The sequence below is a fragment of the Kitasatospora sp. NPDC056651 genome (assembly GCF_042792155.1).
Lineage (GTDB): Bacteria > Actinomycetota > Actinomycetes > Streptomycetales > Streptomycetaceae > Kitasatospora.
On record NZ_JBHTWX010000004.1, the window covers coordinates 57,906 to 115,019 of the forward strand.

A 57,114-nucleotide genomic window follows, 5' to 3' on the forward strand; every position below is an offset into this window, starting at 1 on the left:
GTGGTTGGGTCTTGTTTGTGGGTTTGGGGGGGGTGGGGGGGGGGGGGTTTGGGGGGTTACCGCCACCCCCTCGCCGGCCGGGCGGGGGCCCGTCCGGGGGCGGGGGCGGGGCACCCTGTGGCCCCGCCCCCCGGCGCTACTGTTCAGAGGTGTCCGCGGTCAGCGCGTCAGCGCCACCACTGGACCGCCTTCTCGGCGTTGACCAGGCCCGCGCCGTAGAAGCCGTTGTCGTTGGTCTTGCCCTCGCACTTCGCCGTCCAGGCACCGGTACCGCCCGGGTTGAACTCGCCCTTCGGGCACGGGACGGACTCGGCGTGGGTGGTCAGCATCTCGGTCAGCTCGTCCGGGCTGGCCCACGGGAAGGTGCTGGCGAGCAGCGCGGCCACACCGGCGACGTGCGGGGTGGCCATCGAGGTGCCCTGCATGTAGCCGTACTTGCCACCGGGGATGGTGGACAGGATGCGGCCGTCCTTGTCCGGGGTGTTCGGGATCTGGTAACGGCGGTCGCCACCGGGAGCGGTGACGGTCACGACGCCCTTGCCGTAGCTGGAGTAGTACGACTTGATGCCGTCGGAGCCCACCGCGGAGACGGCCACGACGCCGGGCAGCTCGGTCGGCAGCGACAGGCAGTCGTTGGTGACCGGGCGGGTGCCGGGGGTGGTGTCGTCCGGGCTGGCCACGTCGACGGTCTTGTGGGCCAGGTCGATGTTCTCGTTGCCCGCGGCGGCGATGTTGAGGACGCCCTTGCGCTGCGAGAAGGCGACGGCCTTGCGGACGGCGTCCGAGATCGCGGCCTGGTCCTTGTCCGTCTTGCAGTTGAACATCCACGGGTCGACGAAGTAGCTGTTGTTCGTCACCTTGAAGCCGTGCTCGCCGGCCCAGACGAAGCCGCAGACCGCGTTCTCCGGGTAGATGAACCCGCCGTCGTCGACGACCTTGACGGCGGCCAGCTTGACGTTCGGCGCGACACCGACGATGCCCTTGCCGTTCTTGGCGGCGCCGATGGTGCCGGCCACGTGGGTGCCGTGGTCGCTGGTGGTCGGCTGCCAGGCCTTCCAGTCGGTGTTCGGCTTGCCGTCGATGCAGGAGACCGACTGCGAGGCGTCCACGTTGGCGGCCAGGTCCTCGTGGGTGGCGTCGATGCCGGAGTCCAGCACGCCGACGGTGACGTTGCGGCTGCCGAGCGAGATCTTGTGCGCCTTGTCCGCACCGATCTGACGCATGTCCCACTGGTTGGCCTCGTAGGGGTCCTCGCCCGGCGCGGCCGCGGCGGCCGGCTCGGCGGCGACGTCGGCCTTGCCCTGGTCGGAGGCCTGGATGCCCTTGGTGCGGCTGGCGCCGACCGACTCGACACCGCTGGCCAGACGCAGCTTCTCGGCGAACTTGGTGTCGTTCGAGCGGGCGACCACGACGCCGATCTGCTCGTACGACTGGACGACCTTGCCGCCGAGGCCGGCGATGGCCTTCTCGACCTTCTGCACCTGGCCGTGGTTGGCCTTGGTGTTGACGACGTAGCTCATCAGCGGACCGGTCGTCGAGTCGGCGGCGGGGGCCGCGGCGGCGGTGCCGGCCGGCAGCGCGAGGGCGCCGGCGGTGGCGAGCACGACGCCCACGGCCGCGTACCGGGTACGGCTGATCCGAGGAACACGCATGAGGGTTGGCCTCCCGAGTCGTCAGGCGGCAGCTGCGGAGCAGGTGCGCCAGGGAATGACCGGGACGCTAATGAATATTTGCTTATAAGCGCAAGGGGTAGTCATCTAATCGTCACATGTTGACCAATGAGATGCGCTTAGGAGGCCCCGCGTCAACAGGGGTAACAGAGAACAAGATTGTTAAAAAGTGACGATTCGCCGACGTGCGGCCGCCCTCACCGGACCGTCGGTCACCAGCGCGGATCGCGCCGTTACAACGCGTACAACCGACGCGCGTTGTCGGCCGCGACCAACCGCGCCACCCGCTCGGCATCGACCGCGGAACAGGCGCCGTCGGCCTGCCAGCCCGCCAGTACCGAACCCAGTCCGTACCGGAACTGACAGGTGCCCACCAAATACAGTTCGGGCAGCCCGTAGGCGTCGGTCGAGAACAGCAATTTGCCGAACGGGGCCAGCTCCAGCATCTCGCCCAGCACCGAGGCCACCCGCGGCCCGGTGTAGGAGGCCGTCAGCCCGAGGTCGGTGTGGACCGCCGGGAAGGCCTGGGCCAGCCAGGCGGCCTGCCGGTGGTACGGATAGGCGTGCAGCAGCACCAGCGGGACGCCGCTGGGCTCGGCGGCCCGCACGAAGTCCGTCAGCAGTGACGGATCCGCCCGGTGCAGGGTGAGGTCGGGATCACCGAAACCGGTGTGGAGTTGGAGCGGCAGACCGAGCTCGGCGCAGACGTCCACCGCCGTCCAGAGCAGGTGGTGCAGCAGCACCGGGTCGGTCAACCGGCCCTGCCCGCCGCGCAGATGGGCACCGGCCGCGGCCACCACGGCCGTACCGGCGGGGCGTTCGGCGGGAGCGGCGAGGCCGTGCCGGTAGGCGAGCACCGACTTGACCGCGACGGCCCCGGCGGCGGCCGCCGCGAGCGCCTGCTCGACGGCCCGCGGCCAGGCCTCGGCGCCGGTCGTCACCGCCTCGGCCACCGACTCCAGCCGGATCACCTCGCGCACCGACGCCCCGGTGGCCTCGGCGAGTCCGGCCAGTGGCAGCAGCTCGTGGCCCGCGGCGGCGGTCAGCCCGGTGTCCACCAGGCAGGTGTCCAGCCCCGCCGCCGCCAGCAGCCGCCCGGTGGCCTCGGCTGCTCCCAACTCCCGCCGCCGGGCCAGGTAGTCGACGGCCGGGGCGTGCGCCGGCAGGCCGAGCGCGGGTGGGCACCAACGCCGCACGGCCAGGCCCAGCGCGCTGTCGAAGGGCGAGCAACCGGGCGCGGGCGGGCGGTCGGACTCGGTGAGCAGCCCCGCCAGGGCGTCGTCGGCGAGCTCGGCCGCCACCACGCTGTGGCAGTGGTGGTCGACCAGTGCGAGCCCCTCCGGGCGGAGCGGCACAGACTCCTCCCGGCGGGCCGACGGGGGCTCCTTGGGCCGGGCCACCGTTCAGTACCGCCAGCGGGTGGCCGCGACCAACTCCTCCGGCGTGGCGGCGGCGTACTGCTCCTCCTCCGCCCGGCGCACGGCCAGCACCGCCTGGTACAACGGCTCGCCGAGCGCCTCGCGCAGCACCGCGGAACGCTCGTACGCGGCGATCGCCTCCGCCGGGCTCGCCGGCAGCCGGGGCACCGCGCCCGGTTCGGCGGCCGCCGGGTCACCGGTGAACTCCGGTGGCAGCGCCCGGCGCTGGTCCAGTCCGGCGAGGCCGGCCGCGATCGCCCCGCCGACCGCCAGGTACGGATTGGCGCTCGCGTCGAAGCACTTCACCTCGGCGTTGGCGGCGGCGGACCGCTCCCCGGTGGAGCCGGTCACCAGGCGCAGCGCGGCCTCCCGGTTCTCCAGGCCCCAGCACTGGTAGGCGCCGGCCCAGTGCGAGGGCACCAGGCGCAGGTACCCGGCGGGGCTGGAGCAGCCCAGCGCCAGGAGTTCGGGCAGTGCGTCGAGCACCCCGGCGAGGAAGCCCTCGGCCTCGACGGTCAGACCGTGCGGACCGGGGCCGCCGTGGCCGAGGTTGCGCCCCTCCCGCCAGAGGCTGAGGTGCAGGTGCCCGCCGTTGCCGACGCTGCCGGCCTCGACCACGGGGGCGAAGGAGACCCGCAGGCCGTGCCGGGCGGAGACGGCGCGGACGGTGTGCCGGACCAGGACGGAGGTGTCGGCGGCGGCGACCGGACCCTCGGCGGCGACCGAGACCTCGAACTGCCCGGAGGCGTACTCGGGGTGGATCTGCAGGACACCGAGACCCTGTTCGCCGAGGGCGCGCAGGACGTCCCGCAGGTAGTCGGAGAGGTCGGTGAGCCGGTGCATGCCGTACGCGGGGCCGTGCGTCGGGTACCGCGGCGGCTCGCTCGGGGGCCCGGCCAGGGCGACCACCCATTCGACCTCGATGCCGGCCTTGAGACTCAGCCCGCGGGCGGCGGCCGCGGCCTCCGTCCGGCGGGCGAACAGCCGCTGGCAGCCGGGGTGCGGGCCGCCGGCCTGGGTGTGGCGGTCCCCCGGGGCCCAGGCCCAGCCGGGCTGGGCGGCCAGTGGGACGAGCCGGTCGACGTCGGGGTAGAGCCGCAGGTCCCCGGTGGGGCCGCCGATGATCGGGCTGGTGGTGATGGCGTCGTCGGCGAGGAACACGTCGAAGCAGGGCGCGGTGCCGACGCCCCACTCGGCCGCGTGCACCAGGCCGCCGAGCGGCACGGCTTTGACCCGGGTGATGCCCGCGTTGTCCACCCAGGTGACGGCCACCGCCTCGACGGCGGCGGTGCGCAGCCGGTCGGCGGCGGCCTCGGCGCGCTCGGCCCGTTCGGCGCGCGGCGGCAGCGCCACGGCGGCCGCGAGGGCGCCGGGGCCGGACGGCTCGACGGGATCGGCGGCCTGGGAGGCGGCGACGGTGCTCATGTCGCCATGCTGCCCCGCGGAGCCGGTACCGGTAACTCCCCTATCGGGTGGAACAAACGGACGCCCGTCCGCCTGTTCACTCGTCCGTGGTCGGGGCGTCCGCGGCCTGTCGTCTGCGGCCGGATCGTTCACGGCCCGCCCGTTCAGGACGGGGTCGTTCGTGGCCGGGCGGGGGCGGTGCCCGGCCGGTCCACCGCCGTCCCGCGCTTCCCCCATGGACATGACGAAGCGGGGACGGGGATCGAGCGCACCCGGTCCGATCCGCTCATGATGAGTGAGCAAGGAAGCACGCTGCGGAGCCGCCCCGCGTCGGCCGCCCGGCGATCACCCGCCCCTGTCCTGAACGGATTTCCGCCATCTTCCCCTTCCTACTCACGAGTAGCTTCGCTACAGTGGCCGGACACGCACCACCGCCGGGCTTCGGGAGCCGCACCGGCGGCAGACCGCGACCCCCGTTTCCCGGGCGCTCGCGCGGGTGCGCCTTCACCGGTCGGCGCCGCGAACCGCGGCGGGCCGGGTTCCCCTCATCAGAGCCGCTTCCTTCACCTTCGAGCGCCTGAGCACCGCGGCACATCCGCAGTTCGGCCGGAGCGGACCGGCCGCTGCCCGGGTGTGCCGACACCCCGTCATCTCCCCAGCCCCGCGGGTGGACCCTCCTCCGACGGCGGCCGCCCCCCGGCGTCCGGGCGCGGCGGCGCGCCCGCCGGAGCACGCGCGGGCCCTTCATGACTAGGAGTCAGGACAGATGGAGCGTCCCTTCCCCACCGTCGCCGTCGTCGGCCTCGGCACGATGGGTGCCGGCGTCGCGGTGGCGGTCGCCAAGAGCGGCCGCCGGGTGATCGGCATCGAGGCCACCGAGGACTCGGCCGCCCGGGCGCTGGCCCGGATCGAGGAGGCCACCGCGCGCGCGGTGGACCGCGAGCGGCTGACCGTCGAGGAGCGCACCGGCCTGCTGGACCGGATCTCGGTCTGCCACGGGCTGGCGGCCGCCGCCGCGGCCGATCTGGTGATCGAGGAGGTGCCCGAGCGGCTGGAGCTGAAGCGGGAGGTGTTCGCCGAGCTGGACCGGATCTGCCCGGAGACGACCGTGCTGGCCACCGGCACCACGGCCCTGTCGGTGACCCGGATAGCCGCCGCGACCACCCGTCCCGAGCGGGTGCTCGGCCTGCACTTCTTCAACCCGGTGCACGGCATGAAGCTGGTCGAGGTGGTCCGCACCGTGCTGACCTCCCCGCGGACCGCCGAGGACGCCTCCGCCTTCGCCCGCGACCTCGGCAAGGAACCGGTGGCGGCCGGCGACCGGGCCGGCTTCGTGGTGAACGGCCTGCTGTTCGCGTACCTGAACCAGGCCGCCGCGATGTTCGAGTCCAAGTACGCCTCGCGGGAGGACATCGACGCCGCGATGCGGCTCGGCTGCGGCCTGCCGATGGGCCCGCTGGCGCTGCTCGACCTGATCGGCGTCGACACCGCGCGCACCGTGCTGGAGGCGATGTACGAGCAGTCCCGGGACCGCCTGCACGCGCCCGCCCCGATCCTCGGCCAGCTGGTCTCGGCCGGTCTGCTCGGCCGCAAGTCCGGGCGCGGCTTCTACGCCTACGAGTCGCCGGGCTCGTCCAGGGTGGTGGACGCCTCCACCGGGCCCGCCCGGCCCCGGGTGCCGGGCCGCGGGGTGCGCAGCGTCGGGGTGTGCGGCTCGGGGACGATGGCCGTCGGGATCGCCGAGGTGTTCGCCAAGGCCGGGCACCCGGTGCTGCTGGCCGCCCGCAGCCCGGAGAAGGCCGAGAACGCCAAGGCTCAGCTGGCGAAGTCGCTGAAGCGCGCGGTGTCCAGGGGCCGGATGAGCGCGGAGCTGCGGGACGCCGCGCTGGCGCTGGTCACTCCGGTCGGCGAGTACTCCGAGCTGGCCGAGGTGGACCTGGTGGTCGAGGCGATCGCCGAGGACCTGGAAGCCAAGCGGGAGCTGTTCGCCACCCTGGACAAGGTCGTCAGGCCCGGGGCGGTGCTCGCCACCACCACCTCCTCGCTGCCGGTGATCAGCTGCGCGACCGCCACCTCGCGGCCGCAGGACGTCATCGGCATGCACTTCTTCAACCCGGCCCCGGCCATGAAGCTGGTCGAGGTGGTCTCCACCGTGCTGACCGCGCCGGACGTCACCGCGACCGTGCTGGAGCTGACCGCCGAGGTCGGCAAGCACCCGGTGGAGTGCGGCGACCGGGCCGGGTTCATCGTCAACGCGCTGCTCTTCCCCTACCTGAACGACGCGGTGCGGATGCTCCAGGAGCACTACGCGACGGTGGACGACATCGACACCGCGATGAAGCTCGGCTGCGGCTACCCGATGGGCCCCTTCGAGCTGCTGGACGTGGTCGGCCTGGACGTCTCGCTGACGATCGAGCAGGTGCTGCACCAGGAGTTCCGCGAGCCGGGTCTGGCCGCCGCACCGCTGCTGGAGCACCTGGTCGCGGCGGGCTGCCTGGGCCGCAAGACCGGCCGCGGCTTCCGCGACCACACGCGCCGGTGACCACCCCGCAGGCCGGGGACGGCCGGTACGGGACACCGTACGGGCCGCCGCCGGCCGGACCGCGCGGGACCGGTCCGCAGCCGTACGGCTCCGCGCCCTCCGGCACGCCCTCCGCGCGCCCCGGCTGGAGCCCCGGGACGGTGTCCTCCCGCTGGCCCCGTCCGGCGGTGACCGGCCCGGTCGCGCCGGTGCACCGGGGAAGGGCCGTGGCCGCGCCGCCCGGGCCGTGTAGCGTTCCGGACATGGATCGGGTTCAGTCAACCTCCCCGCAGCACCCCGCCGGGCCGCACGGCGGCGCCGACCGGACCGCCTCCTCGACCGGGGGCACCGGACCGGAGGGCGGCGGGCCGGGCAGCCGCCGGGCGGCGGCGCAGCGCCAGCAGATGCGCCAGGACCTGGCCACGGCCGCGATGGAGCTGTTCGCCTCGCAGGGCTACGAGGAGACCACGGTCGATCAGATCGCGGCCGCCGCCGGGGTGGCCCGGCGCACCTTCTTCCGGTACTTCCGGTCCAAGGAGGAGGCGATCTTCCCGGACCACGACGACACCCTCGTGCGGGTGGCCGACCTGCTGGCCAGTGCCGAGCCGGAGGAGCACCCGCTGGACGTGGTCTGCCGCGGCATCAAGGAGGTGCTGCGGATGTACGCCTCCACCCCGGGGGTGTCGGTCGCGCGGTACCAGCTGATCCGTCAGGTCCCGGCGCTGCGCGAGCGGGAGATCGCCGTGGTGGCCCGCTACGAGCGGCTGTTCACCCGCTACCTGCTCGGGCGCTTCGACACCGGCGAGTCGATCCCGTCCGGCTGGCAGCGGGGCGGCGAGGACGACTCGATGCTGGCCGAGGTCTCGGCGGCGGCGGTGGTCGCGGCCCACAACCACGTGCTGCGGCGCTGGCTGCGGGCCGGCGGCCGGGGTGACGTGGAGGCGCAGCTGGACCACTCCTTCGAGGTGATCCGGCGGACCTTCTGGGCCTCCAGCGCGCCGGGTGCCAGACGCCGGGGATCCCTGGTGGCACCGGGTGCCAGTGGGACCCCCGGGGACACCTGGGTGGAGAGCGCACTGAGTGCCAGCCCCGGAGGTGAGGTGCTCATCACAGTCGCCCGGACGGACGCTCCGTTGGACGTCGTGGTGGACAGCATCCGGGCCGCGCTGAGTGGCTCCCGCGAGCCGTAGCCGCAGTATTTTCGCAGGTCAGAGCAGTATCGAGGGCCCGCGCCGAATCGTCGGCGCGGGCCCTTCGCACGCCCGCGCAACGTGCGTCGCGAGGCCCCGGACACCGCCGGAATTCCTGACACCCGGTGTCTTTACGAGTGGCACAGGGTGCCACTACGTTGTTACCCACCAGTCGCGGCGCCGCGGCTCCCCACCCGGCGCGCCGTCGTCCGGCGTTCCCACACCCCGGGAACGGAGCCAGACCCGCCCGGCCCACCCCGGGCGCCCAGCCCGACCCGCCCACCACCCACCTCAGCGAAGCCGGTGTCCGCTCCCGGCTCCCCCAGACGCCCTGTGCCCCTCACACAGGTACGCCTTCGGAGGCAGCCATGCAGGAAATCCTCGACGCGATCCTCAGCCCCGACACCACGTCGGCGGACTTCGCCGCGATCAAGCTCCCCGAGTCCTACCGGGCGGTGACGCTCCACAAGGACGAGGAGCAGATGTTCGCGGGCCTCGACAGCCGCGACAAGGACCCCCGCGAGTCCCTTCACCTCGACGAGGTGGCCCTGCCCGAACTCGGCCCCGGCGAGGCCCTGGTCGCCGTCATGGCCAGTGCGGTGAACTACAACACCGTCTGGAGCTCGATCTTCGAACCGGTCTCCACCTTCGGCTTCCTGGAGCGCTACGGCCGGCTGTCGCCGCTCACCAAGCGCCACGACCTCCCGTACCACGTGGTCGGTTCCGACCTCGCCGGCGTGGTGCTGCGCACCGGCGCCGGGGTCAACGCCTGGAAGCCGGGCGACGAGGTCGTCGCGCACTGCCTGTCGGTCGAACTGGAGTCCGCGGACGGCCACAACGACACGATGATGGACCCGGAGCAGCGCATCTGGGGCTTCGAGACCAACTTCGGCGGCCTCGCCCAGCTGGCCCTGGTGAAGACCAACCAGCTGCTGCCCAAGCCGCGGCACCTCACCTGGGAGGAGGCCGCCTCCCCCGGACTGGTCAACTCCACCGCCTACCGCCAGCTGGTCTCGCGCAACGGCGCCGGCATGAAGCAGGGCGACAACGTGCTGATCTGGGGCGCCAGCGGCGGCCTCGGCTCGTACGCCACCCAGTACGCGCTGGCCGGCGGCGCCACCCCGATCTGTGTGGTCTCCAGTGACGAGAAGGCCGCGATCTGCCGGGCCATGGGCGCCGAGGCGATCATCGACCGCTCCGCCGAGGGCTACCGGTTCTGGAAGGACGAGAGCAACCAGGACCCGCGCGAGTGGAAGCGCCTCGGTTCGAGGATCCGCGAGTTCACCGGCGGCGAGGACGTGGACATCGTCTTCGAGCACCCGGGTCGGGAGACCTTCGGCGCCTCGGTGTACGTCACCCGCAAGGGCGGCACCATCGTCACCTGCGCCTCCACCTCCGGGTACATGCACCAGTACGACAACCGGTACCTGTGGATGTCGCTCAAGCGGATCGTCGGCTCGCACTTCGCCAACTACCGCGAGGCCTTCGAGGCCAACCGCCTGATCGCCAAGGGCAAGATCCACCCGACCCTGTCCAAGGTCTACTCCCTGGAGCAGACCGGCCAGGCCGCCCTGGACGTGCACCACAACAAGCACCAGGGCAAGGTCGGCGTGCTCTGCCTGGCCCCGGAGGAGGGCCTGGGCGTGCGGGACGCCGACTTCCGCGAGCAGCACCTTCCGGCCATCAACCTCTTCCGCGAGGTTGACGAGCGGAACATCCAGCCGAGTAGGAACGTGTGAGACCACTCCGATGACTGAGCCCCAGAAGCGCGACCGCCCCTGGCTGATGCGCACCTACGCCGGCCACTCCACCGCGAGCGACTCCAACGCGCTCTACCGGCGGAACCTGGCGAAGGGCCAGACCGGCCTGTCCGTCGCCTTCGACCTGCCGACCCAGACCGGCTACGACTCCGACCACGTCCTCGCCCGCGGCGAGGTCGGCCGGGTCGGCGTCCCGGTCGGCCACGTCGGCGACATGCGCGCCCTGTTCGACGGCATCCCGCTCGACCGGACCAACACCTCCATGACGATCAACGCCACCGCGATGTGGCTGCTGGCGCTCTACCAGGTGGTCGCCGAGGAGCAGGGCGCGGACGTCGCCACGCTCACCGGCACCACCCAGAACGACATCGTCAAGGAGTACCTGTCGCGCGGGACGCACGTCTTCCCGCCCGGCCCGTCGGTGCGGCTGATCACCGACATGATCGCCTACACGGTCGGCAACATCCCCAAGTGGAACCCGATCAACATCTGCAGCTACCACCTCCAGGAGGCCGGGGCCACACCCGTCCAGGAGATCGCCTACGCGATGTGCACCGCCATCTCGGTACTCGACGCCGTGCGCGACTCCGGCCAGGTGCCGGCCGAGCGGATGGGCGAGGTGGTCGCCCGGATCTCCTTCTTCGTGAACGCCGGCGTGCGCTTCGTCGAGGAGATGTGCAAGATGCGCGCCTTCGCCCGGCTGTGGGAGAAGGTCACCCGGGAGCGCTACGGCGTCACCGACCCCAAGCAGCGCCGCTTCCGCTACGGCGTCCAGGTCAACTCGCTCGGCCTCACCGAGGCCCAGCCGGAGAACAACGTCCAGCGGATCGTCCTGGAGATGCTGGCCGTCACCCTCTCCAAGGACGCCCGCGCCCGCGCCGTCCAGCTGCCCGCCTGGAACGAGGCGCTCGGCCTGCCGCGGCCGTGGGACCAGCAGTGGTCGCTGCGCATCCAGCAGGTGCTGGCCTACGAGTCGGACCTGCTGGAGTACGGCGACCTCTTCAACGGCTCCGAGGTGGTCGAGGCGAAGACCGCCGAGCTGCTGGCCGGCGCGGAGACGGAGATCGCCAAGGTGCTGGAGATGGGTGCCAAGGACGGCGATCGGGGCATCATCCCGGCCGTCGAGTCCGGCTACCTCAAGTCCAACCTGGTCGCCTCGCACGCCGCCCGCCGGGCCCGGATCGAGTCCGGCGAGGACAGGATCGTCGGGGTGAACTGCTTCGACACCACCGAGCCGAGCCCGCTCACCGCCGACCTCGACACCGCGATCATGGTCGTCGACCCGGCCTCCGAGCAGTCCGTGCTCGCCGCCCTGGAGGCCTGGCGCGCCGAGCGCGACGAGGCCGCCGCCCAGGAGGCACTGGCCGGGCTCAAGGCCGTCGCCGCCACCGACGCCAACCTGATGCCGGCCACTCTCGCCTGCGCCCGGGCCGGCGTCACCACCGGCGAGTGGGCCTTCGCCCTGCGCGAGGTCTTCGGCGAGTACCGCGCGCCCACCGGCGTGGGCGGCGCCCCCGTCGCGGTGGCCGCCGAGCCCGGCGGCGAGCTGGAGCAGGTCCGCGCCGCCGTCGCCGCGACCGCCGGGGAGCTGGGCGCCGGCAAGCTGCGCCTGCTGGTCGGCAAGCCCGGCCTGGACGGGCACTCCAACGGCGCCGAGCAGATCGCCGTCCGGGCCCGCGACGCCGGGTTCGAGGTGGTCTACCAGGGCATCCGGCTGACCCCGGAGCAGATCGTCTCCGCCGCCGTCGCGGAGGACGTGCACTGCGTGGGCCTGTCCATCCTGTCCGGCGCGCACGGCGAACTGGTGCCCGACGTTCTGAAGCGGCTGCGCCGCGCCGGGGTGGAGGATGTCCCGGTGATCGTTGGTGGCATCATCCCGGCAGCGGACGGCGAGGCCCTCAGGGCCGCCGGCGTCGCCGCCGTGTTCACCCCGAAGGACTTCGGCATCACGACCATCATCGGCCGGATCGTGGACGAGATCCGGCTCGCCAACAGACTCCAGCCGTGGACGCCCGCACCGACCGCGGCCACGAACTGACCAGCTGACCAGCTGACCACTGGGAAGGAACCCTCGATTCTTATGACTGCGCCCAACCGTCTGCGCCCGCGCCGCTCCTGCCTCGCGGTGCCCGGCAGCAACCCGCGCTTCCTGGAGAAGGCCCAGGGCCTGCCGGCCGACCAGGTCTTCCTCGACCTGGAGGACGCCTGCGCCCCGCTGGTCAAGGAGAGCGCCCGCCACAACATCATCGACGCGCTGAACAACGGCGACTGGGGCGACAAGACCAAGGTCGTCCGGGTCAACGACTGGACGACGCACTGGACGTACCGGGACGTGATCACCGTCGTCGAGGGCGCCGGCCCCAACCTCGACTGCATCATGCTGCCCAAGGTCCAGGACGCCGAGCAGGTCAAGGCGCTCGACCTGCTGCTCACCCAGATCGAGAAGACCATGGGCTTCGAGGTCGGCAAGATCGGCATCGAGGCGCAGATCGAGAACGCCAAGGGCCTGATCAACGTCGACGCCATCGCCGAGGCCTCGCCCCGGCTGGAGACCATCATCTTCGGCCCCGCCGACTTCATGGCCTCGATCAACATGAAGTCCCTGGTCGTCGGCGAGCAGCCGCCCGGCTACGGCGCCGACGCCTACCACTACATCCTGATGCGCATCCTGATGGCCGCCCGCGCCAACGACCTCCAGGCGATCGACGGCCCGTACCTCCAGATCCGCAACCAGGAGGGCTACCGCGAGGTCGCCCGCCGCTCGGCCGCCCTCGGCTTCGACGGCAAGTGGGTGCTGCACCCGGACCAGGTCGCCGCCGCGAACGAGATCTACTCGCCCTCGCAGGAGGACTACGACCACGCCGAGCTGATCCTCGACGCTTACGACTACTGCACCTCCGAGGCGGGCGGCGCCAAGGGCTCCGCGATGCTCGGCGACGAGATGATCGACGAGGCCAGCCGCAAGATGGCGCTGGTGGTCGCCGGCAAGGGCCGCGCCGCGGGCATGCAGCGGACCACCAAGTTCGAGATCCCGGAGGCCTGAGGCCATGCAGTTCGGACGCACCTACGAGGAGTTCGAGGTCGGCGCGGTCTACAAGCACTGGCCCGGAAAGACGGTCACCGAGTACGACGACCATCTCTTCTGCCTGCTCACCATGAACCACCACCCGCTCCACATGGACACCAACTACGCGGAGAAGACGACCGACTTCGGCAGGAACGTCGTGGTGGGCAACTACATCTACTCGCTGCTGCTCGGCATGTCCGTCCCGGACGTCTCCGGCAAGGCGATCGCCAACCTGGAGATCGAGTCGCTGCGGCACGTCGCGCCGACCTTCCACGGCGACACCGTCTACGGCGAGACCACCGTGCTCGACAAGTGGCCGTCCAAGTCCAAGGACGACCGGGGCATCGTCCACGTCGAGACCAAGGGCTACAAGCAGGACGGCACGGTCGTCTGCGTCTTCCGTCGCAAGGTGATGGTGCCGACCGAGACCTACACCGAGCAGCGCGGCGGCGAGCAGCCCGGCCGTCCGACCCCGCTCTCCTGATCCTGTCCCCTTTATAAGGGGACTCCCCCTTCCGAAGGGGGCCTCCGGCTTCGGACGGTCCCCCTCGAAAGACCCCGGACGGGCAGGCCGCCGTCATCGGCCACGCCCCACCCGGCACGGGGGCCCTGCTGCCGCAGCCACGCCCGGCAGGGCCCCCGCAATCCCCCCCCCCGGGGGATTCCCGACCTTCCGCAGACCCTCAGACTTTCCGGAGCCGCACGATGGGACGCCTCGCACAGACCGACGGCCTCACCGAGATCCAGCGGGACATCCTCGCCACCGTGCGGGATTTCGTCGACAAGGAGATCATTCCGGTCGCGACCGAGCTGGAGCACAAGGACGAGTACCCGACCGCCATCGTCGAGGGCATGAAGCAGCTCGGCCTGTTCGGCCTCACCATCCCCGAGGAGTACGGCGGCCTCGGCGAGTCGCTGCTCACCTACGCCCTGGTGGTCGAGGAGATCGCCCGCGGCTGGATGTCGGTCTCCGGCATCGTGAACACCCACTTCATCGTGGCGCACATGATCAACGCCCACGGCACCCAGGAGCAGAAGGACTACTTCCTGCCGAAGATGGCGGCCGGCGAGATCCGCGGCGCCTTCTCGATGTCCGAGCCGGGCCTCGGCTCCGACGTTTCGGCCATCTCCACCAAGGGCGTCAGGGAACGTGGGGGCACCTCCCGGCCGGAGGCTGGGGGAGACTCCTACGTCCTCAACGGCCAGAAGATGTGGCTCACCAACGGCGGCACCTCCACCCTGGTCGCCGTCCTCTGCAAGACCGACGAGGGCGGCGACACCCCGTACAAGAACATGACCACCTTCCTGATCGAGAAGGAGGCCGGTTTCGGTCCGAACGCCACGGTTCCCGGCCTGACCGTGCCCGGCAAGATCGAGAAGATGGGCTACAAGGGCGTCGACACCACCGAGCTGGTCCTCCAGGACGTCCGCGTCCCGGCCGACCGCGTCCTCGGCGGCGTCCCGGGCCGGGGCTTCTACCAGATGATGGACGGCGTGGAGGTCGGCCGCGTCAACGTCGCCGCGCGCGGCTGCGGCGTCGCCCGCCGCGCCTTCGAGCTCGGCATCTCCTACGCCCAGCAGCGCTCCACCTTCGGCAAGAAGATCGCCGAGCACCAGGCGATCCAGTTCAAGCTCGCCGAGATGGCCACCAAGGTCGAGGCCGCCCACCAGATGATGGTCATGGCCGCCCGCAAGAAGGACGGCGGCGAGCGCAACGACCTCGAAGCCGGCATGGCCAAGTACCTCGCCTCCGAGTACTGCAAGGAGGTCGTCGAGGACGCGTTCCGCATCCACGGCGGCTACGGCTTCTCCAAGGAGTACGAGATCGAGCGCCTCTACCGCGAGGCCCCGATGCTGCTCATCGGTGAAGGTACTGCGGAGATCCAGAAGATGATCGTCGGGCGCCGGCTCCTGGAGGAGTACCGGATCGCCGACTGACCGCCGGGCCGCCCGCCGACCGGTCACCGCGCCGGGCGGCCCCCTCGAACCGCCGGTCGACGGGCGTGCGGGCCCGTCCCGGCGGAGCGCCGTGCCCCGTCACGGGCCCGGCCTGGTCCGCCTGGGTCCGGCACGGCCCTCCGGAAGCGGCCGCAGGGCGTACAGCTGTGACGACGCGCCCTGCGGCCGCTTCCGCACACCCGCTTCCGGCCGCCACGCCCGTGTCGTCCGCCCGGTTCCGTCGGCGGACCCGCTGAGACAAGAGTCACCAGCCTTGTCCGGTCCCTTGGGAACCGGACCGGGGCGAGCTACGGTCGTAGAGGTGGACGCGCGCACGCGCCACCACCGGACACGTGAACGAGCAGGCGGGTTGCCCACCCACCGTGTGCTCCCGATAGCATCCACCGGGACAGCAAGCCGTCCCTCTATTACCGATCCCGCGGTGGCCCCCGTCCAGCGGCCATGATCCCCCGCGACAAAGGTCTTCGATGCCCATCAGCCCGTCCCCTCACACCTCCGTCACGGACCGCGATGCCCTCGCAGCCCCGACGGCCGGTCGGCGACCCCGCGTGACCATCGCGCGCGGAGCCACCCCCTGGTTCGTCCCCACCCTCGCCACGGCCGCCGTGACCACCGCCCTCACCCGGCGCAACGGCAAGTGGGCCCTGGCTGCGGTACCCGCCTGTGCGCTCAGCGCGGGCATGCTGTGGTTCTTCCGCGACCCCGAGCGTGAGATCGGCACGGGCGGAGTGATCTCCCCCGCCGACGGCGTGGTGCAGAGCATCGACGCCTGGCCGGACGGCCGCACCCGGGTCGCGATCTTCATGAGCCCGCTGAACGTCCACGTCAACCGCGCGCCCCTGCCGGGCACGGTGACGTCGGTCGAGCACGTCGCGGGCGGCTTCGTCCCCGCGTTCAACAAGGACAGCGACCAGAACGAGCGGGTCGTCTGGCACTTCGACACCGAGCTCGGCGACATCGAGATGGTCCAGATCGCGGGGGCCGTGGCCCGCCGCATCGTGCCGTACGTGGACGCCGGAACCAAGGTCGAGCAGGGCGACCGGATCGGTCTGATCCGGTTCGGGTCCCGAGTCGACACCTACCTGCCGGCCGGCGTCGAGGTCGGCGTCGAGGTCGGCCAGAAGACCACAGCCGGGGTGACGCGCCTTGACCGTGACTGATCCTGAGACAATCGTCGGCCTGGACGACGAGGAGACGGCCCTGCGCCGCCGCCGCTGGGCGCGCGACCGCGAGCTGCGCGCTCCTCGCTCTCCTCAGCACCTGTCCACCGCCGACTTCCTGACCCTGGGGAACGCCGTCTGCGGCTTCCTCGCGATCTACTCGATCACCACCGGGGTCCTGGTCCCGCACATCACCAACCCGGACGCCGCTCCGGACCGGCACAGCGCCGCCACCGCGGTCACGCTGCTGCTGATCGGCTCGATGTGCGACCTCTTCGACGGCCTGGTGGCGCGCAAGCTGCGCTCCTCCGCCCTCGGAGCGGAACTGGACAACCTGGCGGACCTGATCAGCTTCGGCATCGCGCCGGCCTACTTCGTCGCGGTCTGGGGCATGGTCTCCCCGGGCTCCAACAGCAAGCTGTCGGCGCTCATCGCGATCACGGTACTGCTCGCGGTGGTCCTGCGGCTGGCCCGCTTCTCGGCCGTCAAGATGCGGCCCGGGGTGTTCCAGGGCATGCCCTGCCCGATGGGCGCGATGACGGTGATCGCCATCGTGCTGCTCGACCCGCCGTTCCTGCCCGGTCTGCTCGCCATCTTCGGCGCCGCCTACCTGATGGTCAGCCGGATCGAGTACCCGAAGCCGCAGGGGCTGCTCGCCACCGCCACGCTCTGCTGGATCGTGGTCTCCATCGGCTGCCTGGCCGCCTGGGCGACCGGTCTGCCCAACGGCAACACGCTGATGCACGTGGGCGCGTTCGCCCAGATCACGCTCGCCGCGATGGCGCCGCTGCTGGTCATCCGCCGCAAGGTGGGGCAGAAGGTCGGCGACGTCCGCGCCCGCCGGGCGGAGTCGCGGGTCGGCTGAGTCCCGCAATTGTCATAAAACTCAGGGCCCGGAACCTCTTGGTTCCGGGCCCTGACTCATTTGTCATAACAGTCGAGCCACCGGTGAGGGCTCGGCCGCTCCGGGCGGGGGCTCGGCCGCCGCGGGTGCGGAGGTCGGGCGACGCCGGTGCGGGCGCCGGAGCCGACGCCTCCGCGGACTCCGCGCTCCCCCACAATTGTCATAAAACTCAGGCGCCGCCCGTGTGCACGCTGAACGCCGAGCGGCGGGCCGCCCGGGCCACGCCCGGGTCCGGGTGCACGCCCGAGACCGCCGTCAGCACCGAGGCCGCCCGCGGGTGCCCGGACTGCCGGGCCCGGGCGAACAGCCGGACGGGGTCGCCCGCCGAAGCGCCCTCGACATGCCCGACCAGGAGCTCCGTCTCACCGTGGTCGAGCACCGCGGCCGCGGTGTCCACCCAGAGCCAGGCCGCGTCCACCGCGCCCAGCACGTCCGCCGGGGCGACGCCCTCGTCCGCGCGCTCCGCCAGCCACAGCAGCGCGTAGGGGCGCAGCACCGGTTCGTCCACCGCCGCGCGCACCGCCTGCTCGGCCGGACCGCCGGCCACCCGCAGCGCCTCGAACGCCAGTCCGCGGACCAGCGCGTCGTCGCCCTGGGCGGCCTCCAGCAGCTCGCCCACCGCCCGGTCCGCCGGCCGGGCCGCGACCCAGGCGCGGAACTCGGCGCGGGCCGGGCCCGGCGAGTAGTCGGCGCAGGCGTTCAGCAGTTCGAAGGCACTCTGCTCGATGTGCCCGGCCGCGGTCTGGGCGACCGTGCAGATCTCCTCCAGCTTCGCCCGTACCGCCCAGTGGCCGAGCGGCGACAGCTCGGCGGCATCGTTCCTGCGCGTCAGGGCGCCGACGGCCGCCAGGCCGTCCAGCATCCAGTCCAGGACGGCGGCCACGTCCGAGGGCGCGGCCGGGGTGTCGATCTGCGGCTCGCGGCAGGTGCCGCGGACGGCGGAGACGGCCGAGGCGGCGTGCGGCACCGGCGACAGTCCCGGCCCGCCGAGGCCGGTGCCGACCCGGCGCTCGTCCAGGCCCCGGCGCAGCAGTTCCAGCAGCTCGCTCTCGGCGACCGGCCCGTCGACCAGGTGGAGGAAGGAGAGCAGTTGCGGCGCCTGGTCCACGGCCTGCCCGGCCAGCACGGCGAACACGCCGCGCAGCGCGGCGGGCGGCACCGGGGCCAGCAGGGTCCAGGCGTCGAACAGTGCCGACCAGCCGCGGATCACGGCCTCGTCGTCGTGCTCCCAGGCGTGCAGGCGCCAGCCGGGGCCGGCCCCGCCGTCCCGGGGCTCCACCAGGCCCACCAGCAGCGCCTGCCCCCACGCCTTGGCGGCGGCGCCGACCGTCATGGCCAGTGCCCGGCCCGCCGTGCGGGCGTCCTCCGGGAGCAGCTCGCCGCGCTTGTCGACCTCGGCCAGCTCGCCGGCCCAGCGGGCGATCCGGACGGCGTCCACCAGCATCCGGCGGGCCAGCGGCGCCAGCTCGGCGGGTGCCGGGAAGCCCTCCGGCACGGGAACCCGGCCTCGCCCGGGGGCCGGAGCGGGTCCTCGTCGCCGGGGTACTCCGTTACGGGGGACACCCGCCCCGCCCGGCCTGCCACCGGCGGGCCGTTGGGCCGTTCCGGGGAGACGGGTCACCGTCGCACCGGTACCGATCGTCGGCGGGAGCGGGGCATCACGGTCGCGCGGGTTCCGAGACGTCACGTCGAGCAGTCTTCCCCTTGTACCGGCCTTCTGTCACATCCGGTTGTCCGTACGACCGGGCGACCGGCGGTGGCACCTCCGCAAGATCGGGCAACAGCGGCAAACCGCCTGGCCGGAAACGTATGACCTGCGCATGCCACTTCGGATACTCCGGTTGCCCGGAATGCTCGATCGGTCACGGTGCGTAGGGGTGGGGGCGTCAGTGGCGGACACATTTTTATCCCTGGCGACAGGGTGGTTTACGTCCGGGAAATCCGCTCCGGCGACTTCCGCCGGGACTGTCCAGCCCGAATCCGGACGGATGCCGGACGGACCGGGGGGTTCTCCCCGCGCGAGAAGTCGGCGGGTCCGACTTCTCGTGTCCGCCGGACGGAATGGGGAAACGTTCACGCACGGACGGGGGGAAGCCCGCCGGAATAGCCGGCGGGGCCCGGTCGACAACCGCCCGCACCACCGGGGGGCCGGACATCTCCTAAAGCAGCGGCGTGAGCCAGCGGCGGAGGAGTTCGGTGTAGCGATCGGGGGCGGTGTTCCAGAGGGTGGCGTGGTCGGCGCCGGGAAAGGGCTGGAGGCTCACCACGTCGTGGCGGACGGCCGCCAGTTTCTCGGCGGTGCGGAAGGGCGCGATCCGGTCCTCCGGGCTGTGCAGCAGAAGAGTGGGGACACGCAGGTCGGTGCCGTCGGCGACACGGCCGAAGTCGGCGAGGTCGACGCCGGTGCGCCCTTCGGCCGCGAGGGCGCCGAGCTCGGCGGCGACGCCCCGGAAGCCGGCCCGGGCGGCGTCCCGGCGGGCCGAGGCCGGGAGGTCGAGCACCGGGGAGTCGAGGACCAGGCCGCGGACGGCGTGCGACCAGGCCGAGCGGGCCGCCGTCTGGAGGACCATGGTGGCCCCGAGGGACCAGCCGTAGAGGATCACCTTGCCCGCGCCGTTGTCCAGCGCCAGCCGTACCGCCGACTCGATGTCGCGCCACTCGGTCTCGCCGAAGTGGCTCAGCCCGTCCGGGGAGGCGGGGGCGCCCCGGTCGCCGCGGTAGGTGACGGAGAGGACGGGCAGGCCGAGCCGGTGGAGGACGGGGAGCACCGGGAGGGTCTGCCCGCGGTCGGCCTCGGGACCGTGCACCAGGATCACCCAGGTGCCGCGCTTGCCGTCGATCCGCCAGGCGGGCAGGGCACCGAGCTCGCCGTCGGCGGTGGTGTCGGTGAAGGCGAGGCCGAGCGCCTCGGTCGGGTCGCCGAGCAGGACCCGGGGCGTGAAGCGGACCTCGGTGCCCGGGGTGAGGGTGCCGCGGTCGGCGCGGACCAGCCGACGGGTGACGCCCTGTTCGTCGCTGTGCAGGACCTCCTCGACGACCGCGTGTCCGCCGTCCCCCCACTCGACCGCCCAGCGGCCGCGGCGCAGGCTCTCCGGGCCGCGCGTGAAGGTGATCCGGCCGGGAGCCAGGTTCCGGACCAGGACCGGTCCGGACTCCCGGAGGGCGGTCGCCGGACGGACCATCCGTTCGGAGGCCCGACGACCGACCACCAGCACGGCTGCCCCGACCGCGGCGGCCGCCACGACGGCGGCGGTTCCCCAACGCATCTCGCTCCCCTGTTCTCTTGCTCCGCTCCGTCGCTCACGGATCTCTCGCTAGCGCGCCCACGGATCTGTCGCTCACGCACCGGACGGTGTTCGTGCACCAGTTCACCGGCGCACCGCCCACCCGGCCACCGGACTGAGCCGTTCGGGTCACCCGGGCGCGGCCCCGCGGTGCCGGGAGGAGACGGGACGTGCCGGGAGAAGCCGGGAGGAGACGACGGGTGTAGTGGCGGCGATCCCACGGGTCGTCAGCCGGGCCCGCTTGTGACCAACCCCTCCGTGACCTCGGTTGACTCCCGGTTCGGGCCCGTGATGGGATCCTGAGGCCATACGGAGGCATGGAGAGGAAGCCGGTGGAAGTCCGGCGCGGTCCCGCCACTGTCACCGGGGAGCACGCTCGGAACATCGCCACGGCGGGCCGTCGACGGCCGCTGGAAGGCTCCGAGGGTGCGTCCGACCCGGAAGCCAGGAGACTCTCGCCCCCGTCACGTCGATCCAGGGCGCGGACCCTGAGTGAGGACACGCACGCGATGCAGGCTGCCCCGCCCTGCCGGACCCCGAGCTGCCTTCCGCCGTGCGGCCGATGACCCCTGCGACGCCGCGCGCGTCCACGACGCGCCCGCTGACCCGCGCCGTCGCCTTCGCGCTCGGTGCCGTCGCGGGCTACGCCGCCGACGCCCGCTTCGGCGACCCGCGCCGGGGCCACCCGGTGGCCGCCTTCGGCGACGCCGCGACCCGGCTGGAGCGGCGGCTGTGGCGTGACGACCGCACCGCCGGCGCCGGGTACACGGCGCTGTGCGTGGGCGCGGTCGCGACGGGCGCGCTCGCGCTGGACCGTACGGTGGGCCGGCGCCCGCTGGGCCGGGCGGCGCTGGCGGCGGCCGCGACCTGGACGGTGCTCGGCGGCACCTCGCTGACCCGGGAGGCGCGCGCCATCGGCCGCTCGCTGGCCGCGGACGATCTCGCGGCCGCCCGGGAACGGCTGCCGCACCTGTGCGGGCGGGACCCGAGCGCGCTGGACGGACAGCAGATCGCCCGGGCGGTGGTCGAGTCGGTGGCCGAGAACACCGCCGACGCCGTGGTGAACGCGCTGACCTGGGGCGCCCTGGCCGGCACCCCCGGCCTGCTGGCCTTCCGCGCCGTGAACACCCTGGACGCCATGGTCGGCCACCGTTCGCCGCGCTACGCCCGCTTCGGCTGGGCCTCGGCCCGGCTGGACGACCTGGCGGGCTGGCCTGGCGCCCGGCTGACGGCGCTGCTGACGGTGGCCGCCGCGCCCGAGCCCCGGACGGCCTGGCGGGTCTGGCGCCGGGACGGCTCCGCACACCCGAGCCCGAACGCGGGCCAGGCGGAGGCGGCGTTCGCCGGCGCGGTGGGCGTCCGGCTGGGCGGGACCCTCCGGTACGGCGAGCGGGAGGAGCACCGGCCGGTCCTGGGCGCGGAGCTGCGGCCGGTGACGGCGGACGACATCGAGCGCGCCTGCGCGCTCTCCCGGCGGGTGGGCGCACTGGCGCTGGGTACCACGGTCGCGGGGCACGTGCTGCTGCGCGCGCTCCTGGCGAAGAGGGGAAGGGCATGACGAACGCGCTGCTGGTCGCGGGGACGACCTCGGACGCGGGCAAGAGCGTGGTGACGGCCGGGATCTGCCGTTGGCTCGCCCGCCAGGGCGTGCGGGTCGCGCCGTTCAAGGCGCAGAACATGTCGCTCAACTCCTTCGTCACCGCCGACGGCGCGGAGATCGGCCGCGCCCAGGCGATGCAGGCGCAGGCCGCCCGGGTGGAGCCGGAGGCGGCGATGAACCCGGTGCTGCTCAAGCCGGGCGCGGACGGCCGCAGCCAGGTGGTGCTGCTGGGCAGGCCGGTCGCCGAGGTGGGCGCGCTGGACTACCGCGAGCGCAAGCCCGTCCTGCTGGAGCGTGCCCTGGAGTGCCTGGTCGACCTGCGCCGGCGCTTCGACGTGGTGGTCTGCGAGGGCGCGGGCTCGCCGGCCGAGATCAACCTGCGCGACCGCGACATCGCCAACATGGGCCTGGCCACCGCCGCCGACCTGCCGGTGGTGGTGGTCGGGGACATCGACCGCGGCGGGGTCTTCGCGGCGATGTACGGGACGCTGGCGCTGCTGTCCGCCGAGGACCAGCGGCACGTGGCGGGCTGGTTCGTCAACAAGTTCCGCGGCGACGCGCGGCTGCTCGCCCCCGGACTGGAGATGCTGCACGAGCTGACCGGCCGTCCGGTGCTGGGCACGCTGCCGATGCTGCCCGGGCTCTGGCTGGACGCCGAGGACTCGCTGGACCTGTCCACCGTGGTCGACCGGACGGACGGTCGCGGGCCGCTCGGCGCGGACGTGCTGCGGGTGACGGTGGTGCGCTTCCCGAGGCTGTCCAACTTCACCGACCTGGACGCGCTCGCCCAGGAGCCCGGCGTGCTGGTGCGCTGGGCGACCAGGCCGGAGGAGCTGGCCGACGCCGACCTGGTGGTGCTGCCCGGCACCCGGGCCACCGTCGCGGACCTCGCCTGGCTGCGCGAGCGCGGCCTGGAGCCGGCCCTGAAGGCGCGGGCGGCGGCCGGGCTGCCGATCCTCGGCGTCTGCGGCGGCTACCAGATGCTGGCGCACTCGATCGTGGACGAGGTCGAGTCGAAGGCGGGTGCGGTCGAGGGGCTCGCACTGCTGCCGACCCGGGTCCGCTTCGGTGTGGAGAAGGTGCTGGCCCGGCCGGTCGGCGAGGCGTTCGGGCAGCGCGTCGAGGGCTACGAGATCCACCACGGGGTGGTGGCGGTGGACGGTGGCGAGGGGTTCTTCTCCGACGGTGCGGGGCGGAACCTGGACGGCTGCCGGCTGGGCTCGGTGTGGGGCACCACCTGGCACGGCGCGCTGGAGAACGACGGGTTCCGGCGCGAACTGCTGCGCCAGGTGGCCGAGTCGGCCGGGCGGGCGTTCGTCCCCGCGCCGGACACCTCCTTCGCCGCCGCGCGCGAGGCCCGGCTGGACCGGCTGGGCGACCTGATCGCGGAGCACGCCGACACCGACGCGCTGTGGAAGCTGATCGAGGGCGGGGTGCCGGCGGCCGGATCGCTGCCGTTCGTCCCGCCCGGGACCGCTGGGAGTGACGCATGAGCCGGGTTCGGCCGCAGGACCGGATACGACCGCAGGACCGGACACGACAGGAGTGGGGTACGGCATGAGTGACGTCCGCTATCCGTTCACCGCGGTCGTCGGCATGGCCGACCTGCGGCTCGGACTGCTGCTGAACGCGGTCTCCCCGGCCGTGGGCGGCGTGCTGGTGCGCGGCGAGAAGGGCACCGCGAAGTCGACCATGGTGCGCGCGCTGGCCGGGCTGCTGCCGGACATCGCCGCGGTCGACGGCTGCCGCTTCGCCTGCGACCCGGCCGCGCCCGACCCGCAGTGCCCGGACGGGCCGCACGACGCCCCCGCCGGCCACGAACGGCCGTCCCAGCTGGTCGAGTTGCCGGTCGGCGTGGCCGAGGACCGGATCGTCGGCTCGCTCGACCTGGAGCGGGCGCTGGCCGAGGGCGTCAAGGCGTACGAGCCCGGACTGCTCGCCAAGGCGCACCGCGGCGTGCTCTACATCGACGAGGTGAACCTGCTCCAGGACCACGTGGTGGACCTGCTGCTGGACGCCGCCGCGATGGGCCGTTCCTACGTCGAGCGCGAGGGCGTGTCGGTGCGGCACGCGGCCCGGTTCCTGCTGGTCGGCACGATGAACCCGGAGGAGGGCGAGCTGCGGCCGCAGCTGCTCGACCGGTTCGGCCTGACCGTCGAGATCGCCGCCACCCGGGACCCGGCCGAGCGCGCCGAGGTGGTCCGGCGCCGGCTCGCGTACGACGCGGACCCGGCGTCGTTCACCGCCCGGTTCGCGCGGGACGAGCGGGCTCTTGCCGAACGCATCACCGCCGCGCGCGAGTTGCTTCCAGCGGTCGAGCTGACGGAGGTGGCGCTGCGTCAGATCACCGCCGTGTGCGCCGCGTTCGAGGTGGACGGGCTGCGCGCGGACATCGTGATGGCCCGCACGGCCGTCGCGCTGGCCGCCTGGGACGGGCGCGCCGAGGTGCGGGAGGAGGACGTCCGCAAGGCCGCCCAGCTGGCGCTGCCGCACCGGCGCCGCCGCAACCCCTTCGACGCGCCGGGACTGGACGAGGAGCAGCTGGACCGGACGCTGGAGGAGCACGCACGGCAGGACGACCCGGAGCCCGAGGGCGACGGGCCCGGCCCGGACGGCGACGGCGACGGCGGCCCGGACGGCGACGGGCCCGACGGCGGCCCCGACGGCGGCGGCCCGGACGGCGGCGGCGCACCCGAGCCGTCCGACGGCCCGCACGCGGAGGCCGCCCCGGAAGCCGCCTCGGAAGCCCCGGACGCCGGGGAGGCCACGGACGCCGGGGAGGCCGCGCGGCAGCCCGTACCGGCCCAGCACCCGGCCCCCGCGAAGGAGTCGGCGCCGGTCGCGGCGGCGGACCCGTACCGGACCCGGCTGTTCACCGTGCGGGGCACCGGCCACGGCGCCCAGGGCCGCCGCTCCCCCGCCGAGACCACCGGCGGGCACACCATCCGTGCCCGCCGCCCGCAGGGCGCGCTCGGCCGGCTGCACCTGACCGCGACCCTCCAGGCCGCCGCGCCGCACCAGGCGGCGCGCGGGCGCAGCGGGCGGGCGCTGGTGCTGCACAAGGACGACTTCCGCGAACAGGTGCGCCAGGGACGGGAGTCCAACCTGGTGCTGTTCGTGGTGGACGCCTCCGGTTCGATGGCGGCCCGGCAGCGGATGACCGCCGTCAAGGGCGCGGTGCTGTCGCTGCTGATGGACGCCTACCAGCGCCGCGACAAGATCGGCATGGTCACTTTCCGGGGCGCGGGCGCCGAGCTGGCGCTGCCGCCCACCTCCTCGGTGGAGGTCGGCGCGGCCCGGCTGGAGTCGCTGCCCACCGGCGGGCGGACCCCGCTGGCCGAGGGGCTGCTGCGGGCGCACGAGGTGCTGCGGGTCGAGCGGCTGCGCGACCCGAACCGGCGCCCGCTGCTGGTGGTGGTGACCGACGGCCGGGCCACCGGCGGGCGGGACGCGCTCGCCCGGTCGCGGCGCGCGGCGGCGCTGTTCGCGGCGCAGGGCACCGCGAGCGTGGTGCTGGACTGCGAGTCCGGACCGGTCCGCCTGGGCCTGGCCCGTACGCTGGCCGGGCTGCTCGGCGGCACCGCCGTCAGCCTGGACGAGCTGCGCGCCGAGGGCGTCGCCTCGCTCGTCCGCGAGAGCCGCTCCGAGAGCCACTCCGCAAGCCGTTCCGCGAACCGCTCCGCAACCCGTGCGACCACCACTTCGACGCGAAAGGCGGCCTGACCGACATGCCCAAGGGAGTCCCCGAGAGCGTCCCCGACGACGGCCTGACGACCCGTCAGCGCCGTACGCTGCCGATCACCGCCGTGCACACCGGCCCGGGCAAGGGCAAGTCCACGGCCGCGTTCGGCATGGCGCTGCGGGCCTGGAACCAGGGCTGGCCGGTCGGGGTGTTCCAGTTCGTGAAGTCCGCCAAGTGGAAGGTGGGCGAGGAGAACGCGCTGCGCGTGCTCGGCGCCTCCGGCGAGGGCGGCACCGTCGACTGGCACAAGATGGGCTCCGGCTGGTCCTGGATCCAGCGCTCCGCCGAGCAGGAGATGTCCAGCGAGGAGGCGGCCAAGGAGGGCTGGGAGCAGGTCAAGCGGGACCTCGCGGCCGAGACCTACCGCTTCTACGTGCTCGACGAGTTCACCTACCCGATGCACTGGGGGTGGATCGACCCGGACGAGGTGGTGGCCGTGCTCGGGGACCGCCCGGGCAGCCAGCACGTGGTCATCACCGGGCGGTACGCGCCCGAGGCGTTGACCGGATTCGCCGACCTGGTCACCGAGATGACCAAGGTCAAGCACCCCATGGACGCCGGCCGCAAGGGCCAGCGCGGTATCGAGTGGTAGACCGTTGACCGACATCCCCCGCCTCGTCGTCGCCGCGCCCTCCTCGGGCGCCGGCAAGACCACCGTCGCCACCGGCCTGATCGCGGCGCTCGCCGCGCGCGGGCTGGCGGTGTCGCCGCACAAGGTCGGTCCCGACTACATCGACCCGGGCTACCACGCGCTCGCCGCCGGCCGACCGGGACGCAACCTGGACGCCTTCCTGTGCGGGCCGGAGCGGGTCGCGCCGCTGTTCCTGCACGGCGCGGCGGGGGCGGACGTCGCGGTGGTCGAGGGGGTCATGGGCCTGTTCGACGGGGCTTCGGGGCGCGGCGAGCTGGCCTCCACGGCGCACGTCGCCAAGCTGCTGCGGGCGCCGGTGGTGCTGGTGGTGGACGGCTCCTCGCAGTCCCGTTCGGTGGCCGCGCTGGTGCACGGCTTCGCCTCCTGGGATCCGCAGGTGCGCCTCGCCGGGGTGATCCTCAACCGGGTCGCCTCCGACCGGCACGAACAACTCCTGCGCGAGGCCCTGGAGGAGGGCTCCGGCGTACCGGTACTGGGCGCGCTGCGCCGCTCGGCGGCCGTCGCCACCCCGTCCCGCCACCTCGGGCTGATCCCCGCGGTGGAGCGCTCGGCGGAGGCCCTCAAGGCGGTCGCCGACATGGGCGAACTGGTGGCCTCCTCGGTCGACTTGGACGCCCTGCTCGAACTGGCCCGGACGGCACCGGAGTTGGACGCCGAGCCGTGGGACCCTTCGGCCGAGGTCGCGCCGGTGGCCGGACGGCCGCGGATCGCGCTGGCGGGCGGCGCCGCGTTCTCCTTCTCGTACGCCGAGAACGCCGAACTGCTCGGCGCGGCGGGGGCCGAGGTGGTCCCGTTCGACCCGCTGCACGCCTCGGCGCTGCCCGAGGGGACGGCGGGCCTGGTGATCGGCGGCGGCTTCCCGGAACTGTACGTGCGGCAGCTGAGCGGCAACGCCCCGCTGCGCGCGGCCATCGCCTCGTTCGCGGCCGCGGGCGGGCCGATCGCCGCCGAGTGCGCCGGACTGCTCTACCTGGGACGGGAGTTGGACGGGCTGCCGATGTGCGGCGTACTGCCCGCCGACGCCCGGATGACCGAGCGGCTCACCCTCGGCTACCGGGAGGCGGTCGCCCTGCACGACTCGCCGCTGGCCCGGGCCGGGACGAGGCTGCGCGGCCACGAGTTCCACCGCACGGTCTGCGACCCGGGCGCGGGCGAACTGCCCGCCTGGGGCTGGCGCCTGCCGACCGGCCCGCGCACGGAGGGCTTCGCGGACGGCAATGTGCACGCCTCCTACCTGCACCTGCACTGGGCCGGCGCGCCGACGCTGGCGTCCTCCTTCGCGGCCGCCGCCGCCTCGTTCGCGGCGGGGCCGGGGGCGGGGACGGGGACGGCGCCCGGGACGGGGCCCGAGGCAGGGCCCGGGCCAGGGGCGGCGTAGTTCACGGCTGCGGGCCCCGCCGCCCCGCCGGGATGCGGCGCGGAATTCGCCGCGGAATTCGCCGCGACGGCGCGGGGCCCGCGGTTCTAGGCTGCGCGCATGCATGTGATCGTTCTCAACGGCGGGTCCAGCTCCGGCAAGTCGAGCATCGCCCGACACCTCCAGGAACTGCTGCCGGAGCCGTGGCTACACCTCGGTGCGGACACCATGGTCGACGCGCTGCCGCCCGCGCTGCGTGAAGGCGGCGAGGGCATCGGCGGCGTGACGGGCGGCGACGGCACGGTCGAGGTCGGTCCCGTGTTCGCCGCGCTGGACACCGCCTGGACGGTCGGTGTGGCGGCGATGGCCCGGGCCGGGGCCCGGATCGTGGTGGACGAGGTGTTCCTCGGCACCACGGCCTCGCAGGCCCGGTGGCGGGCGGCGCTGGAGGGCCTGGACGTGCTCTGGGTCGGCGTGCGCTGCGATCCGGCGGTGGCGGCGGCCCGGGAGGCCGCGCGCGGCGACCGGGTGCCCGGGATGGCCGCCGCGCAGGCGGAGGCGGTGCACCGGGGGGTCGCCTACGACCTGGTGGTGGACACCTCGCGGGCCTCCGCGGCGGACTGCGCCCGGGTGGTGGCCGCCCGGGTGGTGGCCGCGCGGGTGGCCTCCGACGGCCCGTCGGACCCGGGCGGGGACCCGGGCGGGGACCCGGGCGGGGACCCGGGCGCGGGCGCGGCGACCGCCTCGTAGTCCCGCGGGTCGCTCCGAACCTCCCGACAGCTCCCGGCCCCCGGCCCCGACCCTCGGCCGCCCCCGGCTACTCCCAGTCGAGCAGCGCGGCGAGGTAGCACGCCACCTCGTCGCGCAGTTCCTCCGGCGACGGGATGTGCCAGTGCCCGCTGCCCGCCGTCGCGTTGAACAGCACCCCGTCGCACCAGCGGATCAGGCGGCGGGCGTCCGCCGTCGGGTCGACCGAACCGCACTGGGCGAGCAGCGCGGCCCCGATGCCGGCGAAGCGTGCGCCCAACCGGTCGTAGACGGCGCGCAGTTCGGGCCGCCGGGTGGCCTCCAGGGCGAGCTCCATGCGAGCCAGGGTGAGCCGTCGCCCGCTGGTGAGCGCCCGGTACAGCAGGTCGGCGCCGACCTCGACGAGCAGTTCCCGCGCGGCGGCGGAAGTGAGCGCGGCGGCGGGGGAATCCTCCATGAGGACCGGGTAGTCCTCGGTCTCCCGCTCGACGATCCGGGTGAGCGCGAGTTCGAGCAGCGCGGCCCTGGTACGGGCGAGGTTCGAGGTCGAGCCGGCGGGCAGGCCGGCCTCCTCGTCCACGGCGCGGTGGGTCAGCCCGCGCAGGCCGCGCTCGGCGATCAGGACGATGGCGGCGTCGGCGACCAGGGTCGGACGCGGGGGTGTCAGGCGCGGGGGCGTCATGGGTCCGATCATGGCCTTTCTCCTCAGGCGATCCCAATCCACTACAGAAGTAGTGCCACGAAGACTACATCCGTAGTACGGTGCCCACAGGCAGCCACTACGGCTGCAGTCAGAGGAGAGGAGCCCTCCCATGGGCCGACAGCGCGACAACGGGCAGGACGGGGAACAGCGCGAGGAACAGTGCGGGGAACAGGCCGGGGAACCGGGCGGGAAGCGGCACGGGAACCCGGACCGACCGCGGGCGATCGTCATCGGCGGCGGGATCGGCGGGCTCACCGCCGCCCTCGCACTCCACAGCCAGGGCATCCCGGTGCGCGTCCACGAGCGCGCCGACTCCCTCGAACCCGTCGGCGCCGGACTCGCCCTCGCCCCCAACGCCCTGCGCTCCCTCGACCGGCTCGGCGTCGGCGAACGGCTGCGCGCCCTCGCCACCCCGCACCCCGCCGTCGGCCTGCGCCACCCCTCCGGCCGCTGGCTGGCCCGCACCAGCACCCCGGTGTTCGAGGCCTACTTCGGCGACACGATCGCCGCCGTCGCCCGCGCCGACGTCATCGACACCCTGCTGGACGCCCTCCCGGAGGGCACCGTCCGCACCGGTTCCCCCGCCACCCTGGTCGCCCCCGGCGGCGCCGCCGAGCCCGCCGTCGTGCGCACCGCCGACGGGGAGGAGGAGGCCGCCCTGGTCGTCGCCGCCGACGGCATCCGCTCCGCGACCCGCGCCCTGCTCTTCCCGCGGCACCCCGGCCCCCGCTACAGCGGCTTCACCACCTGGCGCACCGTCGTCACCCCCGGCCGCCTCCCGGCCGCCGCGGGCGAGGTGTGGGGCCGCGGAGAGCTCGCCGGGATCGTCCCGCTCGCGGACGGCCGGGTCTACGTCTACGGCGCCGCCCTCGCCCCGGCCGGCGAACGGGCCGCCGACGGGGACGAGCGGGCCGAACTCCTGCGCCGGTACGGCGACTGGTGCGCCCCCGTACCGCAGCTGTTCGCCCTGGCCGAGCCCGAGCGCGTGCTGCGCCACGACGTCTGGGACCTCGCCGACCCGCTGCCCGCCCACCACCTCGGCCGGGTCGCCCTCCTCGGCGACGCCGCCCACGCGATGTGCCCCTTCCAGGGCCAGGGCGCCTGCCAGGCCATCGAGGACGCCGTCGTCCTCGCCTCCCCGCTCACCCCCGGCACCGACCCGGCCACCACCCTGCCCGGCTACACCGCGGCCCGCCTCCCCCGCACCACCGCCGTCGTCGCCGGCTCCCGCCGCATCGGCGACCTCGTCGCCCTCCGCTCCCCCGCCGCCACCCTGCTCCGCACCACCGCCCTCACCCTGGCCGGCCTCCTCCCCGCCCGCGTCCTGCTGAGCCGCTCGGCCCCGACCTACAACTGGCAGCCCCCGGCCCTGGGCGGGGTGGGGTGAGGTGAGGTGAGGCCACGCCGGCACGGTGGGCTACGCGTCGGTGTCCTTCGGGTGCCGGGGCGAGGCGTGGACGAAGTGGACGGTTCGGACCGCCTCGTCCACCACGTACCGCACCCGACCGCCGGCGGTCACCTCGTACTCCCACTGCGGCAGCTCGACGCCACCGAAGACCCTGGCGGCCAGACGCCCCCGGCGCCGGTGCTGCCGGTCAGGGCGCAGCGCCGAGAGCGGATCCGCCCGCAGCGACTCGAAGCAGCGGCGGGCACTCCTGGGCGCTTCCGCACACAGGTCGCTCCAGCCCTTGGCGGCCTCGCCGGTGCCGAACCGAAGCCGCCGTTCGCCACCGACGGGTGGCGGCGGGACGTCGTCGCCGCGCTTGGGGCTCACGGCTCGACCACCTCGCCGTGGTCGTCGCCGGGGAGGGGCCTGGTGAGCTCGGCGGCCAGCTCCGGATCGGCGAGGACTCTGGCGGTGGCGCGCCATTCGGCGATCACGCGGTGCAGACCGGCGTGCACGTCCAACTCGGTGACGTCACGCGTCGCGTCGACGAGGTCCACGACGAACTCACGGACCTCCCCGGCCGACAGGTGTCTGGTCCAGGGGAAGACCGCGGGAAGCGCCAGCAGTACGGCCCGCGCGCCCTCGTCGCTGCCGATCAACGCGGTGAACAGGCGCGCGGTGACGTCCGCCGTCTCCTCGCGCTGACGGTCGTGGCGCTCGGTGCGGTGGACGACGAGCGGTACGCGCTGGTCGCGCGCCGCCGAACGCGCCGTCAAGCCCCCACGGCGAGCGCCCGGATCAGGGTCACCCCCGTCGGGGGCGCCCGCCGAAGGCGCCGTTGAACGGGTCCGCCCGGTGGCAGGCGACACAGCGCAGCCGGGTGTAGATCGCCACCGCACCCATGAACACGTCCTCGCGCCCGTCGGCCGGGGAACCGGAGGCGGCCGGCTCCCCGCAGTCCAGGCAGGGGCGGTCGGGGCGGGCGGCGACGGAGCAGTCGCGGCAGATCAGGTGGGTCGGGTCCTCCGCGTGGACGACGACGGGCTGCGGCCCGCCGTACAGCAGGTGGTCGCACCACGTGCAGGACTCGTCCGCCTGCGACGCCAGCATCCGTTCCCGGGTCTCCCGCTGCCACTTGGCGGCCTTCCGCACCGGCACCTTCACCGGCGGCCCCCAGCCGGCGGCGGCCAGCCACTGGGCGCCTTCCACCCCGGCGGCCCGCAGCTGGTCGTCGACGGCGATGTCCCTGGGGGTCTTCTCTTTCATCGCGGGCTTCTCCTCCTGCTGGGCGTCCGGGGTGTCCGGGGCTTCCAGGGCTTTCACAGGAGACAACGCGTCCGGTGCGCCGCTGGACACGCGGCGCACCGCACCACGCTCCACACCGCGCCCCGCCGGGCCGCCGGTCCGGAGAGGCGGCTCAGAGGAGCGGCTCCGTGTCCCCGTGCGCGATGAGGAGCTTGCGGAGCAGGGTGTCGAGCCGGGTGCGCTCGTCCGCGTCGAGGGCCGAGAGGATGCGGTCCTCGTTGCGGACGTGTCCGGCCATGGCGCCGTCGATCAGCTCCCGGCCGGCCGGGGTGAGGCGGACCAGGACGGCGCGGCGGTCGGTCGGGCAGGGGTTGCGCTCGACCAGGCCCTTGGCGGACAGCCGGTCGACCCGGTTGGTGATGGCGCCGGAGGTGACCATCGCGGACTTGAGCAGCGCGCGGGCGTTGAGCTCGTACGGCTCGCCGGAGCGGCGCAGGGTGGCCAGGACGTCGAACTCGGAGGAGTCCAGGCCGCAGGCGGTGAAGTACTCGCGCAGGGCGTTGTCGACCCGGACGTTGAGCCGCCGCAGCCGGCCGATCAGGGCCATGGACTCGGAGTCCAGGTCGGGGCGGGCCCGGGCCCACTGCTCGACGATGTCGTCCACGGTGTCGCGCTGCCGCATGTCCGCCGCCTTCCGGAGCCGTCCGGCCGAAGCCGCCCATCCATCGCCAATATCTTAACATTCACATACTTGACGTTCGCCGATCTCGGGCGTAAAAAATATCTCAACGTTCATATAATCAACGCTCAGGGGGACGTCATGGCCGTCATCGACCGCAGCCGCGCCGGGATCGCCGCCACCGCCGCACTCGCCCCGGCCGCGTGGGGCACCACCTACCTCGTCACCACCCAACTGCTGCCCGACGGCCGCCCACTGCTGCTCGCCGTGCTCCGCGCACTCCCGGCCGGGCTGCTCCTGCTGCTGATCGGCCGTCGACTTCCCAAGGGGCGCTGGTGGGGGCGCGCGGCCGTCCTCGGGATGCTCAACATCGGGCTGTTCTTCCCGCTGATGTTCGTCGGCGCGTACCGCCTGCCCGGCGGCGTCGCGGCAACCATCGGGGCGATCCAGCCACTGCTCGTCGCCGGGTTCTCGATCGGCGTGCTCCGCGTGCGACCCGGACGGCGGGCGGTGGTCGCCGGACTGGTCGGGGTCGGCGGGGTCGCCCTGCTGGTGCTCAACAGCGGCGCGCGACTGGACGGCGTCGGGATCGCCGCGATGATCGCCGGAATCTCCCTCATGGCCATGGGCACCGTCCTCACCCGCCGGTGGGGCCGCCCCGAGGGCGCCACCCTGCTCGACCTCACCGCCTGGCAGCTACTGGCCGGCTCGGTCTTCCTGGTCCCGCTCGCCGCCGTGGTCGAAGGCGCACCGCCCGCCCTGAGCGCCGCCAACCTGGCCGGCTTCGCCTACCTCGGCCTGTTCGGCACCGCGCTCGCGTACTCCCTCTGGTTCCGCGGCATCGAGCGCCTCGGCGCCGGCCCGGCCTCGTTCCTCGGCCTGATCAACCCGGTCGTCGCCACCCTCGGCGGCCTCGTCGTCCTCGGCCAGACCCTCACCCCCTGGCAGGTCCTCGGCCTCCTCCTCGCCCTCGCCGCCATGCTCGCCGGCCAGACCCCCACCCGCCGCACCCCGACCCCGGCCCCCGCCGCCACCCCGACCCCTCAACCCGAACCGTCCCCCGCCCACTGACGGAACCGCGATCGAACGCCCGCGGGTGCCCACCCACAGGCGTTCGGCTGTCCTCGGCAGCTCCGCCCCCGGTCTCCGGCCATGGGCGTACGGCGCTCCCACCCGGGTAGGGAGCCCGTTGGCGTGACTCAGCCGGCGAGGAAGGGAAGGGGATTGCACCAATGGCCGATTCCGACGGACTGCGCTCCGCGATCGCCGCACAGATCGAGGGGTTCGCGGCGGCCGGCGGCGCGGGTGTGCGCAGCGTCCTGGTCAGGACGCTCGACGGCCCCCGGCTCACCGTCGCCCACCGGGCCGATCTCGTACTGCCCGCGGCGAGCCTTGCCAAGATGATCCTCGGGGTCGCGCTCTTCGAGTCGGCCGAGCACGGCGGACTCGACCTCGACGAGCGCGTCCGGATCGGGGCCCTTCCGGGCACCATGTACCCGAGCGTGCTCCAGGCACTCGATCCCGACTCGACCGTCACTGTACGCGAGTTGTGCGGATTCGCCCTGGTGACCAGCGACAACCCCGCAGCCGAACACGTGCGTGCCGTCCTGGGCCAGGAACGGATCGATGCCACGATCAAGGCCGTGGGGCTGCACAACACGGCCTTCCCGGCCGGGTTCTCCGAGCGGGAGCTCGGTCCACTCGGCCGCGCCAACACCACCACCGCCGAGGACATGCTGCGACTGGTCGAGCACATCGACCGCACGCCGCACCTGGAGCCGGTCCGCCGCTACCTGGTCAACTACCTGCGCAACGACAGGATTCCGTCACGGCTGGACGACGACGTTCCGGTCCGGCACAAGACCGGCAGCCTGCGCGGCATCGTGAACGACGCGGGCGTCGTCCTGCATCCCGCCCGACGCATCGCGATGGTCTTCCTGACCGAGGGGCAGGCTGACAACTTCCGCACGGCACAGGAGATCGGGGAGGTCTCCGAGCGGATCGTCCGGATCATCACAGAGGGGGCGGCGCGCTGACGCGGCCCACGGGGGAGGCGCGTGACCGTGTCTCGTGAACGACAACTGCGCAAGATCCTCGCGCTGGTCAACACCCTCGCGCTGACCGTGGGGCTGGTGTGCGTCGTCACCGCAGCGCTGCTGACCCACCAACAGGTGCTCGCCACCGTCCTCAGCCTCATCGGCGGCGCCTTCGTGTCGGCGGCGGCCGTCACCCTCGCGATCGGCTCCCTCACCGTGCGGGAGACCACGGAACAGGTGGACAGTGCCGTGCTCCGTGGCATGCAGGACGTCCTCGGCCCGGTGCGCGACCCGCTGTTCGCCGGCGCGCTGTCCGCCTACCGGTACGACTGCCTGCTGTCCCCCGCACCGGACGGCGACGCCCACCCCGACTACCTCTACCAGAGCTTCCGGATCTCCTACCGGATCGAATCCCTGCCCGAGACGGTGACGATCGCCTGCCTCGCCTCCAATGACGATGCCGGCCTGGACGGGTTCACCGGGCCCGAGTGCCTGCTGCGGTGGATGATCGACGACAACCTGGACCCGGACGACCCGAAGATCTTCACCGTCGGCGCGGTCCGGGTGGACAACCGGGAACTGGAACGCGCGCCGGCGACGCACGAGACCATCGCCGGCGGGCGCGCCAGGATCGAACACTTCTCGGTCCCGCGCGAGGTCCAGGCCACTGCGGGCCACCTGGTGGAGCTGAGTGTCACGGCGCGCAAGTTCGCGGGCAACGACCGGCGGATCCGGGTCCAGGCCCAGGTCTTCCGCCATGTCACGGACGCCGAGTACCGGCTCACCGTCGATCCGGCGCTCCGGCCGACCCGTCTGAGCGTGAACGCCTCGGAGATCAGTGCGCTCGGGGCCGCCCACGGCGCGAGCGTCCGGGCCACCTTCCCCGAGCCGTTCAACAACACGGCCGGGCTGATCCAGCTCCCGTTCCCCCTCCAGCCCGGCAGCGTGATGGCGTTCACCATCGACCGGGATGTGGCCTGACGCTGCGGCCTGACGCGTTCGCCCGCGGTTCAGCCGGTGGCGCGGATGTAGATGTCGGCGGCGCCGGCGAGGCCGCCGGGGATGGCGGCGACGTAGATGCGGCGGGCAGTGGGGGCGTGGGTGGCGGGGGTCGCCGTGGGGGTGGGGGTCCAGGCCGGGGTGGGGGTGGGGTCGTCGGGGGTGGGGGCCTCCGGGGCCGGGGGCAGGACGGCGGGGTCCGAGGGGGCCGAGACGCCCGTGGCGTCGGAGTCGGAGAAGTCGGAGGAGTCGGAGGGATCGGCGGTGAGTCCGCCGGGGGCCGGGGCGGGGCCGGTGGGGTCGGGGTCCGGTGCGGGGTCGGCGGGTGGGGTGGGAGTGGTGGAGGGGGTCGCGGAGGGGGCGGGTGCGGGTGGCAGCGGGGAATCGGGGAGTTCCGGGGCCTCGGCCGGCTCGTCGCCGCCGAGGGCGGCGAGCAGGTCGGCCGGGAGGGGGGCGACGGGGCCGGGCGCGGGGAGGTCGTAGGCGCTGAGGAAGTCGCCGAGGCCCGGGGCCCTGCCGCCGCCGAGGCGGTAGTGGAGGTAGGCGACCGGGGCACCGTCGGAGGTGTGGGTGTAGACGGCGCCGACCGGGTAGAAGCGGCCCGCGCCGGGGTGCTGGGAGGGGTGGAGCCCGGCCAGGCGTTCGGCCCGGTCGCGGTCGGTCTCGCGGCTGGCGCGGCCGACGGTGAGCGCGTTGACGCCGCGCACCACGAGGGCGGCGCCGACGGACACGCAGAGCACCAGCCCGACGGCGACGGTGCGCCGCAGGACCGGGCGGCCGTGCAGGGCGGGCCAGGAGTCGGTCACCATGCGCTCGGGTGGGATGCCGTCCACGGTCGTCTGTTCCCCGTTCGATCAGAACGCTCGATCAGGACGTCTGATCAGGGCATTCGTTCAGGACGCCCGATCATGACGCCCTACTCTGCTCGACGTGGGACCGTAGCCGAGAGTTCCTCAGCCGAGGTAGGCGGGGGCCACCGCGGCCTTGGTGACGGACCGCGCGCTGCCCGAACCGTCCGCCGGGACGGTCCACAGATCAGCACCGTAGTCGCCCGGCAGGGCGTAGACCAGGGTGCCGTCGCCGGACCAGAGCGCCTGGTCGTCGATGTTGCGCTGCTCGGCGGTGGCGGTCTCGGCCATGGTGGCGAGGTCGAGCACGTACAGCCGCCACGGGGCGTCGGCGGGCAGGCCGGGGACCCGCTTCTTGTACGCGACGCGGGTGCCGTCCGGGGAGAGCGAGGGGCACTCGACGTTGTCGTGCAGGGCGGTGAGGGTGCGGGCGGCGAGGTCGCCGCGGACCAGGTGGGTCCGCCCGGCGCTGGCGAGGGTGGCGTAGAAGGTGGTGTCGTCGGCGAAGGTGACGCCCCAGATGTTGATGTCGTGCGCCTGGTACGGGCGGCCGTCCAGGACGACCGCGAAGTCCTCCAGGTTCTCCCGCAGGTTCCAGTCCCGGACGTCCACGATCGAGGTGCGGGTGGAGAAGTCGCTGCCCGCGTACGAGTCACCGCTGACGAAGACCGTCCAGGCGGCGAGGTGCCCGGACGGCGAGACCCGGGAACGGGTGGGGATGCCGGCGGCCGGGAACGAGCGCAGTTCGCGCAGGTGCTCGTCCAGCACCACGGCGCGGTAGGTGTCCTCCAGCGCGCCGCGCTGGGCCTGGAGGCAGATCCCGGTGCCGGCGGCGGCGTGGAAGCGCAGGCACTGGACGCCGGAGGCGGTGCGCGGGCCGTCGGGGCGGTCGGCGGGGACGGTGGTGATCTCGTCCCGGTGCGGGCCCCAGGCCATGTTGCGGAACAACAGCTGTCGTGCGCCGCTCTGCACCTGTAGTGACACCGGACCGGACGCGACGGACGGCCCCCCTGGCTGGACCCGGTCCCGGCGGGCGGTGCGGTCGGCGGCGTGCAGGACGGCTCCGGTGCCGACCGCGCCGAGCAGCACGACGGCAGCCAGCAGGATGAGCATCCTGGTCCGGCTCCGCAGGTTCATCGGGTCTCCTCCGGGGTCTTCTCGGCGGGGCCGGCGGGCGCGGCGGGCGCGGCAGGGGCGACGGGCGCCACCGGCGGGACGGGGACGACGGGCGCGGCAGAGGCAGAGACAGAGGCCGAGGCCGCGGACGGGCGCAGCACCGCCGCCGCGCCGAGCACGCACAGCGCCAGCGCCGCCGCCGACCAGCCCAGCGCCGCCGGGCCGCCGACCACGCCCCACAGCGCGCCGAACAGCAGCGAGCAGGCGAACCGGGCCAGCGCCTGCCCGGTGCCCACCAGGGCGAGCCCGGCGCCGCGCTGCTCGGCGGGTACGGCGTCGGCGGCCGCGGCGGCGAGCACGCCGTCGGTGGCCGCGTAGAAGGTGCCGTGCAGCACCAGCACGCAGAGCACCGCCGGCACCCCGCGCAACGGCGAGAGCAGCAGCCCGTACGCGAGCAGCAGCACCCCGTGCCCGGCGAGGAAGAGGCGGTGGCGGCCGATTCGGTCGGCGAGCGCGCCGAGCGGCACGGCGAGCAGCAGGAAGGCGGCGGCGGTGCCCAGCGGCAGCAGCGGGAACAGGCCGACGGGCAGGTCCAGTCGGCGCTGGACGAGCAGGTAGAGGAAGGAGTCGCTGACGGTGGTGAGGCCGAGCAGGACGGCGCAGAGCGTCAGCCGGCGCAGCCCTGGCAGCCTCAGCAGGGTGAGGCTGTGGCGCAGCGAGGGCTGCCCGGCCGCCGGGGCGTCGCCCTGCCGGCGGTTCGGCACGAACAGCAGCAGGATCAGCACGCCGAGCGCCGCGACGCACGAGCTGACCGTGAAGACCGCGTCGTAGCCGTGCCGCTCGCCGCCGTCCGCGAGCAGCGGGCCGCCGGCCAGCCGCAGCACCAGGAACGCGGTGAGCGGGCCGAGCAGGGCGCCGGCCGTGTCCATCGCCCGGTGCACGCCGAACGCCCGGCCGCGGTGGGCGGGTTCGGTGGCGAGCGAGATCATCGCGTCCCGGGGCGCGGTGCGCAGGCCCTTGCCGGTGCGGTCGACGGCGATCACGGCGCCGATCAGCGGCACGGTGTGGACGAGCAGCAGGAGCGGCCGGCAGAGCGCCGACAGCCCGTACCCGACGGCCGCGACGGCCTTGTGGCGGGCGGCGCCGTCGCGGCCCCGGCGGTCGGAGAGGTGGCCGCCGACCAGCCGGACCAGGGCGCTGAAGCCGTTCTGGATGCCGTCGAGCAGGCCGAAGCCGAGCGGTGAGAGGCCGAGCCCGGTGAGCAGGTAGAGGGGCAGGACGGCGGTGACCATCTCGGAGGAGATGTCGGTGACCAGGCTGACGGCGCCGAGGGCGATGACCGCTCCGGGCACGGCGCCGCGCCGCGCGCCACCGGTCGTGGGCGCGGCGGGGGCCTGCGGGCCGGCGGCTAGGGCCTCCGGGCCGGCGGCGGGGTCGGCCGGGGCCTTCGAGCTGCGGGAGTCCGCGACGTACACGGCCGTCAGTTCCCCGTGCCGAGGATGCCGGCGGCGGGAGTGACCGGAGCGGGAGCGGCCGGAGCGGCGGGGGCAGGAGCGGCGGCGCCGCTGCCGGGGGTGCGCGGTCGTACGAAGGCCATCAGGTCCTCCGGATGTCGGGGCTTCCGGGCGGGAGCGCCGAGAACAGTAGGAGCGCCGCGGTGTCGTGTACCGCACAACACAGGTGAAGAACAGGCGAACAGCTGCCGCGCGACCGGGACCGACGGCGCCGGGAGCCGCGTCGGACGTCACACCCACCGCGATTGACCCGTCGCGCCCGGGCGTGGTGGGATCGCCGGGGTTCGGGACGAAAGGGTGCGTACGTGAGCGGACTGGTCGCCGTCGCCCCGCGCGACCTGGTGGTCGGGATCGGCGCGAGCGGCCGCGCCGAACGGACCGAGGTGCTGCGGCTGCTGTCCGACACCCTCCGGGAGGCCGGCCTGGACCGCTCCGCGGTGGCCCGGCTGGCCACCGTGGCGGGCAAGGCGGACCACCCGGCGGTGCGCTGGGCGGCCGCCCACCTCCCCGGGGTGCCGGTGGACGAGCACCCGGCCGCGACCCTGGCGGGCGTGCCGGTGCCGAACCCCTCCGCCCTGGTCGGCACGGCCGTCGGCACCGCGAGCGTGGCCGAGGCGGCGGCGCTGGCGAGCGCGCCGGGCGGCCGGCTCGTGGTCACCAAGCGGAGGTCGGCGGCGGCGACGGTCGCGATCGCCCGGGTGGCGGCGCCCGGCCCGGACGAGTCGCGCCGCGTGCACCACCGGCCCGACCGCCCCCGGCCTTGACCGACCCGGCCCGGCCCGGCCCGACCGAACCCCGCAAGGAGATCCCACGTGACCGCCCCCGAACCCGACCTGCGCCACCACGGCGACGCCGAGGTGCGCGCCGACGGGCTCGGCCTGGTCGACCTCGCCGTCAACGTCCGCACCGGCACTCCCCCGGCCTGGCTGCGCGACCACCTCGCGGCCACCCTCGGCGAGCTCGCCGCCTACCCCGACCAGAGCGCCGCGCGCGCCGCGGTGGCCGCCCGGCACGCCCGCCCGGTCGGGGAAGTGCTGCTCACCTCGGGCGCGGCGGAGGCCTTCGTCCTGCTGGCCCGTGTACTGACGCCACGTCACATCGTCGTCGTGCACCCGCAGTTCACCGAACCGGAGGCAGCACTACGGGACGCCGGACACCGGGTGCACCGGGTGCTGCTCTCTCCCGAGGACGGCTTCCGGCTGGGCACCGTCCCCGAGGAGGCGGATCTGGTCGTCCTCGGCAATCCGACCAACCCGACCTCCGTCCTCCACCCCGCCGAGGCCGTCGCCGCACTGGCCCGGCCGGGGCGCACCCTGGTGGTGGACGAGGCGTTCATGGACACCGTGCCGGGTGAGCGGGAGTCCCTGGCCTCCGCCCGGGACCTGCCGGGCCGGGTCGTGGTACTGCGCAGCCTCACCAAGACCTGGGGCCTGGCCGGGCTGCGGATCGGCTACGTGCTCGGGCCCGCGCCGCTGATCGCCGAACTCGGCGCGGCCCAGCCGCTCTGGCCGGTGTCCACCCCGGCGCTGGCCGCCGCCGAGGTGTGCAGCGGCCCGGCGGCACTCGCCGAGGCGGAGCGGGCGGCGGCCGAACTCGCCCTCTGGCGCGAGCACTTGGTGAAGGGACTGGCCGCCTTCCGGTCGGTGCGACTGTACGGCGAACCGGAGGCCTCCTTCGTGCTGGTGCGGCTGCCGGACGCGGTGGCCGTCCGGCAGCGGCTGCGCGCGCTCGGCTTCGCCGTCCGGCGCGGGGACACCTTCCCGGGTCTGGGCGAGGAGTGGCTGCGGATCGCCGTCCGGGACGAGGCGACCACCGACCGCTTCCTCGACGCCCTGGAGACCGCGCTCGGTCCGGTCTAGCGCCGGGCCCCCGGCCCGGGTGACGCCGAGCCCCGGCCGGTGACGCCGAGCCCCGGCCCGACGCGAGCCCGGGCGGCACCGAGGCCCGGTTGACGCCGGGCCGAGCCCCGGCTCGGGGCCGCGTTCAGTCCAGCGCGAGCCGGTCCCCGACCCGGATCGCGCCCGCCACCAGCACCTGGGCGTACACCCCGGCGCAGGGCAGTGCCGGCATGCCCGCCAGCGGCACCACCCGGTTCCGCTCGGCCGGGATCCGCAGTGCCTCGGCACGGCGGGGCAGCGGCCCGTGCCGCAGGGTGGGGACCGCGCAGCGCGGGGTGGGCGCGAGGATCCGCAGGCGCAGCGTCGGCCCGATCGCCAACTCCCGTCCCACCCAGGCATTCTCGACGAATCCCTCGCCCCGGGTGCGGATCACCAGGTTGGGCCGGTAGCGCTCGGCCTCGCTGCCGGTGGCGCGCAGCGTCGAGGTGGTGATCAGGTGCAGCGGAGCGAAGTCGAAGAAGCCGCCGTCCGGTGCGGCGCGTCCCAACTCGCTGACCGTGAAGCCGGTTTCGGCCGTGATGCCGCGGGCCAGCACCTCCTCCGGCACGGCCCGCTCGACGGTCGCGCCGGGCGGGCGTTCGGTGATCAGCGTGACCGCGCGGCCGAGCGCCTCGGACAGTTCCCGTTCGTCCGTGCCGCTGCCGTCCGGGCCGGTGATCGCCGTGCCGCCGTCCGTCGTGGTGGTGGCCGTGTACCCGAGCAGGGCGGCCCAGAGCCGGGGGTGCTTGGCGCTGGCCACCCGGCCGGTGGCGAGGTCGAGCAACGCCTGTGCGCGGTCTCCGGCCAGCCCTCGGCCGGTCACCTCGGTCCGGTCCAGCTCCTCGCCGAGCAGTCCTTTCACCGGGTAGCGCCACAGCCGCTCGACCGTGCCGGCCACCGGCCCCTCCCCCGCCGCGGTCCCGCCGTTCACTCGTCCTCCGCCCATTCCCGCAGCGCCTCGAAGTGCAGGTCCCGCAGTCCGGTCCGGGGGTCGACCCAGAGCGCCAGGGCCGGTCCCGGGTGGTTCGCCCCGATCCATTCGAGGTCCTGCGGGCCGAGTTCGTCGTCCACCCAGACGAACGGGCGCCCGGCCGCCCAGGCGACCACGTCCCTGGTCTTCCAGTGCAGCCCGTCCGGGTTCTCGCCGAACAGGTCGGACCAGCGGATGTAGGGGAGTTCGGGCAGGCCGATGTGCGGGCCGATGTGGGTGTTCGCCTCGCCCATCCACCCGGTGGCCCACACCAGTTCGTACGGAAGCGCCAGCAACTCCTCGCCGTGCGAGGGGTTGAGCCAGACCCGCAGCGGCTTGACCCGGGCGGCGGGGGGTTTGGCATGTCTGGCGCGCATCGTCTGCCGCGCCTGGACGGCGGCCAGGTGCTCCTGCTTCGCCACCCACCAGGCGGGGCGCAACCGGTGGGTGTCGTAGCCCTCGGGCCTCCGCTTCGGCGCGGCGTAGGGATTGAGCGGTCCGTCCACGTCGAGCAGGAGCAGGGGCTGCTGGGTCATGCCATGAATTCTCGGCCGGGCGCGGAGGGTTGGCCAGCGATTTGCGGGTCACGATCGGGTTCCCGCGGCGGGGCTCACGCCCCGGCCCGTCACGGCCGCCGCCACAGGTGGCGGGCGGCCAGCAGCGGGAGCACGCCCTCGCCGAACCAGTACGCCTCCTCCAGGTGCGGCATCCCGCTCAGCACGAACTCGTCGATGCCCAGCCCGTGGCACTCGCAGATCAGGTCGGCGACCTCCCGGTGGCTGCCCACCAGTGCCGTCCCGGCGCCGCCGCGCACCAGCCCGATGCCGGCCCACAGGCCCGGGTACACCTCCAGCCGTTCGGCCGAGCCGCCGTGCAGCGCGAGCATCCGGCGCTGCCCCTCGGACTCGCTCTCGGCCAGCGCCCGTTGGGTCTCCCGCACCCGGCGCGGGTCCATCGCGGCGAGCAGCCGCTCGGTCTCCGCCCAGGCCTGCGCGGAGGTGTCCCGGGTGATCACGTGCAGCCGGATGCCGAAGCGGACGGTCCGGCCCCGCGCGGCGGCCAGTTCGCGGATCCAGCGGATCTTCTCCCGGACCTGGGCGGGCGGTTCGCCCCAGGTCAGGTAGACGTCCGCGTGCCGGGCCGCGATGTCGCCGGCGGCCGGGGAGGAGCCGCCGAAGTAGACCGGCGGGACCGGCTCCGGCAGCCGGTTCAGCCGTGCGCCCTCCACCCGCAGGTGGGGCCCGTGGTGGTCGACCGTCTCCCCGGCCCAGAGCCGCCGGGTGATGTCCAGGAACTCGCCGGTGCGCGCGTACCGGGCGTCCTTGTCCAGGAAGTCCCCGTAGGCGCGCTGCTCGGCGGACTCCCCGCCGGTCACCACGTTGAGCAGCAGCCGTCCGCCGGAGTGCCGTTGGTAGGTCGCGGCCATCTGCGCGGCCAGGGTCGGGCTGAGCTGCCCGGGCCGGAAGGCCACCAGGTACTTCAGCCGCTCGGTCAGCCCGCTGAGCACGGCGGTGGTCAGCCAGGCGTCCTCGCACCAGGCCCCGGTCGGGGTCAGCACGCCCTCGAAGCCCAACTGCTCGGCGCCGCGGGCGACCTGGCCGAGGTAGCCGATGCTCGGCGGCCGGTCCGAGCCGGCCGCGCCGGGCGTGGAGCCGTGGCCGCCGCCGACGATCAGCCGGCTGTCGCCGTTGGTGGGGAGGAACCAGTGGAAGGTGAGAGCCATGGCCGGACACGCTCCTGGGGCCGGTACTGCCTGCGGTCGGTGGACGGAACCCGCCGACGGCGACAGCCGGCCGCCCACACCCTGCCCAGGTCCACGTGCAGGCGGCGCACGAGGAGGGGGTGGCCCGAAGCGGTCATGGGCCGATTCTCCGTGACTCCCCGCCGGTGGACAAGACCCGCCCGGACGGCCCGTAGGCCCTCCCCCGGTCGCGGGGGAGGGCCTACGGGTGTCGTGCGGGTGCCCGGGGGCCGCGGATCAGACCTGGCCGGCCTTCTCCAGGGCCGCGCAGCAGGTGTCGATCAGCAGGCGGGTGACGACGTAGGGGTCGACGTTGGCGTTCGGGCGACGGTCCTCGATGTAGCCCTTCTTGTCCACCTCGACCTGCCACGGGATGCGCACGGAGGCGCCGCGGTCGGAGACGCCGTAGCTGTAGACGTTCCACGGGGCGGTCTCGTGCTTGCCGGTGAGGCGGGACTGGATGTCGTGGCCGTACTGGTTGACGTGCTCCAGCACCTTCTCCTGGGAGGCGCCGAGCGCCTCGCAGGCGGTGATGATGGCGTCGTAGCCCTCGCGCATCGCCTTGGTGGAGAAGTTGGTGTGGGCGCCGGCGCCGTTCCAGTCGCCGCGGACCGGCTTGGCGTCGAGGGTGGCGTCGATGCCGAACTCCTCGGCGGTGCGGTACAGCAGGTAGCGGGCGATCCACATGTCGTCCGAGACGGTCAGCGCGTCGACCGGGCCGATCTGGAACTCCCACTGGCCGGGCATGACCTCGGCGTTGATGCCGCAGATCGCCAGGCCGGCGCCGATGCAGCGGTCGAGGTGCAGCTCGACGATCTCGCGGCCGAAGACCTCCTCGGCGCCGACGCCGCAGTAGTAGCCGCCCTGCGGGGCCGGGTAGCCGCCCTCCGGGAAGCCGAGCGGGCGGGAGCCCTTGAAGAAGGTGTACTCCTGCTCGATGCCGAAGATCGACTCCTGCGCGGTGTACTTCTCGGCGACCTCGCGCAGCAGGGCGCGGGTGTTGGACACGTGCGGGGTGCCGTCCGTCTCCAGGACCTCGCAGAGCACCAGGATGTGGTCGCCGCCGCGGATCGGGTCCGGCGCGACGCGCACCGGGTTCAGCACGCGGTCCGAGGCGTGGCCCACGGCCTGGCTGGTCGAGGAACCGTCGAAGCCCCAGGTCGGGATCTTGTCGGCGTTGGGCAGGACGCGAGTCTTGGAACGGAGCTTCGCGGTCGGCTTGGTGCCGTCGATCCAGATGTACTCGGCCTTGATTGCCACGGCGTGTCCCTCGCATTGCTGTGTGGTGGGTGCCCGTGAAGAGTGGCAAGCCGCCGTTTCCCGGTTGTTCCTCTCGTGTAACGCGCATGTGAACCAACCGTCCGCATTGGCACCGTCACGGAGCGGGAGTGCCAGGGGTGGCACTCCCGCCCTTTCGGACACCGTCAGTGACGACGGCCGGTTCGGTCAGTGACGGCTCCCGGCCGGGTCGGGACGTCGGGCGGCCCGGTCGGTGACGGCGGCCGGCCGGGTCAGTGGCGGCGGGCGTGCGCGGCGCGGCGGCGCCGGGTGGCCCAGAGCGCGGCCGCGCCGCCCGCGACCAGGGCGCCGGCCCCGGCGGCGAGCGGGCCGGTGGCGCTGCTGCCGCCCGTGGCCGCGAGCTTCTCCGGCTTCTCCACCGCGGCCTGCGGGACGGCGGTGCGCGAGGCGGTGGCGTCGGCGACCGGCTGGACGGAGGGCGCACCGGTGGACGCGGCGGCCGGGCCGGACGCGGCGCCCGACGCGGCCGGGCCGGACGGGGTGACGGCCGGCCCACCGGGCTTCTCGCAGCTCACCGAGGCGACGGTGACCTTCCCGGTGACCTTGGCGACGTTCAGGTTCAGCGGGTTCACCTCCACCCGCACCTCCAGGGCAGAGGCGGCGGCGGTGGTCGTGGTGACGGTCTTCTTGGAGAACTCCACCGAGACGCTGCCGATCAGCGGCACGTCCACCTTGGTCGGACCGTACAGGCCGACGGTGACCGGCTTGCCGAGCACGCTGAGCCTGACCGGCGCGACCACGTCCGCGCTCGGCTGCCCGTCCACCGGGCAGGTCGCCTCGGCGCTCATCGCCTCCAGCCCGAGCAGCGCGGTGGCGGGCAGGCCGGGGGCGTGCACGTCCGCGTTGACCAGCTTGACGGAGGCGGTGGCGCCCTTGGCGTCGACGCGGGTCACGGACTTGCCGACGTCCGCCTTGACCAGTTCGACCGGGCCGGTCTGGTCGACGCCGGCGACCGTGGCGGTCAGCACGGAGCCGTCGCGCTGCGCCGGCGACTCCACCTTGTTCAGCGCGATGTTCACCGGGACGTCCACCGCCTTGTTCAACAGGCTGACGTCCAGGTCGAGTTCGGCGGTGACGGCGCGCGCCTTGCCGGGCGCCGGGGCGGGTTCGGCCGCCTGGACGGGCGCGGCGGTGAGCAGCGTGCTCGCCACCACGGCGGTGGCAGCGGCTAGGGAAACGATTCGTCGGGAAGACATGGCGGTACCCCCACACAGATGAAACGATGAGCCGCCAGTCTTCTCGAACAATCCGTCACATGAGCAACACGGAACGTCATTTCACTCGTTGGGGTGAGATTGGCGTTCCACACTGACTCGACTCTGCTACGGCGGGGGTGCCGCGAGGGGGTGCACGGCCGCCGCACGCCGGACAGGAGCGCTACGGCAGCCGCCAGTCCACCGGCTGCGCCCCCTGCCGCACCAGCAGCTCGTTGGCCCGGCTGAACGGCCGCGAGCCGAAGAAGCCGCTGTTCGCCGAGTACGGGCTCGGGTGCGCCGACTCGATCGCCGGGACGTCCCCCAGCAGCGGCCGCAGGTTGCGGGCGTCGCGCCCCCACAGGATCGCCACCAGCGGTCCGCCGCGCGCCACCAGCGCCCGGATCGCCTGCTCGGTGACCTCCTCCCAGCCCTTGCCCCGGTGCGCGGCCGGCTTGCGGGGCGCGGTGGTCAGCGCCCGGTTGAGCAGCAGCACGCCCTGCCGCGTCCACGGGGTGAGGTCCCCGTTGGACGGCTGCGGCAGGCCGAGGTCGTTGCCGTACTCCTGGTAGATGTTGATCAGGCTGGCCGGGATCGGGCGGACGTCCGGCGCCACCGAGAAGCTCAGTCCGACCGCGTGGCCGGGCGTCGGGTACGGGTCCTGCCCGACGATCAGCACCCGGACGTCGGCGAGGGGCTGCTGGAAGGCGCGCAGCACGTTCGGCCCGGAGGGCAGGTAGGTACGCCCGGCGGCCAGTTCGGTGCGCAGGAAGTCGCCCATCGCGGCGACCCGTCCGGCGACGGGTTCCAGGGCGGCGGCCCAGCCGGGCTCGACGATCTCATTCAGTGGACGCGGTGCCATGGTCGCCACCCTATCGGCCTACACCGACAGGGCGTTCAGCAGATGATCATGCGCTCGAAGGGCGCTCGGAGCCGCCGGCCCGGCCACCCGACCGGCTACCCGACCGGGTGCCCCCGGAGCACCACCAGCAGCGGGTCCGCGAGCACCCGGACGTCCGCCCGCGGGTCCTCGGCGTACACCACGAAGTCCGCCGGGGCGCCCTCCTCCAGCCCGGGCCGCCCCAGCCACTCGCGCGCCCCCCAGCTCGCCGCCGACAGCGCCTCGGCCGGGCTCAGGCCCGCCTTGACCAGCTCCGCCACCTCGTCCGCGACCAGCCCGTGCGCCAGCGAGCCGCCCGCGTCCGTACCGACGAACACCGGGATGCCGGCGTCGTGCGCGGCGCCGACGGTGGCGTACCGGCGCTCGTGCAGCCGCCGCAGGTGCGCCGCCCAGGCCGGGAACTTGGCCTCGCCGCCGGCCGCGAGGTCCGGGAAGGTGGCGATGTTGACCAGGGTCGGCACGATCGCCACCCCGCGCTCGGCGAACGCCGGGATCAGCTCCTCGGTCAGCCCGGTGGCGTGCTCGACGCAGTCGATGCCGGCGGCCAGCAGGTCGGGCAGCGACTCGGCCGCGAAGCAGTGCGCGGTGACCCGCGCGCCCTCCTCGTGCGCCGCCGCGATCGCCTCGGCGAGCGCGTCGCCGGGCCAGCAGGCGGCGAGGTCGCCGCGCTCGCGGTCGATCCAGTCTCCGACCAGCTTCACCCAGCCGTCCCCGCGCCGGGCCTCGGCCCGGACGTAGGCCGTCAGGTCGCCGGGCTCGATCTCGTGCGCGTAGTTGCGGATGTAGCGGCGGGTGCGGGCGATGTGCCGCCCGGCGCGGATGATCCGGGGCAGGTCCTCCCGCTCGTCGATCCAGCGGGTGTCGGCGGCCGAGCCGGCGTCGCGGATCAGCAGGGTGCCGGCGTCCCGGTCGGTGAGTGCCTGCTTCTCGCTGGTCTCGGCGTCCACCGCGCCGTGCGCGTCCAGACCGACGTGGCAGTGCGCGTCCACCAGGCCGGGCAGCACCCAGCCGGTCACCGTTCGGACGTCGGCGGCGGTCGGCGGGCGGGTGAAGCTCACCCGGCCGTCCACCACCCAGAGTTCGTCCCGGACGTCCTGCGGGCCGACCAGCACCCGACCCCGCACGTGCAGCACCGCTCCATCGCTCATGGCCGCACTCTACCGACGGGCGGGTTCCGTGTAAGCAGTCATGATGCGGCAGACTCGTTTCCGGCACCCGCCCCCGTGCGCGTCCGCCCCGCGCGTCCACCCCGCGCGTCCCGACCCGTGCACCCCACCCCGTACGTCCCCGTGAAAGGCGACAACGACGTGAGCCCCTTCCTCGACCTGCCCCCGCTCAGCGCCGCCGAGTTCGCGGCGATCGAGGACCAGGTCGCCGCCCTGCTGCACACCGAGTCCGATGTGATCGTCACCCAGGGCGAGGCGCTCCTCCCCCTGGAGGCCGCGATCCGCGGCGCCGCCCACCCCGGGTCCACCGCGCTCAACATCGTCACCGGCCCGTACGGGCAGACCTTCGGCAACTGGCTGCGCTCCTGCGGCACGAAGGTCGTCGACCTGGCCGTGCCCTTCGACAGCGCGGTGAGCGCCGCGCAGGTGGCCGAGGCACTGGCCGCCGAGCCGTCGATCGACTTCGTCTCCCTGGTGCACGCCGAGGCCGCCACCGGCAACACCAACCCGGTCGCCGGGATCGGCGCCGTGGTCCGCGAGCACGGCGCGCTGCTGATGCTCGACGCGGTCGCCTCCGTCGCCGCCGAGCCGCTGCTCACCGACGAGTGGGGCGTCGACCTGTGCGTCATCGGCGGCCAGAAGGCGATGGGCGGCCCGGCCGGGGTCTCCGCCGTCTCGGTCTCCGAGCGCGCCTGGAAGCGGATCGCCGCCAACCCGGCCGCCCCGCGCCGCTCCTACCTGTCGCTGCTCGACTGGAAGGAGCGCTGGACCGACGCCGGCCGCGCCGTACTGCCGCACGCCCCGGCCCAGTTGGAGATGCTCGCGCTCGGCGCCTGCCTGGACCGGATCGCCGCCGACGGCCTGCCCGCCGTGATCGCCCGCCACCGCGCCGCCTCCGCCGCCACCCGGGCCGGCGTGCGCGCGCTCGGCACCCTGGCCCCGTACGTCGTCGAGGACGCCCACGCGGCCCCGGTCGCCACCACCCTGCGCACCCCGGACGGCGTCGACGCGACCGCCCTCGCCGCCCGCCTCGACCCGGCGCTTCCGGTCCAGCCGGGCGGCGGCGCGCTGGCCGCTTCGATGCTGCGGGTCAACCACTACGGACAGGCGGCCGCGCTGGACACCGTCCGCGCCTGCCTGTCGGCCCTCGCCGGCGCGACGGACGCCGACCCGGCGCCCGCCCTGGCCGCCGCCGAGGCCGCCTGGACGGCGACCGTCCGGTCCTGACCGCACGACGGCCGGGCACGGAACGACCGGGCGCGGAGCCACTGACCGTACGAACGGCCGCGGCCCCGGCGGACATCCTCGGGGCCCGCTGCCGTTCCCGCACCGCCCGGTTCCCGCACCGCTCAGTGGCCCGCACCCCTCAGTGCCCGCACCGCTCAGTGCCCGTTGACGTCCACCACCTCGACGCCCCTGATGTTCCGCTCGATCTCCTCCGCCGGCAGCGCGATCGCCAGCGCCCAGTAGTAGACGACCAGCGAGAACGCCACCACGACCACGATGTCCCACCACAGCGGCAGGTTCCCCCGCGCACCCGCCCCGAAGCCGCCCTGCCAGGAGATCAGGCCCATCCCGACCAGGTAGACCGGCAGCCACTGCCCGGCCCGGAAGTCCATCCGGGGCGCGTTCGGCACCCCCTTCGAGCGGGCGTACCAGGAATACCCGCCGAGCAGCAGGTAGCCGATCACGATCGCCAGGCCGAGCCGCCACAGGGTGTCCCAGCCGGACCAGTAGATGACCAGGCTCGCCACCACGAAGGCCAGCGGCGAGACCACCGAGCCGGCGGGCAGGCGGTAGGAGCGCTCCATCGCCGGCAGCCGCTTGCGCAGCACCCCGAAGGCCAGCGGGGCGCCCGCGTACATCAGCACCACCGCCGAGGTGATGAAGCCGACCAGCCGCTGCCAGCTCGGGAAGGGCAGGAAGCAGATCACCCCGGCCGCCCAGGCGATCAGCAGGCCGAGCCAGGGCACCGCGCGCCTGTCCGTGGACTGGAGGGCCTGCGGCGCGTAGCCGTTGCGGCTCAGGCCGTAGGTGACCCGGGAGCTGGAGGTGATGTAGACCAGCCCGGTGCCGGCCGGGGAGATCACCGCGTCGACGAACAGCACGGTGGCCAGCCAGCCCAGGCCGATCAGGGTCGCCAGGCCCGCGAACGGCCCGCTGATCCCCGGGTAGTCGAGGGTGCTCCAGCCCTGGGCGAAGGTCTCCGGCGGCAGCGCGCCGATGAACACCACCTGGAGCATCACGTAGACGATCGTGCCGATCACCACCGAGCCGAGCACGGCGCGCGGGATGTCCCGGCGCGGGTTGCGGCTCTCCCCGGCCCACTGGATGGCCTGTTCGAAGCCGAGCAGCGCGAAGATCACCCCGCTGCTGCTGATCGCCGCCAGCACGCCCTTGGCACCGTCCGGCGCGAAGCCGTGCACGTCGAAGTTGGAGGTGTGGAACTCGGTGATGCCGAGCGCGAAGATGGTCAGGACCGGGATGGCGACCTTCCACACGGTGGCCGCGCTGTTGGTGTGGGCGAGCAGCCGCACGCCGAGGAAGTTGACCGCGACGAACACCCCGAGCAGGACGGCCGCGACGACGAACCCCCAGGTGGTCAGCGTCAGGTTCTTGTGCAGCAGGCCGTCCGCCCAGCTCCAGTGCTGGGCGTAGTTGATCATCGCCTGCACCTCGATCGGCGCGATGGTCGCGGCCTGGAGCCAGGTGAACCAGCCGAAGGACATCCCGGCGAACCCGCCGAAGGCGTAGTGCGGGTAGCGCGCCGTGCCGCCCGCCACCGGGAACAGCCCGCCCAGCTCGGCGTGCACCAGCGCCAGCAGGACGATCGCCACCGCGCCGATGCCCCAGGACAGCAGCGCCGCCGGGCCGGCCGCCACGGCTGCCTTCTGGGCGCCGAACAGCCAGCCGGAGCCGATGATCGCCCCGACCGAGGCCCAGAGCAGTCCGATCACGCCGACCTCGCGCCGCAGCCCGGCGTGGCCGGAGGCGGGCGGACTGGAGGAGGAACGGGCCATGGCCGATCGCCTCTCGAAGCAGGAGGAATTCCCCCGACAGTGCCGCAGCCCGGGCGCGCGCCCTCCCCGAAACGCCCCGCACCCCGCGCCCCTCACCCGAACGGCGCCGGGCGCGGCCTCCGCCACCGTTCCCGAAGCGTTCACCCGCGCGGCACGTGGAACTCACCGGGGGCAGGCAGGCTCCCGGGCAGGACCTGAAGTTGGCTATACAACTTCAGGTGACATGACAGCCGTAGTGCCGCCGAGGAGAAGACCGATGACCGAGCTGCCGCCGTACTGGCTGCGCGACAACTGCCCGTGTGCCGAGTGCCGGGACCCGCGCAACGGACAGAAGCTGTTCCAGATCGCCGACCTGCCCGAGGACCTGGCGATCACCCGCGGCGCCGAGGCCGACGGGCACCTGGAGGTGCTCTGGTCGGACGGCCACCGCTCCCGCTACCCGCTGGAGTGGCTCGACGGGACGGACGGGGGCGACGGGCGCACCGAGCGGGACAAGCGGCTCTGGACGGCGGCGGACTTCGCCGACGGCATCCCGGAGGCCCCGTGGGAGGAGTACCTCGCCGACCCGGCCCGGCAGGCCGCGGTGCTGGCCGCCGTACGGCGCGACGGCTTCGCCGTACTGCGCGGGGTGCCGGCCGAGGAACGGCAGGTGCTGCGGGTGGCGGAGAGCTTCGGCCACGTCCGGGTCACCAACTACGGCGAGCTGTTCGACGTCCGGGTCCAACCCGATCCCAACAACCTCGCGTTCACCAGCGCCGCCATCACCCCGCACACCGACAACCCCTACCGCGACCCGGTGCCGACCCTCCAGCTGCTGCACTGCCTGGAGAACTCCGCGACCGGCGGCGACTCCGCCCTGGTGGACGGGTTCCGGGCGGCGGCGGCCCTCCGGGAGGAGGCGCCGGCCGAGTTCGAGGTCCTCACCCGCACCCCCGTCCCGTTCGTCTTCCGCGACCGCGGCACCGAACTGCGCGCTGACCGCCCGCTGATCGACGTGGACCCGCTCGGCCGGATCCGCGAGGTGCGCTTCAACAACCGCTCGATCGGCACCCTCCGCCGCGACGACCCGAGCGGCCTGGACGCCTTCTACACCGCCTACCGCCGCTTCGCCGCGATCACCCTGCGCCCCGAGTTCCAGCTCGCCTTCCGGCTCGGCCCCGGCGACTGCCTGGTCTTCGACAACACCCGTCTGCTGCACGCCCGGACGGCGTTCCGGCAGGACGGCCACCGGCACCTCCAGGGCTGCTACGCCGATCTCGACGGCCTGCACAGCACCCTCGCCGTGCTGCACCGCCGCGCCGCCGCCCTGGACACGATCGCCGCCCTGTTCGCGGGCGAGGGCGCCGGGGAGTACCTGGGCGAGGAGGTCACCATGGCCGAGCACATGCTCCAGGCCGCCGCTGCCGCCGAGGCCGCCGGGGCGCCGGAGCACCTGGTCGCCGCCGCACTGCTGCACGACCTCGGCCACTTCTTCGACGCGGAAGGCCGCGGGTCCCTGCACGGACGGGATCTGATGGAGGGTCGGGACAACCGGCACAGCCACACCGGGGCCGACCGGCTGGCCCGCTGGTTCGGCCCGGAGGTCACCGAGCCGGTCCGGCTGCACGTGGCCGCCAAGCGCTACCTGTGCGCGGTCGAGCCCGGGTACCGGGAGCGGCTCTCCGCGGCCTCCGAGTACACCCTGAACGTCCAGGGCGGCCCGATGGACGAGCGCCAGGCTGCCGCCTTCGCCGAACTCCCGGGCGCGCGGGACGCGGTGGCGGTGCGGCGCTGGGACGAGCAGGCCAAGGTGGCCGGCGCCCCGACCCCGGGCTTCGACCACTACCGCCCGCTGCTCGCCGCGCTCATGCGGTGACGCGCCGACGTTCGGACGCACCGACGCGCCGACGGCCCCCGCCGGGTCAGTCCAGCTCCCTCGCGTGCCGCGAAAGCGCCGATGTGGCAAGGGAGTTGTGCACGCTGAACGCCACCGTCCCGGGCAGGTAGCGGTCCTGGGACCACTCCACCGGCGTGCCCGTCGGGTCGGTCGTGCGCCGCCGCTCGCGCAGCAGCGGACCGCCCCGGCGGCAGCCGAGCAGCCGGGCGTCCTCGGCGTTGGCCACGACGACGTCGATGGTGTGGTCGGCGTCGGTGAACAGGATGCCGTGCTCGCGGAGCACTTCGGTGTGCGAGACCACGTCCGGCGGCAGTTCGGCGACGATCTCGCCGACCCGCGGCGGGTAGACGGTGCGCTCGACCATCACCGGCGCGCCGGACAGCGTCCGCAGCCGGACGATGACGTACACGTCGGCGCCCGGTTCCAGCCGCAGTTGTTCGCGCTCGGCGGCGTCGGCCGGGCGGCGCACCAGCGAGTCCAGGATGCCGCCGGGCTCCTCGCCCATCGAGTACGCCCAGTGCGTGAAGCTGAGCAGTTCGGAGAAGCTCTGCACCCGGGCGCCGCCCAGCACCACCCGGCGGGTGCCCCGGCGGGAGGTGACCAGCCCGTCGGAGCGCAGCACCGCGAGCGCCTGGCGGACGGTGCCGCGGGAGACGCCGTACTGCTCGGCGAGCGCGCCCTCCGCGGGCAGCCGGCCGGCCTCGCCGTACGCGCCGGTGGTGATCGCCTCGCGCAGGTCGGCGGCCACCTTGCGGTACAGGGCGCCGGACGCACGTTCGGCGGGGCGCCGCTGCTCGGCCACGGGGCGCTCGGGTTCAAGTGCCACGTCAGTCAAGTTCCCTCCTGGGGCGGTGTCCTGCGCAGCCGTACCGGCGCGGACAGCCCGACCTTATCCCGCTGCGCCTTCGAAGCATCGCACCGAACGGATCGCGCTCCGATGGCCGGATTCCACCGTTCCCGCACCTGACCCCGGTTCTGGGCCGTCCGTTCACCTTCCCGTCACCGGGTTCCGGCGTACTTACTGCTGTCAGCGAAGTTGGCTAGTCAACTCGGACGATGTCGAACGGCCGCTCACCCGGTCACCCGCCGCCCTTCGCGAGACGCGAGCCCGCGGAACCCCCCGCGAACGCCCTTGCAGTACGTTCCTCAACAGGAGACCTCCCCGTGACCGTGCACCGCGCCCGCGCCGCCGCCTTCGCGGCCGTCCTGACCGCCGCCGCGCTCTCCCTCACCGCCTGCGGCTCCGCCGGGTCGAGCGCCAAGTCCGGCGACACCGCCAAGGGCGGCGCCAAGGACGCCAAGACGGCCACCTCCGTCGCCGACTTCGGCGGGATGGACGGCCTGGTCGCCGCCGCCAAGAAGGAGGGCAAGCTGCACGTCATCACGCTGCCCCGGGACTGGGCGAACTACGGCAAGATCATCGACGGCTTCAAGGCCAAGTACGGCATCGAGGTCGAGGAGGAGAACCCGGACGGCTCCAGCCAGGACGAGATCAACGCGATCAACTCCCGCAAGGGCCAGGACCGCGCCCCCGACGTCGTCGACCTGGGCAGCGCCTTCGCCCTCCAGGCGGTCAAGGACGGCATCCTCGCCCCCTACAAGGTGAGCACCTTCGACAAGGTGCCGGACACCATGAAGGACGCGAACGGCGCCGCCGTCAACGACTACGGCGGCTACGTCTCGATCGGCTGCGACGCCAAGAAGATCGCCAACTGCCCGCAGACCTTCGCCGACCTGCTCAAGCCGGAGTACAAGGGCCAGGTCGCCCTCAACGGCAACCCGACCAAGTCCGGCTCCGCGTTCGGCGGCGTCTACGCGGCCGCGCTCGCCAACGGCGGCTCGCTGGACAACATCCAGCCCGGCATCGACTTCTTCGGCAAGCTGAAGGCGTCCGGCAACTTCAACCCGGTCGAGTCGACCCCGGCCACCGTCGAGAAGGGCGAGACCCCGATCTCGATCGACTGGTCCTACCTGAACGCCGGCTACACCGACGAGTTCAAGGACAAGGGCGTCGACTGGAAGGTCTCCATCCCGGTCGACGGCTCCTACGCCCAGTTCTACAACCAGGCCGTCAACAAGTGGGCCCCGCACCCGGCGGCCGCCCGCCTGTGGCAGGAGTACCTGTTCAGCACCGAGGGCCAGAACCTCTTCCTCGGCGGCTACGCCACCCCGTCCACCTTCGAGGCCCTGAAGAAGGACGGCTCCCTGGACGCCGCCGCGGCCGCCAAGCTGCCGACCGTCGAGAAGCCGTTCACCACCTTCCCGACCGTGGACCAGATCAACGCGGCCAAGAAGGTCGTCACCGAGAACTGGACCAAGGCCATCTCGGGCTGACGCCCCACCACCCACCGCACTACGGGCTGAGAAAAGGCACTCATGACCACGGCTCCCACCCCGGTGCCGACCACCCCCGCCGCCACCGCCCCCGGTGGCGGCGCGGGGGCGTCCGCCACCGCCACGACCACCTCCCCCACCACCGCCCCCGCCCCGCGACGACGGCCGCTCGCCCGCCTCGGCGGCGCGTCCTGGCTGGCCGCGGTCCCCCTGCTGCTGTTCTTCCTGGTCGGCTTCGGACTGCCCACCGTCGCCATCGTGATCGGCGCGTTCACCACGTCGAGCGATGCCGAGACCGGGGCCGGGCAGTTCACCTTCGACAACATCACGGACTCCCTCCAGGGCGGCTACCGGACGGCCATGCTGAGCAGCCTCAAGCTCTCCGCGCTGACCGCGCTGCTCGCCACCGCGCTGGGCCTGCCGCTGGCCCAGGCGATCGTCACCTCCCGGCACGGCTGGCTGCGCCAGGCGGTGCTCACCGCCTCCGGCGTCCTCGCCAACTTCGGCGGCCTGCCGCTCGCCTTCGCGTTCGTCGCCACCCTCGGCAACGCCGGCGAGATCACCAAGCTGCTGCACCTCACCGACCACGGCTGGTCGCTGTACTCGTTCACCGGCCTGACGGTCGTCTACCTGTACTTCCTCGTGCCGCTGATGGTGCTCACCATCACCCCGGCCCTGGACGGGCTGCGCACCCAGTGGCGCGAGGCGGCCCAGAACAACCGCGCCACCACCCTCCAGTACTGGCTGCACGTCGCCCTGCCGATCCTGCTGCCCTCGCTGCTCGGCGGTTTCGTGCTGCTCTTCGGCAGCGCCTTCGCCGCCTACGCGACGGCCGCCGCCATGGTCGGCGCGACCGTCCCGCTGGTCAGCCGCTCGATCGCGGACGCGCTCTCCGGCAACGTGCTGGTCGGCCAGGGCAACCTCGCCCTCGCCCTCAGCCTCAACATGATCGTCGTGGCCGTCCTGGTGATGGCCGTGTACCTCCCCCTCCAGCGCCGGAGCACCCGATGGCTCAGCTGACCACCCCCGCCCGTCCGGCCCGGCGCAACGTGCGCTGGTGGCGCGGCGCCGTCCTGCTGATCGCCGGCGTGTACTTCGTCGTCCCGCTCGCGGCGTCCTTCTGGTTCTCGATCGACGACCCCCAGGGCATCTCCTTCTCGGCCTACACCGGGCTGCTCTCCGCCCCCGGCTTCCTGGACAGCCTCTGGCTGACCCTCGGCCTCGCCGTCGTCACCGTCGTGGTGCTGCTGCTCCTGCTGGTCCCGGCGCTGATCTCGGTCCGGCTCGGCGCGCCGAAGCTGCGCCCGGTGATCGACGTGCTCTGCACCCTGCCGCTGGTCGTCCCTCCGGTCGCCCTGACCGCCGGTCTGATCGGCGTGCTCCGCTGGGGCCCGGATTACCTGATGGACACCCCGTTCTTCCAGACCTTCGTGTTCATCCAGGACCCGGACTTCCCGCTGGTGCTGGTCATCGCCTACGTGCTGATGGCCCTGCCGCTCGCCTACCGCGCCCTGGACGCCGGCCTGCGGTCGATGGACGTGCGCACCCTGGTCGAGGCCGCCCGCAACTGCGGCGCGAGCTGGCCGCGCGCGGTGATCACCGTCGTCCTGCCGAACCTGCGCGGGGCCCTGCTGAACGCCTCCTTCCTCACCCTGGCCCTGGTGCTCGGCGAGTTCACCACCGCCTCGATCCTCGGCTTCCAGCCCTTCCCGGTCTGGATCTACTCGGTCGGCAACAGCCAGGCCCACATGTCGGTCGCGGTCTCCATCCTGAGC

At 73.8% G+C, this 57,114-nt stretch carries 48 protein-coding genes and 1 riboswitch (1 of these 49 cut by a window edge); of the genes, 26 read left to right on the forward strand and 22 right to left on the reverse strand.

Annotation, left to right across the window (positions count from 1 at the left end; genetic code table 11):
• Positions 1-167: 167 nt before the first annotated feature.
• The 3 genes from ACFRAR_RS03615 to ACFRAR_RS03625 all read right to left on the reverse strand — a co-directional run bounded on the left by ACFRAR_RS03615 (position 168) and on the right by ACFRAR_RS03625 (position 4,513).
• Positions 168-1,652 (reverse strand): S8 family serine peptidase, encoded by a 1,485-nt coding sequence (locus ACFRAR_RS03615; RefSeq protein ID WP_380694332.1) that lies wholly within the window; start codon positions 1,650-1,652, stop codon positions 168-170.
• A 251-nt stretch (positions 1,653-1,903) separates the two neighbouring features.
• Positions 1,904-3,025, reverse strand: a complete 1,122-nt coding sequence (locus tag ACFRAR_RS03620) for an amidohydrolase family protein (protein WP_380694334.1) — start codon at positions 3,023-3,025, stop codon at positions 1,904-1,906.
• A gap of 48 nt (positions 3,026-3,073) precedes the next feature.
• Positions 3,074-4,513 carry a glutamine synthetase gene (locus ACFRAR_RS03625; protein ID WP_380694336.1) on the reverse strand — a complete coding sequence of 480 codons (1,440 nt, stop codon included), beginning with the start codon at positions 4,511-4,513 and terminating at the stop codon, positions 3,074-3,076.
• A gap of 745 nt (positions 4,514-5,258) precedes the next feature.
• Here ACFRAR_RS03625 and ACFRAR_RS03630 point away from each other — a divergent pair.
• The 9 genes from ACFRAR_RS03630 (at position 5,259) to ACFRAR_RS03670 (ending at position 17,014) form a co-directional block, all read left to right on the forward strand.
• Entirely contained in the window at positions 5,259-7,034 is a 1,776-nt protein-coding gene (locus tag ACFRAR_RS03630) for a 3-hydroxyacyl-CoA dehydrogenase family protein (RefSeq protein ID WP_380694338.1), read from the forward strand.
• 242 nt (positions 7,035-7,276) lie between these two features.
• A complete protein-coding gene (locus ACFRAR_RS03635) occupies positions 7,277-8,203 on the forward strand; it encodes a TetR family transcriptional regulator (protein WP_380694340.1) in 927 nt (308 codons plus the stop codon).
• 368 nt (positions 8,204-8,571) lie between these two features.
• Entirely contained in the window at positions 8,572-9,942 is a 1,371-nt protein-coding gene (gene ccrA, locus ACFRAR_RS03640) for a crotonyl-CoA carboxylase/reductase (protein WP_380694342.1), read from the forward strand.
• Positions 9,943-9,952: 10 nt separating this feature from the next.
• A complete protein-coding gene (locus ACFRAR_RS03645; RefSeq protein ID WP_380694344.1) occupies positions 9,953-12,001 on the forward strand; it encodes a protein meaA in 2,049 nt (682 codons plus the stop codon).
• Positions 12,002-12,043: 42 nt separating this feature from the next.
• Positions 12,044-13,006 carry an HpcH/HpaI aldolase/citrate lyase family protein gene (locus tag ACFRAR_RS03650; RefSeq protein ID WP_380694346.1) on the forward strand — a complete coding sequence of 321 codons (963 nt, stop codon included), beginning with the start codon at positions 12,044-12,046 and terminating at the stop codon, positions 13,004-13,006.
• A gap of 4 nt (positions 13,007-13,010) precedes the next feature.
• Positions 13,011-13,514 (forward strand): MaoC family dehydratase, encoded by a 504-nt coding sequence (locus tag ACFRAR_RS03655; RefSeq protein ID WP_380694348.1) that lies wholly within the window; start codon positions 13,011-13,013, stop codon positions 13,512-13,514.
• A 221-nt stretch (positions 13,515-13,735) separates the two neighbouring features.
• The gene (locus ACFRAR_RS03660) at positions 13,736-14,968 is read left to right on the forward strand and encodes an acyl-CoA dehydrogenase family protein (RefSeq protein ID WP_380694350.1); all 1,233 of its coding nucleotides are present in this window, start codon (positions 13,736-13,738) and stop codon (positions 14,966-14,968) included.
• A 488-nt stretch (positions 14,969-15,456) separates the two neighbouring features.
• The gene (locus ACFRAR_RS03665) at positions 15,457-16,149 is read left to right on the forward strand and encodes a phosphatidylserine decarboxylase (protein WP_380694352.1); all 693 of its coding nucleotides are present in this window, start codon (positions 15,457-15,459) and stop codon (positions 16,147-16,149) included.
• Entirely contained in the window at positions 16,136-17,014 is an 879-nt protein-coding gene (locus ACFRAR_RS03670) for a CDP-alcohol phosphatidyltransferase family protein (RefSeq protein WP_380694354.1), read from the forward strand. The genes ACFRAR_RS03665 and ACFRAR_RS03670 overlap by 14 nt, the downstream gene beginning before the upstream one ends.
• A 208-nt stretch (positions 17,015-17,222) precedes the next feature.
• Here ACFRAR_RS03670 and ACFRAR_RS03675 read toward each other — a convergent pair whose 3' ends face one another.
• Both ACFRAR_RS03675 and ACFRAR_RS03680 read right to left on the reverse strand, forming a co-directional pair.
• On the reverse strand, positions 17,223-18,548 hold the full coding sequence (locus ACFRAR_RS03675) for a hypothetical protein (RefSeq protein ID WP_380694356.1): 1,326 nt from the start codon (positions 18,546-18,548) through the stop codon (positions 17,223-17,225).
• Between the two features lie 664 nt (positions 18,549-19,212).
• The gene (locus ACFRAR_RS03680; RefSeq protein ID WP_380694358.1) at positions 19,213-20,319 is read right to left on the reverse strand and encodes an alpha/beta hydrolase family protein; all 1,107 of its coding nucleotides are present in this window, start codon (positions 20,317-20,319) and stop codon (positions 19,213-19,215) included.
• A gap of 339 nt (positions 20,320-20,658) precedes the next feature.
• Positions 20,659-20,792, forward strand: a riboswitch (cobalamin riboswitch).
• A gap of 107 nt (positions 20,793-20,899) precedes the next feature.
• Between ACFRAR_RS03680 and ACFRAR_RS03685 the strand changes: the two genes are divergently transcribed.
• The 6 genes from ACFRAR_RS03685 (at position 20,900) to cpt (ending at position 28,438) form a co-directional block, all read left to right on the forward strand.
• Positions 20,900-21,895: a cobalamin biosynthesis protein gene (locus ACFRAR_RS03685; protein WP_380694360.1), complete on the forward strand. Its 996-nt coding sequence runs from the start codon at positions 20,900-20,902 to the stop codon at positions 21,893-21,895.
• On the forward strand, positions 21,892-23,430 hold the full coding sequence (locus ACFRAR_RS03690) for a cobyric acid synthase (RefSeq protein WP_380694362.1): 1,539 nt from the start codon (positions 21,892-21,894) through the stop codon (positions 23,428-23,430). Before ACFRAR_RS03685 ends, ACFRAR_RS03690 begins: the two co-directional genes overlap by 4 nt.
• Positions 23,431-23,494: 64 nt before the next feature.
• Positions 23,495-25,660 (forward strand): putative cobaltochelatase, encoded by a 2,166-nt coding sequence (locus tag ACFRAR_RS03695; protein WP_380694364.1) that lies wholly within the window; start codon positions 23,495-23,497, stop codon positions 25,658-25,660.
• 5 nt (positions 25,661-25,665) lie between these two features.
• Positions 25,666-26,271 carry a cob(I)yrinic acid a,c-diamide adenosyltransferase gene (gene cobO, locus ACFRAR_RS03700; protein WP_380694366.1) on the forward strand — a complete coding sequence of 202 codons (606 nt, stop codon included), beginning with the start codon at positions 25,666-25,668 and terminating at the stop codon, positions 26,269-26,271.
• Between the two features lie 4 nt (positions 26,272-26,275).
• Positions 26,276-27,709, forward strand: a complete 1,434-nt coding sequence (locus tag ACFRAR_RS03705) for a cobyrinate a,c-diamide synthase (RefSeq protein WP_380694368.1) — start codon at positions 26,276-26,278, stop codon at positions 27,707-27,709.
• A 99-nt stretch (positions 27,710-27,808) separates the two neighbouring features.
• The gene (cpt, locus tag ACFRAR_RS03710) at positions 27,809-28,438 is read left to right on the forward strand and encodes a chloramphenicol phosphotransferase CPT (protein WP_380694370.1); all 630 of its coding nucleotides are present in this window, start codon (positions 27,809-27,811) and stop codon (positions 28,436-28,438) included.
• A gap of 67 nt (positions 28,439-28,505) precedes the next feature.
• Here the strand turns inward: cpt and ACFRAR_RS03715 are convergent, their stop codons facing one another.
• Positions 28,506-29,129, reverse strand: a complete 624-nt coding sequence (locus ACFRAR_RS03715; RefSeq protein WP_380694372.1) for a TetR/AcrR family transcriptional regulator — start codon at positions 29,127-29,129, stop codon at positions 28,506-28,508.
• Between the two features lie 118 nt (positions 29,130-29,247).
• Between ACFRAR_RS03715 and ACFRAR_RS03720 the strand changes: the two genes are divergently transcribed.
• Positions 29,248-30,525 carry an FAD-dependent monooxygenase gene (locus ACFRAR_RS03720; RefSeq protein WP_380694374.1) on the forward strand — a complete coding sequence of 426 codons (1,278 nt, stop codon included), beginning with the start codon at positions 29,248-29,250 and terminating at the stop codon, positions 30,523-30,525.
• A 30-nt stretch (positions 30,526-30,555) separates the two neighbouring features.
• Here ACFRAR_RS03720 and ACFRAR_RS03725 read toward each other — a convergent pair whose 3' ends face one another.
• The 4 genes from ACFRAR_RS03725 to ACFRAR_RS03740 form a co-directional block, all read right to left on the reverse strand.
• Positions 30,556-30,912, reverse strand: a complete 357-nt coding sequence (locus tag ACFRAR_RS03725) for a hypothetical protein (protein ID WP_380694376.1) — start codon at positions 30,910-30,912, stop codon at positions 30,556-30,558.
• Positions 30,909-31,301, reverse strand: coding sequence for a prevent-host-death family protein (locus ACFRAR_RS03730; RefSeq protein WP_380694378.1), 393 nt, complete (start codon positions 31,299-31,301; stop codon positions 30,909-30,911). The genes ACFRAR_RS03725 and ACFRAR_RS03730 overlap by 4 nt, the downstream gene beginning before the upstream one ends.
• A 28-nt stretch (positions 31,302-31,329) precedes the next feature.
• On the reverse strand, positions 31,330-31,881 hold the full coding sequence (locus ACFRAR_RS03735) for a hypothetical protein (protein WP_380694380.1): 552 nt from the start codon (positions 31,879-31,881) through the stop codon (positions 31,330-31,332).
• 61 nt (positions 31,882-31,942) lie between these two features.
• Positions 31,943-32,452, reverse strand: a complete 510-nt coding sequence (locus ACFRAR_RS03740; RefSeq protein WP_380694382.1) for a MarR family winged helix-turn-helix transcriptional regulator — start codon at positions 32,450-32,452, stop codon at positions 31,943-31,945.
• A gap of 69 nt (positions 32,453-32,521) precedes the next feature.
• Here ACFRAR_RS03740 and ACFRAR_RS03745 point away from each other — a divergent pair, with 69 nt between their 5' ends.
• From ACFRAR_RS03745 to ACFRAR_RS03755, 3 genes are all read left to right on the forward strand, one after another.
• Positions 32,522-33,520 (forward strand): EamA family transporter, encoded by a 999-nt coding sequence (locus ACFRAR_RS03745; RefSeq protein WP_380694384.1) that lies wholly within the window; start codon positions 32,522-32,524, stop codon positions 33,518-33,520.
• 161 nt (positions 33,521-33,681) lie between these two features.
• Complete coding sequence (locus ACFRAR_RS03750) at positions 33,682-34,485, forward strand: serine hydrolase (RefSeq protein ID WP_380694386.1); 804 nt, start codon at positions 33,682-33,684, stop codon at positions 34,483-34,485.
• A 27-nt stretch (positions 34,486-34,512) separates the two neighbouring features.
• On the forward strand, positions 34,513-35,466 hold the full coding sequence (locus ACFRAR_RS03755) for a hypothetical protein (protein ID WP_380694388.1): 954 nt from the start codon (positions 34,513-34,515) through the stop codon (positions 35,464-35,466).
• 29 nt (positions 35,467-35,495) lie between these two features.
• Here ACFRAR_RS03755 and ACFRAR_RS03760 read toward each other — a convergent pair whose 3' ends face one another.
• The 3 genes from ACFRAR_RS03760 to ACFRAR_RS03770 all read right to left on the reverse strand — a co-directional run bounded on the left by ACFRAR_RS03760 (position 35,496) and on the right by ACFRAR_RS03770 (position 38,923).
• Positions 35,496-36,317, reverse strand: a complete 822-nt coding sequence (locus tag ACFRAR_RS03760) for a hypothetical protein (protein WP_380694390.1) — start codon at positions 36,315-36,317, stop codon at positions 35,496-35,498.
• Between the two features lie 120 nt (positions 36,318-36,437).
• A complete protein-coding gene (locus ACFRAR_RS03765) occupies positions 36,438-37,469 on the reverse strand; it encodes a TolB family protein (protein WP_380694392.1) in 1,032 nt (343 codons plus the stop codon).
• Positions 37,466-38,923, reverse strand: a complete 1,458-nt coding sequence (locus ACFRAR_RS03770) for an MFS transporter (RefSeq protein WP_380694394.1) — start codon at positions 38,921-38,923, stop codon at positions 37,466-37,468. Before ACFRAR_RS03770 ends, ACFRAR_RS03765 begins: the two co-directional genes overlap by 4 nt.
• Positions 38,924-39,267: 344 nt before the next feature.
• Here ACFRAR_RS03770 and ACFRAR_RS03775 point away from each other — a divergent pair, with 344 nt between their 5' ends.
• Together ACFRAR_RS03775 and cobC are read left to right on the forward strand one after the other, a co-directional pair.
• Positions 39,268-39,726: a cobalamin biosynthesis protein gene (locus tag ACFRAR_RS03775; RefSeq protein ID WP_380694396.1), complete on the forward strand. Its 459-nt coding sequence runs from the start codon at positions 39,268-39,270 to the stop codon at positions 39,724-39,726.
• A gap of 48 nt (positions 39,727-39,774) precedes the next feature.
• Entirely contained in the window at positions 39,775-40,821 is a 1,047-nt protein-coding gene (gene cobC / locus ACFRAR_RS03780; RefSeq protein WP_380694398.1) for an Rv2231c family pyridoxal phosphate-dependent protein CobC, read from the forward strand.
• Between the two features lie 124 nt (positions 40,822-40,945).
• Here cobC and ACFRAR_RS03785 read toward each other — a convergent pair whose 3' ends face one another.
• The 7 genes from ACFRAR_RS03785 to ACFRAR_RS03815 all read right to left on the reverse strand — a co-directional run bounded on the left by ACFRAR_RS03785 (position 40,946) and on the right by ACFRAR_RS03815 (position 48,091).
• Positions 40,946-41,770: an MOSC domain-containing protein gene (locus ACFRAR_RS03785; protein ID WP_380694400.1), complete on the reverse strand. Its 825-nt coding sequence runs from the start codon at positions 41,768-41,770 to the stop codon at positions 40,946-40,948.
• Positions 41,767-42,345, reverse strand: a complete 579-nt coding sequence (locus tag ACFRAR_RS03790) for a hypothetical protein (RefSeq protein ID WP_380694402.1) — start codon at positions 42,343-42,345, stop codon at positions 41,767-41,769. Before ACFRAR_RS03790 ends, ACFRAR_RS03785 begins: the two co-directional genes overlap by 4 nt.
• Positions 42,346-42,434: 89 nt before the next feature.
• On the reverse strand, positions 42,435-43,532 hold the full coding sequence (locus tag ACFRAR_RS03795) for an LLM class flavin-dependent oxidoreductase (protein ID WP_380694404.1): 1,098 nt from the start codon (positions 43,530-43,532) through the stop codon (positions 42,435-42,437).
• Positions 43,533-43,787: 255 nt separating this feature from the next.
• Complete coding sequence (gene glnII, locus ACFRAR_RS03800) at positions 43,788-44,810, reverse strand: glutamine synthetase (protein WP_380694406.1); 1,023 nt, start codon at positions 44,808-44,810, stop codon at positions 43,788-43,790.
• A 251-nt stretch (positions 44,811-45,061) separates the two neighbouring features.
• The gene (locus tag ACFRAR_RS03805; RefSeq protein ID WP_380694408.1) at positions 45,062-46,045 is read right to left on the reverse strand and encodes an SCO1860 family LAETG-anchored protein; all 984 of its coding nucleotides are present in this window, start codon (positions 46,043-46,045) and stop codon (positions 45,062-45,064) included.
• Between the two features lie 181 nt (positions 46,046-46,226).
• Positions 46,227-46,904 carry a uracil-DNA glycosylase gene (locus tag ACFRAR_RS03810; RefSeq protein ID WP_380694410.1) on the reverse strand — a complete coding sequence of 226 codons (678 nt, stop codon included), beginning with the start codon at positions 46,902-46,904 and terminating at the stop codon, positions 46,227-46,229.
• 95 nt (positions 46,905-46,999) lie between these two features.
• Positions 47,000-48,091 (reverse strand): amidohydrolase family protein, encoded by a 1,092-nt coding sequence (locus tag ACFRAR_RS03815; protein ID WP_380694412.1) that lies wholly within the window; start codon positions 48,089-48,091, stop codon positions 47,000-47,002.
• Positions 48,092-48,250: 159 nt separating this feature from the next.
• On the opposite strand from ACFRAR_RS03815, the gene ACFRAR_RS03820 reads away from it, so the two are divergent.
• Entirely contained in the window at positions 48,251-49,336 is a 1,086-nt protein-coding gene (locus ACFRAR_RS03820; RefSeq protein WP_380694414.1) for a pyridoxal-phosphate-dependent aminotransferase family protein, read from the forward strand.
• A 155-nt stretch (positions 49,337-49,491) separates the two neighbouring features.
• Here the strand turns inward: ACFRAR_RS03820 and ACFRAR_RS03825 are convergent, their stop codons facing one another.
• Positions 49,492-51,129, reverse strand: coding sequence for an APC family permease (locus ACFRAR_RS03825; RefSeq protein WP_380694416.1), 1,638 nt, complete (start codon positions 51,127-51,129; stop codon positions 49,492-49,494).
• Positions 51,130-51,385: 256 nt separating this feature from the next.
• Here ACFRAR_RS03825 and ACFRAR_RS03830 point away from each other — a divergent pair, with 256 nt between their 5' ends.
• On the forward strand, positions 51,386-52,984 hold the full coding sequence (locus ACFRAR_RS03830; RefSeq protein WP_380694418.1) for a TauD/TfdA family dioxygenase: 1,599 nt from the start codon (positions 51,386-51,388) through the stop codon (positions 52,982-52,984).
• Positions 52,985-53,030: 46 nt separating this feature from the next.
• Here ACFRAR_RS03830 and ACFRAR_RS03835 read toward each other — a convergent pair whose 3' ends face one another.
• Positions 53,031-53,831: a GntR family transcriptional regulator gene (locus tag ACFRAR_RS03835; RefSeq protein ID WP_380694420.1), complete on the reverse strand. Its 801-nt coding sequence runs from the start codon at positions 53,829-53,831 to the stop codon at positions 53,031-53,033.
• Between the two features lie 338 nt (positions 53,832-54,169).
• Here ACFRAR_RS03835 and ACFRAR_RS03840 point away from each other — a divergent pair, with 338 nt between their 5' ends.
• The 3 genes in view from ACFRAR_RS03840 to ACFRAR_RS03850 are tightly spaced (at most 42 nt apart) and all read left to right on the forward strand, a layout consistent with a single transcriptional unit that may run on beyond the window.
• Positions 54,170-55,339 (forward strand): ABC transporter substrate-binding protein, encoded by a 1,170-nt coding sequence (locus ACFRAR_RS03840; RefSeq protein WP_380694422.1) that lies wholly within the window; start codon positions 54,170-54,172, stop codon positions 55,337-55,339.
• A 42-nt stretch (positions 55,340-55,381) separates the two neighbouring features.
• Complete coding sequence (locus ACFRAR_RS03845; protein WP_380694424.1) at positions 55,382-56,359, forward strand: ABC transporter permease; 978 nt, start codon at positions 55,382-55,384, stop codon at positions 56,357-56,359.
• Positions 56,347-57,114 carry the 5' portion of an ABC transporter permease gene (locus tag ACFRAR_RS03850; RefSeq protein WP_380694426.1) on the forward strand. 78 nt of this gene lie beyond the right edge of the window, so 768 of the gene's 846 nt are visible here — the first part of the coding sequence; it begins with the start codon at positions 56,347-56,349; the stop codon falls past the right edge of the window. Before ACFRAR_RS03845 ends, ACFRAR_RS03850 begins: the two co-directional genes overlap by 13 nt.

What these genes read in the sequence shown, in the direction of transcription:
- ACFRAR_RS03615 (WP_380694332.1), bottom strand. Translation starts at nt 1,652, where the DNA reads ATGCGTGTTCCTCGGATCAGCCGTACCCGGTACGCGGCCGTGGGCGTC.
- ACFRAR_RS03625 (WP_380694336.1), bottom strand. Translation starts at nt 4,513, where the DNA reads ATGAGCACCGTCGCCGCCTCCCAGGCCGCCGATCCCGTCGAGCCGTCC.
- ACFRAR_RS03630 (WP_380694338.1), top strand. Translation starts at nt 5,259, where the DNA reads ATGGAGCGTCCCTTCCCCACCGTCGCCGTCGTCGGCCTCGGCACGATG.
- ACFRAR_RS03635 (WP_380694340.1), top strand. Translation starts at nt 7,277, where the DNA reads ATGGATCGGGTTCAGTCAACCTCCCCGCAGCACCCCGCCGGGCCGCAC.
- ccrA (WP_380694342.1), top strand. Translation starts at nt 8,572, where the DNA reads ATGCAGGAAATCCTCGACGCGATCCTCAGCCCCGACACCACGTCGGCG.
- ACFRAR_RS03645 (WP_380694344.1), top strand. Translation starts at nt 9,953, where the DNA reads ATGACTGAGCCCCAGAAGCGCGACCGCCCCTGGCTGATGCGCACCTAC.
- ACFRAR_RS03650 (WP_380694346.1), top strand. Translation starts at nt 12,044, where the DNA reads ATGACTGCGCCCAACCGTCTGCGCCCGCGCCGCTCCTGCCTCGCGGTG.
- ACFRAR_RS03655 (WP_380694348.1), top strand. Translation starts at nt 13,011, where the DNA reads ATGCAGTTCGGACGCACCTACGAGGAGTTCGAGGTCGGCGCGGTCTAC.
- ACFRAR_RS03660 (WP_380694350.1), top strand. Translation starts at nt 13,736, where the DNA reads ATGGGACGCCTCGCACAGACCGACGGCCTCACCGAGATCCAGCGGGAC.
- ACFRAR_RS03665 (WP_380694352.1), top strand. Translation starts at nt 15,457, where the DNA reads ATGCCCATCAGCCCGTCCCCTCACACCTCCGTCACGGACCGCGATGCC.
- ACFRAR_RS03680 (WP_380694358.1), bottom strand. Translation starts at nt 20,319, where the DNA reads ATGCGTTGGGGAACCGCCGCCGTCGTGGCGGCCGCCGCGGTCGGGGCA.
- ACFRAR_RS03685 (WP_380694360.1), top strand. Translation starts at nt 20,900, where the DNA reads ATGACCCCTGCGACGCCGCGCGCGTCCACGACGCGCCCGCTGACCCGC.
- ACFRAR_RS03690 (WP_380694362.1), top strand. Translation starts at nt 21,892, where the DNA reads ATGACGAACGCGCTGCTGGTCGCGGGGACGACCTCGGACGCGGGCAAG.
- ACFRAR_RS03695 (WP_380694364.1), top strand. Translation starts at nt 23,495, where the DNA reads ATGAGTGACGTCCGCTATCCGTTCACCGCGGTCGTCGGCATGGCCGAC.
- cobO (WP_380694366.1), top strand. Translation starts at nt 25,666, where the DNA reads ATGCCCAAGGGAGTCCCCGAGAGCGTCCCCGACGACGGCCTGACGACC.
- cpt (WP_380694370.1), top strand. Translation starts at nt 27,809, where the DNA reads ATGCATGTGATCGTTCTCAACGGCGGGTCCAGCTCCGGCAAGTCGAGC.
- ACFRAR_RS03715 (WP_380694372.1), bottom strand. Translation starts at nt 29,129, where the DNA reads ATGATCGGACCCATGACGCCCCCGCGCCTGACACCCCCGCGTCCGACC.
- ACFRAR_RS03720 (WP_380694374.1), top strand. Translation starts at nt 29,248, where the DNA reads ATGGGCCGACAGCGCGACAACGGGCAGGACGGGGAACAGCGCGAGGAA.
- ACFRAR_RS03740 (WP_380694382.1), bottom strand. Translation starts at nt 32,452, where the DNA reads ATGCGGCAGCGCGACACCGTGGACGACATCGTCGAGCAGTGGGCCCGG.
- ACFRAR_RS03750 (WP_380694386.1), top strand. Translation starts at nt 33,682, where the DNA reads ATGGCCGATTCCGACGGACTGCGCTCCGCGATCGCCGCACAGATCGAG.
- ACFRAR_RS03765 (WP_380694392.1), bottom strand. Translation starts at nt 37,469, where the DNA reads ATGAACCTGCGGAGCCGGACCAGGATGCTCATCCTGCTGGCTGCCGTC.
- ACFRAR_RS03790 (WP_380694402.1), bottom strand. Translation starts at nt 42,345, where the DNA reads ATGACCCAGCAGCCCCTGCTCCTGCTCGACGTGGACGGACCGCTCAAT.
- ACFRAR_RS03795 (WP_380694404.1), bottom strand. Translation starts at nt 43,532, where the DNA reads ATGGCTCTCACCTTCCACTGGTTCCTCCCCACCAACGGCGACAGCCGG.
- ACFRAR_RS03805 (WP_380694408.1), bottom strand. Translation starts at nt 46,045, where the DNA reads ATGTCTTCCCGACGAATCGTTTCCCTAGCCGCTGCCACCGCCGTGGTG.
- ACFRAR_RS03810 (WP_380694410.1), bottom strand. Translation starts at nt 46,904, where the DNA reads ATGGCACCGCGTCCACTGAATGAGATCGTCGAGCCCGGCTGGGCCGCC.
- ACFRAR_RS03815 (WP_380694412.1), bottom strand. Translation starts at nt 48,091, where the DNA reads ATGAGCGATGGAGCGGTGCTGCACGTGCGGGGTCGGGTGCTGGTCGGC.
- ACFRAR_RS03825 (WP_380694416.1), bottom strand. Translation starts at nt 51,129, where the DNA reads ATGGCCCGTTCCTCCTCCAGTCCGCCCGCCTCCGGCCACGCCGGGCTG.
- ACFRAR_RS03830 (WP_380694418.1), top strand. Translation starts at nt 51,386, where the DNA reads ATGACCGAGCTGCCGCCGTACTGGCTGCGCGACAACTGCCCGTGTGCC.
- ACFRAR_RS03845 (WP_380694424.1), top strand. Translation starts at nt 55,382, where the DNA reads ATGACCACGGCTCCCACCCCGGTGCCGACCACCCCCGCCGCCACCGCC.